The following is a 57,671-nucleotide window of genomic DNA, read 5'->3' on the forward strand; positions in this document are numbered from 1 at the left end:
CCAATCCGTAGATGTGTTGAAGGTTTTTGCGAGAGCGAAAACGCTTTGACATATCTGCGGATGTAATCCGCGCTCCGATGTGCAAAAGTTGCAGCGGAGCGGAAACTTTTGCACATCACTCAAATATACGCAAATCATCCTTTCCTGCAATCCTTTTTTTTAACAGATTGACAACCGTCTACCGATCTTTTTATTTGATCTATGTAAATGCGCAGGTTTCTTTAATTATTTTCTAAGACTCCTTTTCTCCTCCACTAATATCATAACCATCCTTCCTCCGCCCTTTGTATATGGACGCTACTACCCAACTCCAATATAGGTCCAATAAAACTCCAATATAAGTCTAATAAACCATTGGACTTATATTGGAATTTTATTTAATTTATATTGTATCTTTACTGAAAGTGAAGCGAAGGGTTTTGAAGAAACTGCCCTTTTTGCATTACCAGAAACTAAAGATATGAAAAAAAATCATGGCAAGACTTAAAAAAAACCGCAACTTGAGTGGTGCCATCCGCAACGTTGTTTTTGTAAATGATGGCGGCCGCGAATTCATAAGGGCAAGACCCGACGGGGTAAAACAGACGGCCCAGACCAAAGCTGCTGCCGGCGTTTTTGGACTGGTAAGCAGCCGGGAAAAGACCTTCCGCCTCAAGCTCCTCCGCATGATGGGAGTTCCTGCTGCGCAGTATTTTGCTGCAAAGCACCGCGCCAGAATCCGGAAAACAGTTACCGACAATCAGGGAAGCAGCTCTGGAAACAATACCGGATTCGGCAATCCGCAGGCACTGGCTGGTTTCTCCTTCAACCCGAAAATGGAATGGGAAAACTGCACCAATTTCTTTCCCACTTTTGAAATGGAATCCTCCGGTAAAATGAAAGTGCACCTCCCCGAGTTGAAATGGAAAAGACAGATCATACCGCCCAAAAACAGCAGTTCAGCTGTACTGACCATCACTGCGTTGAATGCAGATTTTAACAGCAACATGGTGCCCATAAAGGAGCTTGCAAAACTTGAAATCAATATCAGTGGAACTTCGGCGGTCCCTGCTCAGGAATGGATTTTCCCGGTGGATGCAGCGGAAGGTTGGCTGCTCATCATCGGCTGCCTGAAGTTTGCCTCGCCGCAACAGTCTGCAGTGATGAAGGAAGCATTTTCGGCAGCGTATCTGTGGGCAGGCATGGCGGGTGAGTAACTGGTGGTATTGTTGCCGGTGAATACTCACTTAACCCCAATTGCAGATTAAGGTTTTACTTTACTGAAAAATCGGGTTAGCGCAGCGTCATTTTCACGATACGGTCTTTTCCGGCGAAAACCAAAGTGTTGCCGTCGATCCATTCACAGACATACAATCCTTTTTCCTCGGAAATCGTTTTCCAGGTTTTTCCGTAATCCTGGGAGAATTCGATATTCTGGTCACCCACCGCGATGATGTCTTTTCCTTTAGATTTCGGGCGGAATTTCACACAGGTTTTATAGCCGCCATTCTGGCCTGAAGCCTGAATCTGCCAGGTTTCCCCGCCGTCATTGGTGGTTGCTATATTGTTGATGTTTTCTGCCTGTTTGGTATAATCGCCACCCACGGCAATCCCGAAGTTTTTATCATAGAAATCAATGGAATAAATGCCCTGTGAGGAAGTGCCCTGAATGAAGGGGGTTTCGTAAGCTTTCCAGTTGTAGAAAGAATTCCAGTGAAATTTAAAAATCCTTGCTTTAGCCCCGCCGGTGGCAATCCAAACCCAGTTACCTTTCATGGCGATATTGGAATTGCTTGCGGCAAAATGAGCTTCTCCCGGGAAATATTTCGGAAGACCCGGTTTAACTTTCTTTCCAATATCCGAAGGCGCAGGATTGCTGAAGATCAGGGGATTTGCACTCCCGAATTCATTCGGATCACTAATTGCAACTCCACGGTCGAACTTATCATAGATAAAGGAATCAAAAAAAGCAGTTTTCTTTTTATCCGTGAAAAAAAGGGAAACTTTTAAGCTTTTTTTGTCAATCCTGAATAAGTAAGCCGGACTTAAAATATTGATGGCTTCAAAATATCGGGAACTTTGAGCCAGCGTGCGGAATTCCAGTTTTTCATCGGAAAGCCGCATCTGCTTTTTGTCCGCCGTATCCTTCAGACTCACATAGCCGAATTTGGAATCCGTCCCGGAATACCAAACCTTCCCCTTCCAAATTTGGATGGCTCTGATGGAGATTTTATCCTTCAGCAAAGTTTGAAGTTCAACTTTTTGGGCAAAAGCAAATCCATGGAACAGGATCAAGGTCCATATCAAAGTCAGCTTCTTCATGGCGTTTAATTTTAGTCAAAAATAATGAATTGGGTTGAAATAAAAATTCCCGCCAATTTAGACGGGAACTCTGTGATTTATCTTAATTGTTACTTTCTGTTCTTGAAGAAATAGTATCCATAGAAGAAGATGTGCAGCACAATCATCACTTCAGAAAAAATCACCAGACCGCCATCGTCCAATTTGTCGGCAAGCGCATCCTGATGGTGGAAATAGGTCAGAAAGATCAGAATCAAAGTAAGCGCTCCACCGCAGATTGCAGAAATCCTGTAGTTTTTCGGATCATCGGTGGTATTGTTGGCTTTACCAAGGAACGAGTTCTTGATTCCTCTCCACAAATACACATCCAGACCAATCATCATCCAGATCACCAAACGGATCCAGGTATCAAACGGCAAAAACGCCATCATTCCGAAACAGGTCAGAACGCCCAAAATCGGAATTAATGGGACAAGTGGGGTCCTAAACGATCTCGGCGCATCGGGTTGCGTCTTCCTCATCACAATAACGCCGATGCAGACCAGGATAAAGGCAAATAATGTCCCGATGGAGGTCATCTCGCCCACTACCCTCCCCGGAATAAATGCGGCAAACAAACTCACAAAAACAAGGAAGAAAATATTTGATTTGAAAGGCGTGCGAAACTTCTTATGAACCTCACTGAAAACTTTAGGCAGCAAACCATCGTGGCTCATGGAATAGAAAACGCGGCTTTGCCCCATCAGCATTACTAAAATCACTGAAGCATAACCCAATAGAATCGCCACGATAATAGAAGTGTTCAACCACGGATATTCAGGAACCACTGTTCCGTTTACCACAGTTCCCATCGCCTCGATCGCGATGGCAACCGGCGCCAAATGGTCTGAACCGCCTCCCGCAGTAAATTCTTTGTAATGAACCACTCCCACCATCACATAAGCAAAGGCAATATACAAAACCGTACAGATCAACAGAGATCCCATGATGCCGATCGGCATGGCCTTTTTAGGGTTTTTCGTTTCCTGTGCGGCAGTAGAAACCGCATCAAAACCAATATAGGCAAAGAAAACCACCGCGGCGGCTCGAATAATCCCCGACCAACCGTATTCACCAAACTTGCCCGTATTCTCAGGAATAAGCGGCGTGAGGTTTTCAGGTTTCACATATTTAAATCCTACCACGATGAAAAGTAGCACAATCGATACTTTTAAAATCACAATGCCAATATTCACCCAGGCGGATTCACTGGTGCCCTTGATCAAAATCAAAGACATCACCACCACGATGAAAACGGCCGGAAGATTGATCAGCCCGGCTTGTCCCGCACTGCCCACGTCGAATGGCGTCATTAAAAGCTGCTCCGGAAGATTCACCCCGAAACCGCTAAAGAGCTTGCCGAGATACCCCGACCAACTGGAAGCAACCGTCGCCGCGCCCACCGCATATTCCAAAACCAAATCCCAACCGATGATCCATGCGATAAACTCGCCCATGGTGGCATAGGAATAAGTGTAAGCACTTCCTGCAACTGGAATCATAGACGCGAATTCCGCATAACACAATCCGGCAAATGCACATCCCAAAGCGGCGATAATAAATGAAATCATAATTCCGGGACCTGCGTAATTTGCGGCGGCAATTCCCGTGATTGAAAATAATCCCGCTCCGATGATGGCCCCGATTCCAAGCGCAACAAGCGCACCGGAAGTCAGCGTCTTTTTCAGGCCTTTCTCAGATTCTTCCGCTTCTGCAAGAAGTTGGTTCAAAGGTTTCGTTCTCCAAAGATTCGACATGTTTATTTTATTTTAAGATTTCCAAAAATATAAAAATTTGGCAATCATTAACAATTTTCAGTCACATTTCTTTTTTGGATTTGAAAGATTAATTTCCATTTAACTGATTTTCATGTCAAAATAGAAATCCATCCTAAAATTAATTTTTCAATTCACACCCGGTATTTGATTAATTCCGCTATTTTTAACCCAAATTTTTAATATCTTTAAACCATGGTCCTGAACAATATTTTTCAGTCTGATTTGCAAAAAGAGATTTCAAACGCCGGTTATCTGAAAAAATACCGTGCCGGTGACATAATTGTGGACATGGATTCCTACATCAAGAATATTCCCGTGGTCATTTCCGGAAGCATCAAAGTGATACGGACTGAAGAAGACGGCCGGGAAATCCTGCTCTACTACCTCACTCCGGGAGAAAGCTGTATCGTGTCGATTCTGGCCGGGATGAAAAACGAAACCTCGAAAATCAAGGCAGTGGTGGAAGAAGACGCAGAAATCATGCTGATTCCCGCCAGCAAAGCCAAAGATTGGGTCAAAAAATATCCGGAATGGACCGACTTTATCTTTAACCTTTACCAAAAACGTTTCGAGGAACTCCTGGATATCGTCAATTCAGTGGCCTTCCAAAAAGTGGATACCCGACTATTGCAGCTGATCCGCCAAAAAACACATCTCTACCAATCCAAAGAAATATCCGTCACCCACCAGCAATTGGCAGATGAGCTCGGAATTACCCGCGAAGCCACAAGCCGCGTCCTGAAACAAATGGAAAAAGACGGGCTCCTCCAACTTTCCAGAAATAAAATCCGCCTTTTGTGATCTTGGTTACGGTGTAGATTTTTCAGGAGACCTAATTTTGCGGTATAAAGATTCTAAAAACACCCAGAAATTATGTTAAACTCCATCAAAAATCTTTTCGGATTGCAAAATACCGATTACGCTGAACTCGTGAAAAACGGGGCAATCATCCTGGATGTGCGTTCCAAGGGAGAATTCGCTTCCGGCCACATCAAAAACGCCATCAATATTCCGGTTGACCAACTTCAGAACAATTTGTCCAGGCTTAAAGACAAAAACAAATGCATCATCACCTGCTGCGCCTCCGGAATGAGAAGCGCATCCGCACAAAATATCCTGAAAAATGCCGGCTATACCGAAGTGCACAACGGCGGTGGCTGGATGAGTCTGAACAATAAAGTCTAAAGAAATGGAACCCCACTTTTACAACGTCGATATCCATTGGAAAAATGACCGACAAGGCGAAATGTCTTCCCCCGAACTTTCACAGAATTTAGAAGTGGCCACTCCGCCACAATTCCCGAAAGGAATGGAAAAAATCTGGTCCCCGGAACACCTTTTCACTTCCGCAGTTGCAAGTTGCCTGATGACCACATTTTTGGCAATAGCAGAAAATTCACGATTGGAATTCACCGGTTTCGAATGCAAATCGGCAGGAAAACTGGAACAGGTGGAAGGCAAATTCCTGATGACCGAAATAATCCTGGAGCCCACGGTAACCATCGTTAATCCTGAAGATCAGGAGAAGGCCGAAAGAGTTTTGCAGAAATCCGAGGCAGCATGTCTGATCTCCAACTCCATCAAATCAAAGGTCACCATGATCCCGACCATCAAAATCTCATAAACCATACTTAGTCACTTTTCATCTATTGGTTTATTGGTGAAGGTCTGTTTCCATTTTGGGAACAGACTTTCTTTTTATCATAAGATCCCATCAAATTTAAACTTGCGATCATTAACTGCGAATATCAAATCAAAGAATTATCTTTGAGACCATGAATTTCCATGACCTTTTCCTGAAACCATACGGATCCTACTCTACTTTTGAAATTTTCCTGGAAGCAGTCGCCACTTTTTTTGGAATTGCGAGTGTCTATTTTTCGATCAAGAAAAACATTTGGGTTTACCCGACAGGAATAATTTCTACGGCCCTGTATGTGTACATTCTCTTTAATTTCGGGCTGCTCGGCGATATGATGATCAACTTTTATTATACCGTGATGAGCGTTTACGGCTGGATTTTGTGGGCGAAAAGTTCCGAAGACCACATCCACGTGGAAGTTTCCTGGGCGAAAAGCAAAGACTGGCTAGTTGCAGGAGTGCTGCTGGTGCTGAGTTTATTTTTGGTCACCGGGGTTTATTATTACAAACCCTTCATCGACAACAGTTTCTCGATGGAAAACGTAAATCTGGGACTCTACCATTTGGACTGGGCAAATTGGCTGGATATTTTGACGACCGCTATTTTTCTCGTCGGAATGTGGTTGATGGCAAAAAGGAAAATTGAAAACTGGATTTTCTGGATCATCGGCGACATCATTTGCATCCCGATGATGATTTATAAAGGTTTAGGCATCACCTCGCTGCAATATCTGGTTTTCACCATCATGGCGTTCATTGGTTTTTTTGAATGGAAAAAGAATCTTAAAAACTCCTGATCGCCAATCTTTTTGTGATTATTTTAACTTAGGCGAATTCTAAGATTTGTCTTATTTGACTAACTTTGCAACCCCAATCAAACAGCGGATTTTCCGCACTTTCTTATGCAAAATACCATTGAATTTTTTAAATATCAGGGAACCGGAAACGATTTCGTGATGATCGATAATCGGGACCTGCAATTCCCAAAAGACAGGGCAATCATCGAAAAGCTTTGCGACAGGCGTTTCGGAATCGGCGCGGATGGATTGATTCTGCTGGAAAACGATGACGCGACCGACTTCAAAATGGTCTATTACAATTCCGATGGAAACGAAAGCACCATGTGCGGAAACGGCGGAAGATGCATCGTGGCATTTGCCTATTTCCTGGATATTTTCGAGGATAAAACCACTTTTATCGCAATAGATGGTCTCCATGAAGCCGAAATCGTAAACGGCACCGTGAAACTGAAAATGGGCGACGTGAATACCATCATCAGCAGGGATGAAAATTTCGAGCTGAACACGGGTTCGCCACATTTTGTGAAGTTCGTGAATGAGGTAGAAAACTACGCAGTGTATAAAAATGGTAACGAAATCAGAAATTCTGCGACATACAAGGACGAAGGAATCAATGTGAATTTCGTGGAACCGATTTCGGAGGATGAAATCTTCGTGAGAACCTATGAAAGAGGCGTGGAAGATGAAACCTTCAGTTGCGGAACCGGCGTCACTGCTTCTGCACTGGTTTTCCTAAAAGGTAAAAACAAGGTGGAAGTGGATGTGAAAGTTTTAGGCGGAAATTTGAAAGTGTACGCCGAACAGGATGGAGATTCCTTCAGAAATATTTGGCTGGAAGGTCCCGCAAAACAGGTTTTCAAAGGAAAAATTGATTTGTAAAGGAGTCATCGATTATTATTCAGTTATCATTTATATATGAGAAAGGGTTGTTCAGTTTTTGCGGTCAGTATGTTCATAGTGCTGTTGGTCGTTGGATTTTTTGGCTTTAAATATTACATGAAATACTTCGGCAATAACGTGGCAAAGGAAGGTTATGTCCTGATTCCACATTCCGCAAACTTCAATTCCATATTGGATTCCATTTCACCTTATATCAAAAACAGGGAAAACTTCGTGGAAGTCGCCAAAAGTAAGAAACTCAATGAATTTTTCAATGCAGGTCGGTACCGGATCAAAGCGGGAACCAGCAACACCGACCTGGTAAACATGATCAAAGCGGGAAACCAAACCGAAAACACCTACAGAATCGGAGATTTCTTCACGGTTTATCAAATGATCGGAAGAGTGACCCGGAAAACCGAGCTGGATTCCTTGAAATTTGCCAAAGGGCTGAATCAAATCGCAGAAGAAAAAGGACTTTCCAATGCCGAAGACCTAAAAAAATATTTCTTCATCGATACCTATAATTTCTTCTGGACTGTGACGCCTAAAGAATTCTTCAAAAAATTCGAAAATGAGTACAACGGTTTTTGGAATGAAGATCGCGTCGCCAAAGAAAAAGCCTCAGGTTTCAGCCGTGACCAGATTTACGCTTTGGCTTCCTTGGTTTACAAAGAAACCGGCGGAAAACCAGACGAAATGAAAACCGTGGCGGGACTCTACATCAACCGTTTCCATAAAGGAATGAAACTGCAGAGCGATCCCACCGTAATTTATGCCGTGGCAAAAGCCAACAACTTCAAAGGAGCGCCAATTAAAAGGGTTTTCTATAAACATTTGAAGGAACCTTCGCCATACAACACCTATGCAAACGCAGGAATCCCACCCGGACCGATTTGTGTGGTGGATAAAAATTCGGTGGATGCCGTCTTAAACGCAGAAAAAAATGACTATATCTATATGTGCGCAAACCCTGCAAAATTGGGTTTCCACAAATTCACGGCAAGTGCGGAACAACATGCCATTAACGCAAAAGAATACCAAGACTGGCTAAATTCTAATAACATCAGATAATTCTTTTGGAACCTGCCTCTTCATTTTTTTAGAAATTCAAAATTTTAAGGGCAGAAAAAAGGATCTACTTCATTAATAATCAAAATTTTAATAAAATTATTATCATTTTAACAAATTTTAAACAATCATTTATTTAACCATCATCAAAAATAATCATCTAAGATTTTTAAACTAAATATATGAACGACCGAATTGAGATTTCTTCAATAATTAGGAAGAGGACTTTAGGATTAACACTTGTACTGGGAGCAGCAAGTTTCGCCTTCGCACAGCAGAAGGTCAATGTATCCGGGAAAATTGTAGACAAACAGAATCAGGCAGTTCCCTACGCCTCCGTAACCTTCGGAAACAAAGCCAACAAACAGTTCAGCGATGCCACTTTGACAGACGAGAAAGGCGGTTTTGAAATTGGTCTTGTGCCGGGAAATTATGACGTCACCATCGAGGCGATAGGCTATAAAAAAATCACCAGCAACAGACAGATTTCCAATGCCGGAAATTTGGGGAATTTAACGGTGGAATCGGAAAGTTCCGGACCACTTTCCAAAACACAGGATATTCAGGGCGTAACCATTGTGGCGACCACAAAACCCGTAAAAGTAGAAATCGACAAGAAAACCTATGACGTGAAAAGCGATCTGACCGCCATCGGTGGAAACCTTCAGGACGTGCTGCAAAACGTGCCCTCCGTCTCGGTGGATCCGGATGGAACCGTCTCGATGCGCGGAAGCTCAAACGTGAAGTTTCTGGTCAATGGAAAACCTTCCGCATTACTCGGAATCGATGATGGCGCCAACGCGCTGCAATCCATTCCGGCCGACCAAATCGACAGAATCGAGGTCATCACCAATCCTTCCGCAAAATTTGACGCTTCAGGTACCGCGGGAATCCTCAACATCATCTTAAAGAAAACCACCAAAATGGGCTTTAACGGAAGCGTGGTGGGAACTTTAGGTTATTTGCCCAGAACTTCCCTCAACACCAACTTAAGCTGGAAAAAAGGAAACCTTACCTGGTTCCTAAACGGCGGCGGCGGATACACCGAAAGCAAAGGAAAAAACTGGACCGATGCAGTGTACAGCGTATATCCAAATTATCCGGATGCCAATGGTACCCAATTTTTGCAAAGAGGCTATCAAAGCACGGAAAGCAAAAATTTCTTTAAAAACTACAACGGCTCTGCCGGAATGGTTTACGACCTCAATGCAAACAACTCAGTGAATGCGTCGGTCACGTTAAGACGCTTTGAATCTGAAAGCAATAGTCCCGTAACCTATACCGACTATTTGACGGACAACACCATCGCAACCGGATACAGAAATTCCACCGGAAACAACTCCAATAACGGAATCCAGGGCGATTTCGGGTTTGACCATAAGTTTGACGACAAAGGGCAAAACTTGTCTTTTTCTTTAAGCCTACAGAGAAATGACAGCGACTCGCAATCTTTGATCGACCAAAATTATCGCCAGAAATCACTGCAGGACAAACTGAACCAAAATACTTTGAGCAAATCATTGGTCGGGAAAATCGATTACGAACTCCCGATTGGTGAACAATCCATGTTTAATGTCGGCTATAAAATCGATGCCAACAAAAACGATTATTCGTTTAACGTGTTGAGGAATATTGGTGATGGATTCAGCACAATTGGAGTAGAGCCATATAACAACAATACCAATTACAGCGAACTCATCAATGCTGCTTATATCCAGTTCAAAAGCAAGATCAATAATTTTGGCTACCAAGTAGGTTTGAGGGATGAATTGTCCAACATTACCATCAATTATCAAAACCTTTCCGGAACAGACAACATTAACGATAAGAAGAAAAACTACAACAATTTGTTCCCAAGTGTTTTCTTAAGTTATGATTTGGGGAAAAACAATCAGTTTTTGTTGAATTATTCTCGAAGAATAAGCAGGCCCAGATCCTGGTTCCTCGTTCCCTACATGTCATTTAATGACAGCCAAAACATTTTTAAAGGAAATGCGGACCTGAACCCATCCTATATCGATTCATTTGAATTGGGCTACAACTTGTCCAAGAAAAAATTCACACTCAATCCGGTGGTTTATTTCAAAAGAGAGAATGACGATGTGAAGATGGCTTTGGCCTTTGTCAATGGCACCTTCATCACTCAGCCGATGAACCTTGGAGTTGACCAGCGAATCGGTTTGGACCTCAATTATTCTTACGATCCGTTCTCTTGGTGGAAAATCATGGGAGAGTTTGACCTGTATCAATACAAAACAACCGGGGACTATTACTACAGCTCGGAAGACCCGAATGATCCCAACCAAACCATCCAAAACCACGTCTCCTTTGACGGAAAAGGAAATTCCGCCAGAATCAGAATGTCTAACACGTTCAAGATTGACAAAACCTTCAACATTCAGCTTCAAGGAAATTACCGCGCAGCACAGATAGAAGGAGCCAATGACAACAAGGCGATGTACTTCGTGAACCTTGGTGCAACCAAAACCATCTGGAAAGGTGACGGAACGATTGCATTCAACATCCAGGATATTTTCAACACCAGATCGAGAAATGTGATCCAAACCGGAAACGGATTTACCAGGGAATCCTTCATGCAGTGGTCGCCAAGACAATTCTCACTTTCACTCACCTACCGTTTCAAACAGGGTGAAAAAGTGGATCAGCCGAAAAGGAAAAAGGACATCAATGCCAATGACCAAGGCGGCGAAGATCAAGGACCACCTATGTAATTTGAATACCGATCCCGATTGCGATTGGGACGGATTACGAAGCGCCAAATTTGAATGGCGTGCAAACAAAAAAATCAGTTCCAAGTCGGGACTGATTTTTTGTTTTGCTGTGGACGAAAAAAATACTAAGCTTTTCTTCGTTGGAGTTCTTTCTCGATCAAACCGAGTTCCCGTCCGGTTTGTCCGGCCACGGAAGTGTTTTCCTGTGCTCTTCTGGTCAGATAAGGAACCACGTCTTTCACCGGTCCATACGGAAGATATTTTGACGCGTTGTATTTTTTATCTCCAAGATAATAGGTGATATTGTCGCTCATTCCATACAACTGCCCGAAGTAAATTTGCGGATGGTCATTTTGCAGACCTTTTTCGCGCATTTTGTCCATCAGAAGTTCGGTGGATCTTTCATTGTGCGTACCGAAATAGCCGGAAACACGGTCCAGATTACTCAAAACAAAATCAATCGCCGCATTGTAGTTATCGTCGGTGGCCTCTTTTGTCGGCTGGATGGGGTCCGGATAATTCATCGCTGCTGCGCGTTCGCGCTCTTTTTCCATATAGGCGCCTCGAACGAACTTATAACCCAGAAAATAGCCTTTTTCCTGTGCACGTTTCAGATCCTCATGCAAATATTCAATTCTTCCGGTCCGGTACATTTGAAGGGTGTTCCACACAATCGCCTTGTCCTTGTTGTATTTCTCCATCATGGCGTTCACCAAATCGTCAACGCAATCCTGCATTTGGGTTTCCTCGGCATCAATCATCAAAACCACATTTTTTTCGTGGGCAAGACTGCAGACTTCGTCATATCTTTTCTTAATATTTTCCCATTCCTGTTTTTCACTGGAAGTCAACTCTTTGCCGCTTTGAACCGCGGTGTAGAGATCCAACTTTCCGAAACCGGTCGGCTTGAAGACCACAAAGGGAATGGCAGGATTTCCTTCTGCAAACTTGATATTCTGTTTGATTTCCTCACAGGTGTGGTCAAAAGTTTTTTCATCTTCCTTCCCTTCAATCGCATAATCAAAAATACTTCCGATATGGTGCTTGAACAGCTTTTTCACCACCTCCATACTGGTTTCGCGGGTTTCCCCACCTACAAACTGCTCGAACAAAGTCTGCCGAACAACTCCCTGCACGAATGGGAAATTATTTTTCACCGTGAAGTTCAGCATTCCAATTCCCAAATTGGTAAGTGTGGGATTTTCGATGGCTTTAAACATCCAGTACGCCTTTTTCAGCTGACCTGTCGTTTTGTCCTGAAAAGCGATTTGAGTATCGTTGAATATTGACATGATATGGAAAAATTATAATCTCACAAATTTAATAATACTGATTGAGACGATAAAACTATATTATTGTTTAATTTTGTGATAAATTTCAGGAAATGATTGCACACCTAGACGAAAATTTTTCGCAGCTCAACGATTTCTTAAAGGTGCTGAAGCCTTCTAAACTGTTAATCCTGGTCGACACAAACACCCACGAATACTGTCTGCCAACACTTCTGGGAAATTTGGAAACCGAAATTCCCTTTGAAATCATAGAAATAGAACCCGGCGAAGAACTGAAAACCATCCAAACGGCAACCCACCTTTGGGAAATCCTCTCGGGATTTGAGACGGACCGGAAAGCCCTCTTGATCAATCTCGGTGGCGGAGTCATCACAGACTTGGGAGGTTTCGTGGCGTCCACCTACAAAAGAGGAATCAAATTCATCAATATCCCCACTTCTCTTTTGGGAATGTGCGACGCGTCCATCGGTGGCAAAAACGGTATCGACCATCTGTTTCTGAAAAATATCGTGGGAACTTTTGCAGAACCGGAAATGGTTTTCATTTACCCCGAATTCTTAAAAACATTGCCATTCATAGAATTAAGGAGCGGATTCGCGGAAATGCTGAAACATGGATTAATCGCTGACGAAAAGCACTGGAAAGACTTGATCTCGATTGAAAAGCTGTCGCCGGAAAGCATCGCTCCATTCATTGAAACCTCTATGAAGATTAAAGCAGATGTAGTTGCAAAAGATTTCAGGGAGCAGCATATCAGAAAAACTTTGAATTTCGGCCACACTTTCGGGCATGCTTTTGAAAGCTATTTTCTGTCACACGGTATCCCCGTCCTTCATGGCGAAGCAGTGGCGATGGGAATGATTTTTGAAACCCAACTTTCTTTCCTGGAAAAGCTTATCTCATTAGATGCCTCTATGGAAATCTTCAAAGGCATCAAGAAATTCTTTCCGCATCGGGCTATCGATTTAGCCGGCGCTGAACAATTGAGTAATTTAATGATGAATGATAAGAAAAACGCCAACGGAGAGATCCACTTTTCCCTACTTTCAAAAATTGGGGAAGGTAATTTTGACCATGTCGTGTCTGAAAAGAATTTAATCGCCGCATTAAATTTTATTCAATATTTATACTAAATTTTAATTTCGAACGTTTAGCGACTTTTCTTTTTTCTCAACTCGTTTTTGAGGTTGAAAGTCATCTCATTTTTGGATGCGAAGTTCATTATTCTCAAAAATGATCTGAAAATCCACCCCTATTTTCTTCCCCAAAACTTTTTAAATATTTTTGTTTTCAATCGATCTTAATATTTTTATTAAATTGATTTACAAGAATTTATATAATTAAAATAGTTAAGCATCCGTTTAGTTATTTCACCAAATGCTATTCTTTGGCACAGCATTTGTCTAACTCATCCCGTAAAACAAATTTAAAATTGCAGAACCGTAAGACCATTTTATTTGATGTATTTGAAGATTAATTTTCAATTCAGCCTTAAAATCAAATTATGGAATCTGCAAAAATAATTAAAAAATTTTTGAATTATGAAAAAGTTATTTTTAAGTGCAGCGATCGCAATGGGTTCATTGACATTTGCACAAACATTTGGAATTAAAGCAGGTATGAATGTGTCGTCATTGTCAAAAGATGCATCAATGGACGATGCGAAATCCAAAATCGGATTTAATGGGGGGTTATTCATGAACGCGCCAATTGCTGAAAACTTCAGCATCCAACCGGAATTGATCTACACTCAATACGGTAACAAATCCACCACCACAAACAGCTATACCACCGGTACCAGTTCTGTGGTTGAAAAAACAACCGGATCTACCAATTTAGATTACATTGCACTTCCGGTCATGTTCCAGTACAATGCAACTCCGCAGTTTTACCTGGAAGCAGGCCCGGAATTCGGATTGCTGATGAGCGGAAAAGTGAAAGGGGATAGAACAGTCACCACCACTACGGGAGCTACAACTACCACCTCTACTTCTGCAGTTTCCACAGACATCAAAGACAATTTAAACACATTTAACTTCGGTGTTGGATTGGGTGCAGGATATTATTTCACGCCAAACCTGGGATTGACTGCAAGGTACGTAGCAGGATTGACCGATATCGCGAAAGACAGACCAAGCGGCTCAAGTGCTATTAAAAACAACGTATTCCAAGTTGGATTGGCTTTCAAATTCAAATAAGACAAAAACTTCATTAAATATAAAAACGAAAGGTTGGGAATTTTTCCCAACCTTTATTATTTGATCAATTCCTCGTCATCTCCTTTCGGAACAGGATATTTCTCCGTAAAGCAACCGAAACAGTGATCGGTGCTGCCCAAAATTTTGATTAAGTTTTCCATGCTTAGGAATTCCAGAGAATCCACCCCGAGATATGCCCGCAATTCTTCCACATTCATATTTGCAGAAATCAGATCTTCTTTTGAAGGCGTGTCGATGCCCAAGTAACACGGCGCAATAATCGGTGGGGAAACGCTTCGGAAATGGATTTCTTTTACACCCGCCTTTTTCAGGATTTTCACCAGTCGCTTGGAAGTGGTGCCCCGAACAATAGAATCATCAATGATGACTACCCTTTTTCCTTTGATCTCGGAAATAATCGGATTCAGCTTCAGGTTGACAATCCGTTCCCGCATATCCTGTGTAGGCACAATGAAACTTCTGCCGACATACCTGTTTTTAATCAAGACTGGCCGGAAAGAAATCCCTGAAGCGATCGAAAAACCAATCGCGGCGGGAACACCCGAATCCGGAACGCCAATGACGATATCCGCTTCAACCGGTGCCTGTTCCCAAATCTTCATTCCCGATTTTTCGCGGACTTCATGCACATTGATGCCCTCCAAAGTGGAATCCGGTCTCGCAAAATAAATATATTCGAAGGCGCAGATGTTTCTTTGGCAGTTTTCCCGAACCAGGAAACTTTGCAGCCCGGGTTCATTCTCGTTGGTATAAACGATTTCTCCAGGCAAAATATCCCGAACATATTGCGCTCCTACCGCATCCAAAGCCACGGATTCGGAGGCAGCCACAAAAGTCTTTTCATCAATCGCGCCCAAAACCAGCGGACGAATTCCATGAAAATCCCGAAAGGCAAAAAACTTATTCCTCGTCATTCCGACCACCGAATAAGCACCTTCAATTTTCTCCATTGTCGCCTTAATCGCTCCTCTTAAACCCAAATCCAGATTCTTCTGAATCAGCCTTAAAATTACTTCAGAATCCGAAGTGGCCTTAAAAACAACACCTTCGGCTTCAAGTTCTGCCTTCAGACTTTTTGCATTGGTTAAGTTCCCGTTGTGTGCGATGGATAAAATGATTTGGTCATATTCGTTCTTTGCGAAAAACGGCTGGAAGTTGTATTTTTTCTTGTCGCCCGCCGTGGTGTAACGGGTGTGTCCAATTGCGGAATTCCCCATGAAGGTTTCCGGTTCGCGGATATCTTTGTAAAAGTCCAGGACCAGACCTTCGTCTTTCAGGTTAAAAATCCGGCCCTTGTTCATTACCGAAATTCCGCAGGCTTCCTGACCGCGGTGCTGCAGCGCAAATAGCCCGAACTGCGACAGTGAAAAGGTGTCCAATTCATTTTCAGAATACAATCCGAAAATTCCACATTCTTCCGAAGGCGCATCAAACGGATCGTCTGATTTCAGCAGGTTTCTGCCATAAGTCTTGGATTGGAACTGCTTTAAATAATCTTGTTTTTGTTGTTGTAAATCTTTCATTTTAGTCACCCAATTTGATTTGTTCGGGTGTTTTAAATTTATTTATCCAATACTTTTTTTAATCGTTCATAGATTTCGACATACGCTTCGGTCACTTCTCCCAAATCGCGTCTGAATCGGTCTTTGTCTAATTTTTTCATCGTGTCTTTGTCCCAAAGTCGGCAAGTATCGGGCGAAATTTCATCGGCCAAAACGATCTTTCCGTCCGAGGTCTTTCCCAATTCGATTTTGAAATCTACCAATATGATGTTCATTTTGTCGAAAAGTTCAATCAAAAGATCATTAATATCGGAAGTGAGTTCATACATTTCATCCAGTTCCTCATAAGTCGCGGCACCCAGAAATACTGCGTGATGATCATTGATTAAAGGATCGCCGAGTTCGTCTTTTTTATAGCAGAGATCAAAAATGGTCACCGGGGATTTGATGCCCTCTTCCACGCCAAGTCTCTTCGCCATGCTTCCCGCGGAATAATTCCGGACAACCATTTCAAGGGGAATAATCTTCACTTTTTTGACCAGTTGCTCCCTTTCGTCCAGCTTTTTGATGAAATGGGTCGGAATTCCTTTTTCCTCCAGATACTCAAAAATCAGGGTCGTGATCGCGTTGTTCATTTCGCCTTTCAAATCGAAGCTTCCCTTTTTTTGGGCATTGAAGGCGGTGGCATCGTCTTTGAAACGCACGATGACCTCATCGGGACGATCGGTTTCAAAAATCTGTTTTGCTTTTCCCTCGTAAAGCATTTTACCTTTTGTCATTTTTACTTTTTATTATTTTTACTTTTAATGATGTACTAAAATACCGACCAAAACAGCGATTCCAAAACTCAGCAAAGTCCCAATCAAAACATATTCGGTGAGCTTTCTCTGCTTTGCTTCAGCCAAATCGCTGAACCTGAAAACCGATTTCGCGGCAATCATGAAACCAACTCCTTCCCAATGATTCACAATGATGAAGACGAAAACGAGCAGCCTTTCTAAAATCCCGATATATTTTCCCGCATGAACCAGTGATTCGGTCTGGATCTTACTGTGATCCACCGTCACGGGAGTCCAAATAGAAATCAGTGTTTTGATGAGGATCGAACTTGGAATCGTGAGAAAAACCACCGCCGTAAGGAGTTTCAGGCTTTCGTCGTTGAAAAAATCGCTCCATCTGAAATACGGAAAATAAAATACCGACAGCAGAACGATGACCAAAAGATGCAGGAGCTGATCCACAAAAAACCAAGTCCGTTTGGTTTTTGGCGTTTGATAAAGGAGTTTCACCAAATCGATTAAATAATGGGAAACCCCGATGATTAACGCAATCCACCAAAGCTGGAGGTCCCAAAGAAACACCAGAACCAGTGCAGCATGGATGAAAATATGGAAATAGAGAAATTTGCTTTCCCCTTTTTTCCGCTCTTTATCGGCGACCCAAGAATTCGGCTGGAAAATGAAATCCCCGAGTAAATGTGCCAATATGAGTGGAATAAAAATCATTTCAGTTCTGCTATTTTTTTTCTGAAATATTGATCGGTTTCTAAAATCAAATCTAAATTTGCCCTCTTGATGCGCTGACTTACAGATGACTGCGTAATTTTAAACTTCTTCGCTATTTCTTCCTGACTAATTTTCGGGTTTTTCAGAATCAACAATGCGATTTCTGCGGAAACCACAGTCCAGTTGTCGGCAGTCAACAATAACCATTTGAGAATCAAATTAAACCCGCTGTCGAAATCTTCGTATTGCGATTGGATGGCGAGGTTTATTTTGCTTTCTTTGATCTTCTCCAGATTCCGACCGGAATTCACAAACGCAGTTCCGCTTGATTGCGAAATTTTCTCGGTTTTGAATTCCTGGGTCCCCAAACCGATAGACAAGCGCACATCCAAACCTTTGATGGTCTTGATCTTTGCCTTAATCTGAAGCGCTTTTAGCAAAGCGTTTTCGGCTTTTGGAACCAGGATCTGGAATTCATCACCACGATAGATTTCCCAAACCTTGGGATTCTCCTTTCCTAAAACATCTTTCAGTGCATTAAACCAAACTTCCGGCTGAATGCTTTGCGAATTGATGAGGTCACCTGTTATTACCGATTTCATTTTTCAAATATAAGCAAATTTACTTATAATCCGAATATATTAGCGATTTTGCTTATATTTTAATTTATAAGCGAATTAGCTTATAATTTTTTTCACGCCGTTCCTTACTTAAAATACTGCACTCCGTTTCTGAAAATATTATGGTAATTCGCAGTCGGGATGTTCTTCAATAAACCATCTGCAAACCTCTCCGGATGCCCCATTCTGCCATAAATTTTGCCGGATTTCGAAGTGATTCCCTCAATTCCGAAAAGGGAATTATTTGGATTGAACGGCATTCCGTGCGCTATATTTCCATCAAAATCCACGTATTGTGTTACGATTTGTCCGTTTTCATACAATTCCCTGATTACCGCTTCCGAAGCCATAAACCTTCCCTCTCCATGGGAAATCGGAATGGTGAAAACCTCACCTTTCATTCCTTTCAGCCAAGGAGAGTCGTCGTTCACCACTTTCACATCCACCATTTGGGAAATATGGCGGCCAATCGCGTTATGTGCTAAAGTCGGCGAATCTTCATCCAAATCCCGGATTTCACCGTAAGGCAAAAGTCCCGATTTCACCAGCGCCTGAAAACCGTTGCAGATGCCGAGAATCATCCCATCTCGTTCCAAAAATTGATGGACCGCATTTTTCATTTTCTTATTTTTCAGCACATTCACAATGAATTTTGCGGAACCATCCGGTTCGTCACCCGCAGAAAAACCGCCGGAGAAAACAAGAATTTGCGACCGGTCAATTTCCGAAATCCAGGCATCCAAACTTTCATTTAAGAGGTAATGGTTAAGATTGATCAAAGGCAGGCTCGAAACTTCCGCACCTTCCTTCCGGAAAGCGTTTTGGGTTTCATATTCGCAATTCGTTCCCGGAAAAACCGGGGCGAAAACCCTCGGCTTTGCAATGCCGTGCTTAATGATTTCAATGGTTCTTGGTTTTATGGAATTGGATTTCTCATCGACCTCTATCGCAATTCTCCCGCTTTCTTTGGTCGGAAAAAGATCCTCAAAAGTTCCGGTCCAAACTTGAAGTATATGCTCAATATCAAATACTAAGCTGTTAATCACTAATTTTTTATGATCTTTAACTTCACCAATCAGTTGAAGAAATTCGGCATCTAAGCTTTCCACCGTTTCAATGACCAGACTTCCAATATTCTTGCTTAAAAGCAGAGGTTCATCCAGTGAAATTTCAGCCCCCAACTGATTGCCGAAACTCATTTTTGCCAGCGCAACCGCAACTCCGCCTTGCTTGATGGTCTTCACCGAAACAATTTTCCCGGACTTAATCTTCTCGTGAATAAAATCAAAAATAAATTTCAATGCTCCGTAATTCGGCAAACCACTTTCCTGTGGAACATGGGTGAAAAGATAGAGCTTGTTTCCCGGTTTTTTGAACTCAGGAGAAACGATATTTTTCTTCTCACCATTCGCACACGCAAAAGAGATCAAAGTCGGCGGAACATTCAAATCCTGATAAGTCCCGCTCATGGAATCTTTCCCACCGATTGCGGCCAGTTCTAAATTCATCTGCGCATCATACGCTCCGAGAAGTGATGCGAGCGGTTTACCCCACTTTTCGGGATTGCTGCCCAACTTTTCAAAATATTCCTGAAAACTCAAGCGGATGTTTTTGTAATCCCCGCCCATCGCTACAATCTTCGCAACACTTTCCACCACGGCATTTGCAGCGCCAATCATCGAGTTCTGTGAAGAAATATCCGCATCAAAACCCCAACTCGCCAATGAAACCGTTTCGATATTCTCAGCATTCAAAACCGGCAAAGTCTGCACGCTGCCCTCCATTTCCGTCAGCTGGTATTTCCCGCCAAACGGCATTGCAACGGTGGTTGCTCCAACCGAGGCATCGAACATTTCAGCAAGCCCTTTTTGAGAGGCCACATTTTTTTCTGAAAGTGCTTTCAGGAAATGCTCTTCATTAAAACTTGTACTTTGATTTTCAATATTTTGCAAATGTGAAATTAGGACATCCTGTTTTTTAGCGCAACCATTGGTATCGAGGAAATCCCTGCTCAAATCCACAATTTTATTTCCCTGCCAAAACATTTGCATCCTCCCGGAATCGGTAACTTTGGCGACTTCCACCGCTTTGATGTTTTCCTTTTCACAGAATTGGATGAATTTTTCTTGGTCTTTTGCGTCAATCACCACCGCCATTCTTTCCTGAGATTCTGAAATGGCGAGTTCGGTTCCATTCAAACCTTCATATTTTAAAGGCAAAACATCGAGGTTTATTTCCAGTGAATCGGCAATTTCACCGATCGCCACAGAAACTCCTCCCGCTCCGAAATCGTTGGACTTTTTGATTAAAGTCGTCACTTCGGGATTTCTAAACAATCGCTGGATTTTTCTTTCCTCCACCGCATTTCCTTTCTGCACTTCGGTAGAAAGCGTGTGAATCGAGGTTTCATCCTGTTCCTTAGAACTTCCGGTTGCACCTCCCACTCCGTCTCTTCCGGTTGCTCCACCGAGCAAAATCACAAGGTCGCCGTTTTGTGGCTTTTCCCTTCTCACCCAATCTTTTTTCACCGCACCTACTACAAAACCGACCTCCATTCTCTTGGCTTTGTAACCGTCATGGTAAATTTCATTGACCAAAGTTGTCGCCAAACCAATCTGGTTTCCGTACGATGAATAGCCGTTTGCCGCCTGTTTCGTGATGGTCCGCTGTGGAAGTTTTCCCGGCAAAGTTTCAGAAATCGGTTCCAGAACATTTGCAGCACCGGAAAGCCGCATCGCCTGATAAACGAAAGCACGACCAGACAGGGGATCACGAATCGCGCCTCCCAAACAGGTTGAAGCTCCACCGAAAGGCTCGATTTCTGTCGGGTGATTGTGGGTTTCGTTTTTAAAGAGCAAATACCATGGTTCCTTTTTGCCGTCAAATTCAGCTTCAATCTCTATGGTGCACGCATTGATTTCATCAGAAACGACAAGGTTTTCCAGTTTTCCGGTTTTATGGAAATACCTGGCACAAACCGTTGCCAAATCCATCAGCGAAATCGGTTTCGCTTCCCTTCCCAGGAATTTTCTTTTCTCCAAATAATCATTGAAGATATTTTCTAAAACGTCTTTAAATCTCCCTTCAAACTGAACATGCGCTAATTCCGTTTCGAAAGTGGTATGTCGGCAATGGTCGCTCCAATACGTGTCCAGAACTTTTAGTTCGGTTTCGGTTGGATTTCTGTCCTCAGATTTGAAATAGTTTTGGATAAATTCCAAATCATCCAAACCAAAAGCGAAACCGTGATGCTGGTAGAATTCCTCCAGTTCGGTTTTTGTAAAATCTTTGAAACCGGCATGAACAATGACTTTATCCGGTGTTTCTTCTGCAGGAATTTCTAATTGCGACAAATCTTTTTCCCGGGACTCCACTTTATTAATCAAATGATTTTTAATTTTTTCTAAATCATTCTCAGTAATTCCGAAAAGTTCGATCAGTTTTCCGCTTCGCACTTTTGCGTTTTCATTTTCGGTCAGCAAAGCGATGCACTGTTCGGCGGAATCTGCCCTTTGATCGTATTGGCCGGGAAGAAATTCAGTGGCGAAATATAGGTTTTTCGCGGGATTTTCGGAATGAACGATATCTGTGACCGGATCCACAAATGTATTGAAAATGACTCGGCTCAGATCAAATTCATCCACCCCGAAAACATCGTAAACATTGTAGATTTTCACGTTTTGGATTTCGGGAACGATCTCCTTTAGTTCATTAAAAACCTTTGGACTTTCCACATCGAAAATTCCTTTTTTTTCTACGAAGATTCTTATTTTAGACATTGGTTTTATTGATTTCTTTCAAAGGGCTTCACCCTTTTTTATGTGGCTTTTGTGATTTTTTTATCTATTTAATCTGGTCAAAAATTTCACTTTTGACCATTTAAAAATGCAGACGAAACCGCCTGCATCTATTTACACTTTTAAATCTGCTTCCAAACCGATTAAGCCGGAATATTTGTTCAGAATCGGCCGGACCTCATTCTCGATAAACTCCTGGGTCTGGACCGGGGCAAAACCGATGAAGTTTTTCGGATCCAGAACTTCCATGATTTTGGACTTGTCCATTTTCAGGGTGTCGTCGTTCATGATACGATCGATCAAATCATTTTCCTTGCCTTCGATTTTCACCTTTTTGCTCGCCTCCATCGAATGCACCCGAATGGTTTCGTGGATTTCTTGTCGGTCTCCTCCCGCTTTCACCTCTTCCATGATGATATATTCCGTAGCCATAAAGGGAAGTTCCTCCATAATGTGTTTGTGGATGCGGTTTTCATAAACCACGATTCCATTCATGATATTGTTCCAGATCAAGAGAATCGCATCTACTGCCAAAAACGCTTGCGGAATCGTCAATCGTTTGTTCGCGGAATCGTCCAGGGTTCTTTCAAACCATTGTGTTGAAGCCACCATTGCAGAACTAGTGGAAAGCGATATCACGAATTTCGCCAGTGCGCCGATTCTTTCGGAACGCATCGGATTTCGTTTGTACGCCATCGCGGATGAACCGATCTGGTTTTTCTCGAAAGGTTCCTCGATTTCCTTTAAATTCTGCAACAATCGTAAATCATTGGTGAATTTGTGGGCGGATTGTGCAATATTCGACAATAGGGAAACCACTTTCGCATCGATTTTTCGGTCATAAGTTTGTCCGGACACCCCGAAAACTTTGTCGAAGCCGAAACGTTTGGAAAGTTCTTTATCCAAATGTTTGACTTTGGAATAATCACCATTGAAAAGTTCCAGAAAACTGGCGGCAGTTCCGGTGGTTCCTTTTACGCCACGGAATCTCAGGGTTTCAAGAAAAAATTCCAGTTCCTCAAAATCGAGAATCAGGGACTGAAGCCACAAAGTCGCACGTTTACCAACCGTGGTCAACTGCGCCGGTTGATAATGCGTAAAACCGAGTGTCGGCAAATCTTTATATTGAATGGCAAAATCCGAGAGATTTTTGATGACGTTTACCAACTGTTTTCTGATCAGCAAAAGTCCGTCCCGAATCTGGATCAAGTCGGTATTATCTCCCACAAATGCGGAAGTCGCGCCCAAATGAATGATCCCTTTCGCCAAAGGAGCGGAATCGCCATAGGTATGCACATGCGCCATCACGTCGTGCCGGAATTTTTTTTCGTATTCCGCCGCTTTCGCAAAGTCGATGTTTTCGGCCTGTTCTTTCAGTTGGGAAATTTGGTCGTCGGAAATCTCAAGACCCAGGTCTTTTTGGATTTCGGCGAGTGCGATCCATAGTTTCCGCCAGTTTTTGAACTTGTTTTGAGGCGAAAAATTATAGAGCATTTCCGCACTTGAATATCTTTCTTCAAGCGGGTTTTTGTAGGAATCCATGCTTTCTTTTTACTTTTTTAGAAGCCCAAAATTACGATTTTTTAACCTTAAATTAAAACTGAATTCACAAAATTAACAGATCCTTAATTTCAGTTCCTGCCTTTGAACTCCTTCATGGTGTCATAAATCCCGAAAATATTCCGCATCACCCAGTCAAAAGCCGGAAGCGGCAGAATTCCCTGCGAAAATCTGATGAACCAATACGGAAGCGGCATCGCCAACATTTTTCGATTGGATGCTATGGCCCTCATTATTTTTTCAGCTGTTTTTTCGGGATCGAGAATTGGCAGTAACCTGGATTTTACCCCGGCAAACATTCCGGTATCAATGTAGAAAGGCATAATGGTGGTGAAGGAAACGTTTTTGTGCAGCTGCTCCATTTCCAGCCGCAAACTGTCGCTCCAACCTATGACCGCCCATTTTGAAGATGCATAAACCGACATTTTAGGATTGGATATTAACCCCGCCGAAGAAGCGATGTTGCAGACTGCACCAGCATTTTCCTTCATCATTTCCGGGAGAAATTCCAGGGTGATGTGCATCGCTGCATTGGCGTTGACCTGCATGCTTTTTTCGATTTGCTCGTGCGTGTGTTCATGAAAAAACTTCCCTATCACAATTCCGGCATTATTGATCAGGATATCGACTTTTCCGATTTCCGTCCTGACTTTTTGAGCATTGATCCGGATTTCATCAACACTGGAAATATCTACTTTAAACAAAGAGATTTCTGCACCCATTTTTGAGAACTCGTCTTTGGTTTTTTGCGAACCGGATTCGTCAATATCCCAAATAATGAGACTTTTGCATCCTCTTTCCAGCGATTTCCTCGCCATGATTTTTCCGATTCCCGAAGCTCCGCCGGTCACTAAAACTGTTTTTCCTTTGAAATCCATAATGAAAAATTTGTAAATTATTTCAATTAACTTTGCGGTAGAGTCAATCGGAAATCCGGTTCACAAAACAGAGCGTTTCCGATAATCTAAACATTAAAAGTAATGAATTTTCAGGAGATTTGGTCAGCGCAGAAAGAATTTTTCAATTCTCAAAAAACCAAGAACATTAATTTCAGAAAACGGCAACTGAAGACTTTGAAAGAAGTTATTCTGAAAAACGAAAACCTTCTTTATGAAGCCATTTACAATGATTTCGGAAAATCACGATTCGATACTTTTACCACAGAAATTTCATTTGTTCTAAATGATATCGACTACTATTTAAAAAATCTGAATTCCTTGGCCAAACCAAAACGGGTTTCTACCAATCTCGCCAATTTGCCGGGCTCGAGCAAAATTTACGCTGAACCTCTGGGAAACACTTTGGTTATTGGCGCATGGAATTATCCCTATCAGCTTTCGCTTTCACCGATGGTTGCGGCAATGGCTGCGGGAAACACCTGCATTTTAAAACCTAGTGAAGTGGCACAAAATTCCATGAAGGCGATGGCGAAAATCATCAACGAGAATTTCCCGAAGGAATATTTATTCGTGGCAGAAGGCGGTGTGGAGGAAATCACCGAAATCCTAAAACTAAAATTCGATAAGATTTTCTTCACAGGAAGTCCGAAAATCGGAAAAATAGTTTACGAAGCTGCAGCAAAAAATCTCACTCCCGTCACCTTGGAACTGGGCGGAAAAAGTCCGGTGATTGTAACTTCGAGCGCCAATCTGAAAGTGGCCGCAAAAAGAATTGTGTGGGGAAAATTTCTAAATGCCGGACAAACCTGCGTGGCGCCGGATTATATTTTGGTGGATGAAAAAATCAAGGACTCACTCATTGATCTACTGAAATCTTATCTCAAAAAATTTAATTATCTTCCTGATTCCGAACATTATACAAAAATAATTAACCAACAAAATTTCAACAGACTGGTGCAAATGATCACTCCGGAAAAGGTGTTTTTTGGAGGAAACCATGATTCCGAAAAAAGATTTATTGAGCCCACAATTTTGCACGATGTGAATTGGAATGATGCCATAATGCAGGAAGAGATTTTTGGGCCGATTTTGCCGGTGCTTACTTTTCAGAATTTCAATGAAGCACTGCAAACCGTTGCAGATCATGAAAAACCTCTTTCTGCCTATTTATTCAGTGGAAATGCTGAGGAGAAAAAACATTTCACCGAGAAAATTTCGTTCGGAGGAGGTTGTATCAATGACGTGGTGATGCACCTGAGCAACAGTAACCTTCCATTTGGCGGAGTGGGAAATTCCGGTATAGGGAATTATCACGGAAAGGCAGGATTCCAAACATTTTCCCACCAGAAGTCAGTGCTATCCAGGGCAAATTGGGGTGAAACAGATTTTAAGTATCCGCCATATTCCGAAAAGAAATTGAGCTGGATCAAGAGCGTTCTTTAAAAATAAAAGAAGCCGCCTCGGTTTTGAGGCGGCTCCTTTGTGTGAAGACCATTTCTAAGTTTTATGTTTTCGGTACCCATTCGTTGAAAAAGGCCTTTACTTTTTCCAAACCATAACCCTTTCCTTCCTCCAAAACCGCGCTGTCCTGGGTGTGGATTTGCTTGCCGTTTTTATCTAAAACTATAAAAACCGGATAACCATATTTTTCGCCGGGATTTCCATATTTTGCAAAAGTCTTTGGATTTTTGTTTTCAGGCGAATAATTCAGGTGATAGTAGATATAGTTTTGATCCACGATCTCTTTTAATTCAGGCGTTGTTTGAACAAAATTATTAAATCTCAAACACCAAATACACCAGTTTCCTCCTGCCTGAAGGATGATATTTTTATTTTCTTTTTGTGCCTGAGTGACCAGTTGTGCAATTTTTTTCTCCGCGTCTTCCTTTGCATCATAAGGTTTGGGAAGTTTTGCTTTCTCTTCTGCTGCAGCTTTTTTCTTTGCTTCGGCAATTGCAGCGCTGTCAGCTTCTATGATTAAGGACTTATCGCTATCGGCTTTCAGCTCTTTTGCAGATTCCTGCTTTTGTGAACTTGCCAATCCACTGACCAGAAGGCAAGATAGCGCGAGTGATTTTATGTTATTTATTCTCATTAGGATTAAAAATTAATTAAAAACGTTGCAAAATAACAAAATCCAAGCCAATCATAAAGTTAATATTGCCTAAATTTGTGGACAGTTTATGAATATACTTTTCCGCATTGCATTAATTTTTTCGCGACTTCCATTAAAAATGCTGTATCTGTTTTCGGATCTGATTTTTTTTGTGCTTTATTACGTGGTGGGTTACCGGAAAAAGGTCGTTCTTCAAAACCTGAAGAATTCTTTTCCTGACAAACCAGCTCATGAAATAAGGATAATCCATAAAGATTTCTTCAAAAATTTTTCAGACTATCTGGTAGAAACATTCAAGTCCTTCACCATTTCATCTAATGAGTTGCGGGTTCGGATGCAACATATTAATCAGGATGTTTTTAGGGATGCAAAAAATGAGGGACAAAATGTGATATTACTTGCAGGCCATGTTTTCAACTGGGAATGGCTCACTGCCTTGGCCAAAATAATCCCTCAAGAAAATTCTTTTCCGGTCTATCGAAAAGTGCAGAGCAGTTTTTGGGAAGAAAAAATGAAAAGCATTAGAAACCGCTTCGGCAATCAGTCCCTGGAAGCGCGGGAAGTGATCCGCCATATCTTCCGGAATCCGAATGATGGAAACTCCGTCTATATGTTCGTTGCAGACCAGACTCCTCATTATTCTGAAGTGACTTATGGGCTGAACTTTCTCAACCAAAAAACTCCGGCCTTCGTGGGTTATGATAAACTTTCAACCCGAATGGAACTCGCCTTTATTTATTGCGACATGAAAAAAGTGGGACGGGGATATTATCAGGTGAACTATTATCGGATTTATCCTGAAAGTGAGCGTTTTCAAGAATACGAAGTAGTAAAACAATTTCATAAACTTCTGGAAAACACCATTGATAGAAGACCCGACAATTACCTGTGGTCGCACCGAAGATGGAAGTATCAGAGCGCGATCAAAATAATGGATGAGGATCATGAACAAAGACCCATTGGCAATGAATAAATTAAAATTGGCAATCGTAATCCTGAACTGGAACGGGAAGGATTGGCTGGAGAAATTCCTTCCGACCGTGATTCATTATTCACCAAACGCGGAGATTTATGTAATTGACAATGCTTCCACCGATGATTCTGTGCAATTTATTGATGCCCATTTTCCCACGGTCAAAGTAATCATCAATGAGCGGAATTTTGGTTTTGCAGGAGGTTATAATGAAGGTTTGAAACAAATCGATGCTGAAATCTACTGCCTGTTGAATTCCGATGTGGAAGTCACGGAAAACTGGACGGAACCCGTGCTGAATTTGTTTAATGACCATCCGGATATCGCGGCGGTTCAACCAAAAATACTGGATTTTAACCGAAGAAATTATTTTGAATTTGCAGGAGCTGCAGGAGGCTTGATGGACAATTTAGGATACCCATATTGCAGAGGACGTATTTTTGAAAACCTGGAAGAAGACCAAGGACAATATGATGACGAAACCGAAATATTCTGGGCTTCAGGAGCGTGTCTCTTTATCCGCTCAAAAGAATTTTGGGAGCAAAACGGTTTTGACGAAAGGTTTTTCGCCCATCAGGAGGAGATCGATTTGTGCTGGCGTTTGAAAAATGACGGAAAGAAAATTTTTTATACCGGAAAATCCCGGGTTTATCACGTGGGAGGTGGAACTTTAACCAAACAAAATCCACAGAAAACGTATTTGAATTTTCGGAATAACCTTTCGATGATGCTGAAAAACCTACCTTTTCCGGATTTAATTGGGCTGCTTTTCACAAGACTTTCCCTGGACGGTATTGCCGGAATTTATTTCGGCTTAAAAAATGGTTTCCCTCATTTATGGGCGGTTGTTCGTGCACATTTTGGATTTTATGCCCAAGTTCCTGAAACCTTAAAACGCCGCGGAAAAAATCAGAGAGCCGATTACCATCAATCGAAGTGGCTTATTTTCAAGCATTTCCTTCACTAATTTCCTGAAAAATATTATTTACCCATTCAGGTTCAATAAAAATCTCTATTTTTATATTGAAAATGAAAATAGATATCTACACCATTATTGGAATTGTTCTTGGCTTCACCCTTTTTATCGGGTTGGTAATCTATTTTTTTCAGCATAAGTTTTTTTTCCATGCCGAAATGCTTCCGCCGGATTTCAAGTTCGCTTATGACAATTTGAAAGCGGAGGAAGTCATTGTGGAACCAGAACCCGGCGCAAAAATCAACTATCTGCACTTTATCGTGGATCAGCCGAAAGGCGTGGTCATTTATTTAAAGGGAAACACGAAAAGCATCAAAGGTTGGGGCAAATTTGCGATTGATTTTACCAGACTTGGATATGATGTAATCATGATGGATTACCGCGGATTCGGAAAAAGTACCGGCAAACGAACTGTGGAAGCGATGAAACGTGATTGTCAGTTTATCTATGATCTGGTGAAAAAACAATTTTCAGAGGAAAGCATTGTGGTTTATGGACGTTCCCTCGGTTCAGGGTTTGCCGCAAGACTTGCAGCAAAAAACAATCCGAGACTTTTGATCCTCACTTCACCGCTTTATTCTCTGCTCCGAACAATTCATCGCTATCTTCCGTTTATGCCGGCAAAACCTTTCTTACGATATAATATTCCAACATTTCATTACCTCAAAAATGTCCGATGCCCCATCAAAATAATTCATGGAAGCGATGACGGGCTGGTTCCACTTTCCACGGCGGTGGATTTGTCGGAAATCAATCCAGACTTGACCAGACTCTATGTAATTTTAAAGGCCGGACATATCAATATTCACCAGTTTGAAGAATATCACCGGGTGATGGAGGAGATTTTTAACGAACGGAATGTTCCTATCGACCCCGAAAAAACCAGCATCGGTTATTCCCACAGAAATTAAATAGGGCAAGCTGTCCCATAAAATTGACCTTTCGCCGGAATCGTTGCATAGCATTTCATATTTCCAATGGGATCATGGAATAACCTGTCGATTTTTATTAAATCATTTTACTTATTAAAGATCAAATTAATATTATTCTGCCCCCATTTTAAGTAAGTCAATATTAAATATTCATAATATTTTAAAATGTATTATATTTTATTGTAACTTTAGCGGTGAATTTTATAAAAAAAATACTTTTTATAAAAATCAAGGGAAGATACCGAAAATCCCAAAAAGAGTAGGTAAAACCAAATTTATAGTATTATGAGAAATTTTTTACTTTCGTTGAAGTCTCGGCTTCTTCCGGTCTGCATTTCATTGTTTGCAGGCTTAGCTTTAAACGCACAGACGTTGTTGCATGACAATGGTTCTGTATTCAATGTAGCTGGACCGCCGCAACTGAGTGTTTTGCAGACCAGTCTCGGACTGGATACTTATGGAGCTGGTGCAGCACAATCCAGCGGATTTACTGTAGCTGATGACTTCGTGTTGACTGCTGCTTCAGATATTGGTCATTTCGAGTTTTACACTTATCAGACCGGCGCCACTGCAGTTACGATTAATGGAGTTTATCTCAGAATCTACAATGGAAGTCCGGCAAGTGGTGGAACAATAGTTTGGGGAGACTTGACAACCAACCGACTATCATCCGCCACACTAACAGGTGGATACAGAGTGTTGGACACTAACCTAGGCGATACAACCAGGCAGCTTCAATTGGTTAAAGCAAATACTCCGGGGCTAAATTTGGCAGCAGGAACATACTGGGTTGAAGTTCAGTTCGCCGGAACCTTGGCAAGCGGTCCTTGGGCGCCACCAATTACAATTACCGGACAAACAACAACCGGTAATGCATTGCAGTTTGATCCAACCACAAGTACTTTTAATCCTTTACTTGACGCAACTTTCGCGCAAGGGTTGCCATTTAGGGTTTATGGACCTCTGAATGCCTGTGCGGGAATGCCAAATGGTGGTACTGCAGTAGTCACTCCTTTGCAAGGTATGCCAGGTTCCAGCTACACCGTTTCTGCAACCGGATATTCAGAAAACCCTGGCCTTTCCTACCAGTGGCAGTCCAATACCAATAACGCAGGTTGGGTGAATGTAGGTTCCGCAACCAGTACATATGCCTCTTATAATGCTACAGCACCAGCAAATATGGGTGATACAGTGCAGTGGAGATTGCAAATAACCTGTACTGCAACCAGTGATGTTGCCTACTCTACAGTTGCAAATTTCACCGTTGCATTAGTATATTGCACACCAACTGCTACGACTAATGATGCTACCGGTTTGACCAATGTGACCTTCAATACCATCAATAATACTACAAGTTCTACAGCTGCTTATTCAAATTATTCCACAATGACCACTGTGGTGAATGCCGGATCTACTTATAACTTAAGCGTCCTGGTCAATACCGCCGGTAATTTCACAGTGAACACAAAAGCGTGGATTGATTGGAATGGAAATGATCCTACCTTCACCAATGCTACTGCCTATAATTTAGGTACAATCACCAACAGTGCAAATGGAGCTCCAAGTTTGAGCCCGGTTGCAATTACTGTTCCGGCAGGTCAAGCACCAGGTTCTTACAGAATGAGGATCCGTGCAGTTTTTGGTTCTAGCACCGTTCCGGTTCCATGTGGAAATCAAAACTGGAGTGAAGCTGAGGATTACACCATCGTAGTTGGAGGAATGGCAGTAAATGACAGCCAAACCCAAACCGTTCAAATCTATCCTAACCCAACATCTGATGTCTTGAACGTGAAAGGATTTGATCTGAAAAATGTTCAAGTGTTTGACCTCAGTGGTAAGAAAATTGATGTGAAAATTGATGGAAACGTCATCAACACCAGTAAACTTCAAACCGGAGGTTATGTGATTCAAATGACTGATGCAAACGGAAATGTGGTTTCCAGAAGATTTAGCAAAAAATAAATTCATTTGACTTTTTTACTCTAAACATGCGGCCTTGTGCCGCATGTTTTTTTATTCCATTTTTTCTCAATTCTTCCGTAAATTTGCCAAATGTCCGAACTCATGAAATATTTCCAGGAAAAGGTCGTTTTTTTGCCGAAAGTTTTGGCAGATGAACACCAGTTTGATTTCGGTGAAAATTTTGAAGAACATCTCCTCGAAACCCCTTTCGGCGGTAAAATCAACATCCTTCATTTTAAAATCAAAAAACCGAAAGGAGTAATCCTTTATTTTCACGGAAATGCAGATAACCTACACCGCTGGGGAAAAATAGCGATGAAATTCACCAAGTTTCACTATGACGTTTTGGTGATGGATTATCGAGGCTATGGAAAAAGTACGGGACCGAGAAACGAAAACTTTCTATATTCGGACGCCCAGTCATTTTATGATTTCGCGAAAGAAAATTATGACGAGGAAAACATCGTAGTTTATGGAAGAAGTCTGGGAGGTGCTTTTGCTACCAAGGTTGCAGGAGAAAACCAACCGAAAATGGTTATTTTGGAAGCCACTTTTTTTAACTTGCAAGATATTGTGAATCGCTGGTTACCGGTGAAAGTGACTGACAAAGTTTCCCCCAAAATGACCTATCATTTTCTATCCAATGAAAACATTTTAAAGGTAAAAGTTCCTCTCTATCAGTTTCATGGAACCAAGGACTTGATGGTACCGATGAAGTCCGGGAAAAAACTTTTCAGGGCTTTTGAAAATTCAAGCCCAAATGTCGAGAAAAAATTCATCGAAATAAAAGGCGGTACCCACGATGACCTGGTTAATTATGAAGAATTCCGAGAAGAATTAAAAAAAATCCTAAAATAAGTTTAATACGCATCCGAACCCTATAATCTACTTATGCTCCATTTCTGCGCCATTGATTTTGAAACAGCCACCCACGAAAGAAACTCCGCTTGCGAAATGGGGATTTGTTTGGTGGAAAACGGCGAAATTGTGGAAACCAAAACCTGGTTGATCAAACCGCCCAGTTTCCCCTATTTTCATCCGAGAAATATCGACGTGCACGGAATTACTCCGGAAGACGTTCAAAATGCGCCAACTTTTGAAGACATTTGGCATGAAGCCGAAAACATGATGTATGGCAATTTGATGATTGCACACAATGCTGCTTTTGATGCCGGAGTGTTGCGCAGTTGTCTTGAATATTATGGATTCTTCAAACCGAAAATCAATTATCTCTGTTCGATTTCATTGGCAAAAAAAGCTTGGAAAACCTTGCCAAGATATGGACTGAAAAGTTTGGCAGAACAACATCACATCTCATTCAACCATCACCGTGCAGGAGCAGATGCGGAAGTATGTGCGAAAATTTCGCTTCTGGCCTTCCAGAATTTGATGGTCACCAGAAATGAAGAAATCCAGGAAGTGATGAAGAAAAGCGTAAAGATCCTTTAGCAAAAAAAAAAACAGATCTCGAAGAATCTGTCTTTATAATTTAGTTGCTCAAAACTTCTGCCACCAAATTGAACTTCGGAATTTCTACCGCGATTTCTTCATTGTTAAGAAGGTTTTTACAGTAATACACGCCGTGCATACTTCCCACACCCGACCGAAGAATTACGTTTGAAAAATACCGGAAACTCTCACCAGGTTTGATTTCCGGAGTGAGACCAATCACGCCGTCACCAGAGACTTCGGTATATCCAAAACCAACATCGTAAATGAGCCATTTTCTCTTCATCAGTTGTATTGGCATTTCACCCTGATTTTCAATAGTCACATAATACCGAAAGACAAAACGGTTTTCTGAGGGAAAACTATTCTTAATGTCATATTCCGGATTTACGGAAACTTTAATGTCAAAAGTAGTTGTGGAGAACATGATTCCTTGTTTTATGTATTCTATACAAAAATCCCGCCTTTTTTGACGGGATTTTGAATATTTTTAGAATCTCTCAAAATTTTGTTAGAGTTCCAATGCTTTTCTTTCGTCGCCGCCCATCAAAATTTCAACAGGATTGTCAATTCCTTCTTTCACAGCAACCAAGAAACCTACGGATTCTCTGCCGTCAATAATCCTGTGATCATAAGACATGGCTATATACATCATCGGACGAATTACCACCTGTCCATCTACTGCGACCGGTCTTTGGATGATGTTGTGCATTCCCAAAATTGCAGATTGCGGCGGATTGATAATCGGTGTAGAAAGCATGGATCCGAAAACCCCACCATTGGTAATGGTGAAAGTTCCGCCAGTCATTTCATCCACGGTAATTTTTCCGTCTCTTACTCTTTCTGCCAATTCCTTAATGTTGGCTTCAACACCTCTGAAGGACATGGTTTCCGCATTTCTCAAAACAGGAACCATCAAGCCTTTCGGACCGGAAACCGCAATTGAAATATCGCAGAAGTCATAATTGATCTTGAAATCTCCATCAATGGAAGCGTTCACATCCGGATACATTTGAAGCGCTCTGGTAACTGCTTTGGTAAAGAAAGACATGAACCCTAATCCTACGCCGTGTTTTGCCGCGAATTCATCTTTATATTGTTTTCTGATTCTGAAGATTTCAGACATATCCACCTCGTTAAATGTGGTCAACATGGCAGTTTCGTTTTTCACGGAAACTAATCTGGCTGCCAATTTTCTTCTTAGAACTGAAAGTTTCGTCGTAGTAGAAGCTCTGGAACCGCTGATTGAAGAAACGGAACCCATCGCAGGAACAGCTGCTGTTTCCGCATCCTGTTTGGTTATTCTTCCATCTTTTCCGGAACCCGAAACCTGTTCAGGAGTAATTCCTTTTTCATCCAGAATTTTCTTGGCTGCAGGTGAAGGAGTTCCCGCGGCGTAAGAAGCAGGTTTTGCAGTTTCTTTTTTGGCTTCCTGCACCACTGCTGGTTTTTCCTCAACCTTCTGTTCTGCTTTCGGAGTTTCTGCGGCAGGAGCAGCAGCACCTTCCGGTTTGGAAGCAGCGGTATCAATCAGGCAGACCACCTGACCCACCTGAACCACGTCACCTTCTTCTGCCTTCAAAGTGATTACTCCACTTTCTTCGGCGGGCAATTCCAGTGTTGCTTTATCGGAGTCAACTTCGGCAATGGGTTGGTCTTTTTCCACATAATCGCCGTCTTTCACCAGCCATTGTGCGATTTCAACTTCTGTGATGGATTCTCCCGGTGACGGGACTTTCATTTCTAATATTGACATCGTGAATATTTTTGTTTATGATTTAAAAATTAAGTTGTCATTAAGCGGTGACCGGTCTTTTCACTGGCGCATCGTCCCGATCAAAAACCTTATTGATAATCGCGTTTTGATTCTTCTCAAACATTTTGTGACTTCCCGGAGCCGGAGTTCCACTTGGAACCGGAGCAATCACCTGCATGTCTGTATTTCTGAAATTTCTTAACATATAGCTCCAAGCTCCCATATTTTCCGGCTCTTCCTGAACCCAAATCAGAGATTTTCTGTTGGAATATTTTGCAAAGATTTCTTCAATTTTGTCTGTTGCAAGCGGGTAAAGCTGCTCAATTCTCACCAAAGCAATCGTGTCGCAATTGAGTTCTTCTTTCTTAGCCAATAATTCATAATAGATTTTACCTGAACAGAGCACCAATTTTTCCACTTTTTCCGGAATTGCGTTTGGATCGTCCAAAATTGGCTGGAATTGACCATTTGCGAAATCTTCCAATGGAGAAACTACTTTCGGGTGACGAAGCAATGATTTTGGGGTCATCACCACCAAAGGTTTCCTGAAATTCCATTTCATCTGTCTTCTCAAGAGATGGAAATAGTTGGCAGGAGTGGTCGCATTGGCAACGGTCATATTTTCGTTCGCACAAAGTGTCAAAAATCTCTCCAGTCGTGCCGAAGAATGTTCTGCACCCTGTCCTTCGGAACCATGTGGAAGCAGCATCACCAATCCATCCTGGATTTTCCATTTTTCTTCTGCAGCAACCAAATATTGGTCTACAATGATTTGTGCACCGTTTGTGAAGTCACCAAATTGCGCCTCCCAAATCGTCAAGGTGTTCGGTGAAGCCATCGCATATCCGTAATCAAAGCCGAGTACGCCGTATTCGGAAAGATGCGAGTTATAAATATCAAAACGGCTTTCGGAAATGTGTCTTAACGGGATGTACTCTTCTTCGGTATCCTCCGTTTTCACCACTGCATGACGGTGAGAGAAAGTTCCCCTTTCTACATCTTCACCGGAAATTCTCACGTTATTTCCTTCCGTAAGCAAAGTGGCATAAGCCAACCATTCACCTAGCGCCCAGTCCAAAGAATTGGAGTCAATAGCCTTTAATCTTGCGTCATAAAGTCGGGTGATTTTGCTGATGAATTTTTTATCTTTTGGTAAAGTTGACATTCTGATTGCCAAATCCTTCAATTCATTAAGGTCAAAGCCGGTGTTTACCGGTTTCAGCATATCGCCTTTGGCACACATCGGAAACTCTTTCCAGTCATCTGCCATAAAGACATCCATCGTGTTTTTCTCGATTTCTTTCGCGGCATCGAAATCTGCATCAAGCAAAACCTTAAACTTCGCTTCCATCTCCTTCATTTTTTCGTCCGAAACGATGCCTTCCTTAATCAAAACTTCTTTGTAGATTTCTCTTGGATTAGGATGCTTAGAAATCAGTTTATAGAGATTGGGCTGGGTAAATCTTGGCTCGTCACCTTCATTGTGACCATATTTTCTATATCCCAGCAAATCAATATAAACGTCTTTTCCGAACGTGGCACGGAAATCCGCAGCAAAACGTATTGCGTGCACCACGGCTTCCACATCATCCGCATTCACGTGCATCACAGGAGATTCCGTAACTTTCGCGATATCGGTGCAATAGATAGATGATCGGGCATCCAAATAATTAGTGGTAAAAGAAACCTGGTTATTCACCACGATATGTATGGTTCCACCGGTTTTATATCCGTCCAAAGTCATCATTTGTGCCACTTCGTACACAATTCCCTGTCCGGCGATCGCTCCGTCTCCATGGATGACGATGGGCAGCACTTTTTTATAGTCTTTATATTTATTGTCCACTTTTGCCCTGCAAATTCCTTCCACAAGCGCAGCTACCGTTTCCAAATGCGAAGGGTTCGGAGTTAGGTTGATGGAAACTTGCTCGCCATTTTCTGTGGTAATTTTTTTGGAAGCACCCAGGTGGTATTTCACATCACCGGAGAAAATATCCTCGGTAAATTCCTTTCCTTCAAATTCTGAAAAAATTTCTTTGTAGGACTTTCCGAAAATATTGGTCAAAACATTCAATCTGCCGCGGTGAGCCATTCCCAAAACCACCTCATCAACTCCCAATTGAGAAGATCTGGTGATCAGCTGGTCCAAAGCAGGAATCAAAGATTCGTTCCCTTCCAAAGAAAAGCGCTTTTGACCCACGAATTTGGTATGGAGGTAGTTTTCGAAAGCAACACCTTGATTCAGTTTCTCCAGGATCTCCACTTTTTCGGCAGCACTGAGTTTTGCTTTGTTTTCATTCACCTGCAACCACTTTCGGATATAGAGTTTTTCTTCTACATTGTTTATGTGCATGTATTCTGTACCGATGGAGGCACAATAAATATTTTCCAGGCGGGTAATGATTTCTGCCAAAGTAGCAGCTCCGCTCATTCCGATTTCAGTTGCGGAATTGAACTTTTTTTGCAAATCTTCTTTGCTGAGTCCAAAATTCTCGATGGCCAAAGTTGGCTCATAATGCCTTCTTTCGCGCACCGGATTGGTTTTGGTGAAAAGATGGCCACGCTGTCTGTAGCCTTCAATCAAGTTCAGGACATGGAATTCCTTTTGAATATCGTTCGAAATTTGTCCGCTTGCAGCTTGCTGGTTGGCAAACTGGGTTAGATTTTGTGGTGCGGAAACCGCTTGGCTTTCCGGCCTATCATCGCCATAATTTTCCAGAGCAAAATCAAATCCCTGGAAAAATGCTTTCCAGGAAGGTTCTAGAGAATCAGGGAATTTTTGGTATTGTTGGTATAGGTCCTCAATCAGCTGTGAATGAGCGGCATTCAGAAATGAAAATTTGTCCATTTTTTACAGGTTAACTGTTGAATTTTATTTAAACCACAAATTTAGGGAAAATAAGTGAAGTAATAAAGCCAACAGTCCTTTAAAAATAGTTAAAACATATTATTTAAAAACGGGTAGAGATAATTTGATCACGGCATTGTTTTCCTTGTCTGGTTGTTCCAAGAAAGTCTGCTGAAGATCTCCACTTCTTAAGGAATCTTTTTTTGCTTTCAGGAGCAGTTCTTGTATGGATTTAATCCTTCCCGCATAGCTTCCCTGATAGTATATCACGTAATTTCTGGATGCATTTAATGTTCTGAAGCTGAAATTATTATCTGAAATCCCCACTTTTTTGGAGAGCGGAATCCCATAGAAATACGAAACCTCTTTGTCCTTAAAATTATCTGCATCGGTAATCATCACCGGTTCGCCATATTCGTCACTTCTTTTGGCTAAATCCATAGTGACAAAATTCAGCACTTTGTTATGGTTCATCACAATACTTTTGAACAGTGCGTCCTTCGTATTTTTGGTAGTCACGTTGATACCGAAAAGGAGCTGACTCTGGACATTTTCCACCATCAAACTGTCAAATTTCAGATTCTTTCTTTGTACTTCCTTATCCACTTTATTACCCAGAATAGTGAAAAGGTTCTTCATGCTTTTGTCAATATTTTCTGCAATATAATCCTCGGTAACAAGGTTCAAAGAACGTTTGAGAAAGGGCTGTTTAGGCGTGTGGATGATCCAGGTGATTTTTGTTTTTTCATTTTCACCTTTAAATTTGATATCGATTAAATAAGGACTGCTATGTTTTCCCTCAAAAAGCTGGTATCTCAGCGTGCGAAGCGGGTTTTCATACCGAATATAGATTTCACCAAAAGTGCTGCTGTTTTTGAGATCCCGGTAGGACATGGAACTTCCCTTTCCTTCATAGGGGGAAAAAAATTGGTAGCTCATATTTTGATCTTCGCTAAAGAACATGTTCCAGCGAGCAAAGTTTTGCAGATTATTGAATTGTGGAAACACTTTCTCTACAGGATAATTAATTTCCTTTTCGATGGTGAAGTTCTTACTTTCATCCACAAAATTCATAGAAACCGCATAGAGCGCAGCCAAAAAAAGCAAAAAGATAATACCGAATTTTAGAAATCGCATGCGCAAAAATAGGGAATTGAATTGGAATTCCGGAATTGAAAATGATGGATCGAAACAGGAAACTCCAACACGTTCATCCTGCTCAATTTCCAAGGAAAAGTAAAGAGACAGCATCAGTTTGAAGCGGTCTCCCAATCAATTTAAGGAATATGTGTTCCGGGCGCAATTTCGGCATTTTTCTTCACAACCACGATTCCGTCTTTAATGGAATGGGTTTCAAAATCACCGTCTTGCAGGTGCTTTGCACCAATAATTCTCACATTATCGCCAATTCTACAGTTCTTGTCCAAAATTGCACGTTCTATATAGCAGTATTTCCCCACTCCCACGTTTGGCCTGCCTTCCTTATCATTTGCAATGATCTCAGCGGTGTCCTGATAATAATCCGAACCCATCATATAGGTGTTCATCAGGGTGCTTCCTTTGTCTATTCTGCTTCGATTTCCCACGATTGAATTCTCTATTTTGTCTGCCATCACAATGGTTCCGTCCCCAAAAATGGCTTTGCTCACGTAGGACCCGAGGATTTTAGATGGTGGGAGCATTCTCGCTCTGGTGTAAATCGGGGATTTGGTAAACAAGTTGAATTTGGGAAAATCTCCGGTCAAATCGAGGTTGGCGTCAAAGAAAGACTGAATGGTTCCAATATCTGTCCAGTAACCGTCATACTGAAAACTTAGGGTTTTGTATTTCCCAATTCCATTCGGGATTAATTCACCCCCAAAATCATCCCCTGGATCCTCGGAAAACATTTTCTTCAAAACATTTTTGCTGAAGACATAGATTCCCATGGATGCAAGGTATTCTTTGCCTTCATTCTTGCTTTTTTCGGAGACTTCAGATTTCCACTCGGGAAGCTGGTCAGAAGATGGTTTCTCGATAAAAGAAGTGATATTTCCCTCGTCATCTGACTTTAGGATTCCGAAACCTGTGGCATCATAAGCATTCACGGGAATTGTCGCGATAGTGATATCGCCTTCATTTTTGCAATGGAAATCAATCATTTCCCGGAAATCCATCTGGTAAAGCTGGTCACCGGAAAGTATCAGGATAAAATCATAATCATACTTGTCCAAATGTCTCATCGACTGCCTTACCGCATCTGCCGTTCCCTGATACCACTGATCGTTTTCCATGTTTTGTTCTGCCGCCAAAATATCTACAAATCCGCGGCTGAAAATATCAAAATGATAAGAGTTTTTGATATGTGAATTCAGTGACGCCGAGTTGAACTGGGTCAAAACCAAAATCCGGTTGAAACCTGAATTCAGACAGTTTGAAATGGGAATATCTACCAGCCGGTATTTTCCTGCAATGGGCACTGCCGGTTTTGAACGGGAATAAGTAAGCGGGAAAAGCCGTGTGCCTCTTCCGCCGCCTAAAACTATCGAGATAACGCTGGGTTTCATAGATTGATTTAATTAAGGTTTCTTACCAATTTGCCTTTAACAATATTAGTCATTTTTGAGACATTAACAAAATAAAAAGCCTTAATTTATGGCAGTTAATGAGAATTTAATTTTGATTTAAGATGAAGTTAACTCCTATTAATGGGACCTAAAACTTACAAATAAAATCCCGCTCCTGAAAACTTCAGGGCGGGACTTCCATTATTTATTTCACTTAATTCCGGAAATCAGAATTTCCAGCCTAGTGTAATAAAGTAGTTGTTCTTCTTATTTTTCACGGTGGACACCGCATAAGCAGGAGACTCCACGATGAAGTTCTGGGTATAATAACCGGTTTGGCTATCCGAAGATCCTGCCAAGAACGGACTGCTGTACTCCGAACTTACGTTTTGATACGCCGCATCGATGAAGAAGGATCTGAAATCGTAACCGATCCCCGCTCCAATCGTATTTCTTTTTCCCACAAACATATTTCCAAACGAAGCATTTCCGGATGATCCATCTGCTTTGTAGGAATTCACCGAAATATTATCAAACGGACTTGATGCAAACGCATATCCTCCTCTCACACGCAAACCTTCGAATCTGTATTCCGCTCCTACTCTAATCTCAGACAAATTTTTGTAATTGTCGGAAAGAATTTGGTTTGCTTCGGCATCAGCCGGCCCGTATTCTTTAAACCTCGGTTTGGTGAGTCCCAAGACATAATCCACGTTGATCGCGAAATTTTTATTTGGAACATAGGCCGCGCTTAAAGTTGCTTTTAGCGGACTTGAAAGTTTGCTATCTTCGGTATAAGTTGCGTTGTCTACATCACTGTATGCATTATAAAGTCTCACCATATTCCACCAAGTTGGCGTTTCCAGAGCCGCACCAAGTCTAAATTGGGGGTTAATTTTCCCGATGACGCCCACCGAAGCTGAGAATCCGTTTGATGTTTCAGAATATGGAGTGTATTGCTTGTCTCCAATTTCAGTTTTGCCATCTGCACTAGATAAGAAAGTAGCTCTGTCATATTGATCCAGAATAGCATTGTGGAAATTCAGGCCTAAACCTACATAAATGCGATTATCATAATTTCCACCAATACCGACAGACATTTTGGAAACCTCTCCATATCGGTCATAATAATGACCAGTAAAACTCAGATCAGTGTAAGGAGTTCCGTCACTGTTCAAATAATTGAAAACAATATTCGGGTTACCTGCTGATCGGGTTTTATCGTCAATTTTTTGAGTGGAGAAATTCACCGCCAAGTTCATAAATTTCCAGGGCGTATTTCCTTCGATTTTAAAGGCCGCTGTGCCTCCTATATTTCCGAGAATCGTTTTATTGATATCGCTTTCTAAAGATTTCCCGAAGGAAGTTGTGGAATTGTTATTATTTTGAATTGCTAAAGTTCCCGAAAATTCGCTCGTAATATTCACTCCGATACCTGCCGGGTTGGAATTCAAAACGGAAATATCTCCGCCTAAAGCTCCCATGGAACCTGCCATTGAATTGTATTTGGAAGTTCCGTTAACCGAAGAATTGGAATATACTTCCGCAGTGTTTCTGATGATTGAAACCTGTTGAGCATTGACAAAATAAGCTGAAGCAATGCCCAAAATCACTAAAGATTTTCTGATCATTTTATAATTTTAAATAATATTAATGTTTATCTCCTGAATCCGCCGCCTCCAGATGATCTGGTTCCGCTAGTGTTTGAAGAACCACTTCTGAAGCCACCGCTGGATCCTCCTGATCGGAATCCACTGTCTCCACCGCTTCTGAATCCGCCTCCGTCATTACTTCTGGTTGGTTGCTGATACCTTGGTGTAGGATTGTTATTTGGTACCGTATTCGGATAATTGTTTCGCATTCTTGGCGGCGGATTGTTGTTTGGATTCACAGGATTAATCCTCGGGTTATTATTGAACTGACCGCTGTTATTCCTGAAACCGCCATCAGTATTGGTATTTCTAAATCGTGGTGCATCAACGTTTCTGACGCCTTGATTAACGGAATTTCGATTCACGCCACCAATGGACATTCCTTCTGCTCCACGCCTTTTGTATGGAACTGCATAGCCATACCCGTAATTATAAGGAGCATAATAATAAGGGTCATAATAACCGTAATAAGGACTATATCCGTAATAATATGGGCTGTAATAACCATACCACGGATTGTAATTGCCGTACCACGGACTATAACCAAATCCCCAAGGATTGTAATATCCGCCATATCCCCAACCTAAGCCCATTCCAAATCCGAACCCACTAAAATAACCATAAGGATAATATCCCCAACTGTCTGTATAGTAGGTTTCCGTTCCCGTAAAATTGCCCCAATCGGAATTTCCGGAATCTTGCCATTTTTGGTTTCTATTGTCAGAGTTTAGGTAAACGTTTTGGTCGTCATTTGCCTGGTAATCATAATATTCTCCAACACGGTTTCCAGAATTCATTACTATTCCTTCCGGCAATGTATCTTTGTTTGGATCATAATAAACTCCATCGGTCTCACTGTATCCCCCGGTTTGAATGGTACAGGACGCAAGGACCAAAGCACCGGAAATTGCTAAAACCCTGTTAGATTTAAGCATTCCAAGTAATTTTTTATAGGTAAATTTTTTCATGATAAGGTGAAAAGTTTTAATTTGAATTATATTTGCATTTTGTACCAAAATTATACCAATTGAACGGTAAAATTCTCTTGTAAAATTAAGCTTTTTAGATTAGATGGAGATGGTGGCAAAAAGTTAAATCAAAAATAGAAAAATAAAAGACAAAGATATGGCAAAACTTACTTCAAGAGCCGAAGATTACAGTAAATGGTATAATGAGTTAGTGGTAAAAGCGGATCTTGCCGAAAATTCGGGAGTTCGCGGGTGCATGGTGATCAAACCTTATGGCTATGCAATCTGGGAAAAAATGAGGGATGAAATGGATAAAAGATTTAAGGAAACCGGCCATCAAAACGCCTACTTCCCTATTTTTATCCCGAAAAGCTATTTTGAAGCAGAGGAACAAAACGCCGAAGGATTTGCGAAAGAATGTGCCGTGGTTACCCATTACCGCCTAAAATCTGATCCGGATAATCCAAAAAAACTCATCGTGGATCCAGATGCCAAATTAGAAGAAGAACTGATTGTGAGACCAACTTCTGAGGCAATTATTTGGAATACCTACAAAAGCTGGATTCAGTCTTACCGCGATTTGCCAATCCTGATCAACCAATGGGCAAATGTCGTTCGTTGGGAAATGAGAACAAGACTATTCCTGAGAACTGCCGAATTTCTTTGGCAAGAAGGCCACACCGCGCATTCCACAAAGGAAGAAGCCATAGAGGAAACCGAGAAAATGCTTGAGGTTTACGCAGACTTTGCCGAAAATTTCATGGCAATTCCAGTGATTAAAGGCATCAAAACCCCATCCGAAAGATTTGCCGGTGCTGATGAAACCTATTGTATTGAAGCATTGATGCAGGACGGGAAAGCTCTTCAGGCGGGAACGTCGCACTTCCTGGGACAAAATTTCGCGAAAGCTTTCGATGTGAAATTCACCAACAAGGAAGGAAAAATCGAACATGCATGGGCAACTTCCTGGGGAACTTCCACCCGATTGATGGGTGCGCTGATCATGACCCACTCAGATGATTTAGGGTTGGTTTTGCCACCGACTTTGGCGCCAATCCAGGTGGTCATAGTTCCTATTTTCAAAGGCGAAGAACAATTGAATCAAATCAGCGAAGTAGCCCGCGAAATTCAGAGGAAATTAATTGCAAAAGGAATCTCCGTTAAATATGATGACGATGATCAAAACAAACCAGGCTGGAAATTTGCCGAATACGAATTAAAAGGAGTTCCCGTGAGAATCGCATTGGGTGCACGCGATTTGGAAAACAAAACAGTGGAGGTCGCCAGAAGAGACAATCTGACCAAATCTGTACAACCTTTAGAAAACATCGATCTTTATATTGAGGAATTACTGAAAACCATTCAAAAAGACATCTTTCAAAAGGCGCTTGATTTCAGGGCATCCCATATCACCAAGGTAGATTCTTACGAAGAATTCAAAAAAGTCCTTGAAGAAAAAGGAGGTTTTATTGCTGCACATTGGGATGGAACCGCCGAGGAAGAAGAGCAAATCAAAAATGAAACAAAGGCTACGATTCGTTGCATTCCATTGAATAACGCTCAAGAAAATGGAATTTCACTGATTTCCGGAAAGCCGTCGAAACAGAGGGTAATTTTCGCTAAATCGTATTAAAACATACATTTACTGTGATTTACAATAATGTTAATAATTATATAAATTGATCGGAAAACCAAAATTTTATTTTAATTATTGCATAACTTTGGTTTATTAAATCCAAAAAATAAACTATTATGGCATTAAACGTTATTGACCTTATCAAGGGGCAGTTAGGTTCTGCATTGATTTCACAAGCCGCATCCCAACTGGGCGAAAGCGAATCAGGAGTTTCAAAAGCCATTAGTGGCTTACTTCCGGCAGTAGTAGGTGGATTGGCAAACAACGCCACTCAACCTGGAGTTATTGATTCTATTACCTCCGCCGCTTCCAGCGGAATTCTCGGCGACTTACTAGGTGCTTCTTCGGGTAATTCTGTGATTAGCACCGTTCTTAACACAATTTTCGGAGATAAAGCAGTGGGGCTTACTAATGCAATTTCCACTTTCTCAGGCGTCAGCAATTCCAATACCAATTCAATATTGAATATGGTGACTGGAGCTGCTCTTGGATCTTTAGGAAAATATGCGGCAGACCATAATCTTGGTGCTTCAGGACTTAGCAACTTATTGGCAGATCAAAAAGGAATGGTATCCTCTCTTCTTCCTGCCGGATTATCTTTAGCATCATTAGGATTTGGAAATTGGGAATCCGCCGCTATTCCAGAAATGGCGTCGGATAAAAGTCAGGTAAAATCTGACGCACTCCCCAAAGTAGAAGTCACCAGAAGCGGAACTTCAACCGCAAACATCGACAGAAATGACGACAACACAGATGGAGGATCGATCTGGAAATGGTTATTGCCTTTATTATTACTGGGACTTGCCGGTTGGTTCCTCTGGAAACAATGCAACAAACCAGCAACCGATTCCACCACTACCACATCAGATACTGCCACTGCGGTGGTACAAGATACTGCTGTAGCAATGGGGACTAATTCCGAAACAACTACCGCCAAAACTCCAACCGAAATCGACCTAAATGGTGTCAAGCTAAAAGCAAACACAGGCGGAATGGAGGAATCCATGATTACATTCCTGAAATCTGATGGCTACAAAAATGCTGCTGATGACGCTGCGCTGAAAGGCAAATGGTATAATTTCGATAACGTAAATTTCAAAATGGGTTCATCCACTGAATTGGAGCCAGGCTCACAAGAACAAATCAATAATTTAGTAGAGATCCTGAAAGCCTTCCCGGATGTTAAAATCAAAATCGGGGGCTATACTGATAAAACGGGCGACGAAGCCGTGAACCTAAAAATATCGCAAGCAAGAGCAGAATTCATCAAAGCTGCTCTAGAAAAAGCCGGTGTTGGTTCTCAAGTTTTGGAAGCTAAAGGTTACGGAAGCGAAATGGCAACCGTTCCTGCTACAGCCTCGGATGCCGACCGAGCTATTGACCGAAAAATGGCGGTGAGATTTGCGAAATAATTTTTAAAAATCAATCATAATTGAATCCCGTTCCGAAATGGAGGAGCGGGCTTTTTTATGTTAAAATTTTGACCTTACAATTTATTTATCTACTTTTGTTAGATTAATCTAACATTTAAATAAGGTTGCTCTCAGATATAATCAAATCCGGTTGGAGAAAACAAAAGACCACTGACTCATTGCCAGAGGTTTTCTCAAGCATTCATGTGCCTAAAAATGCAGGTTTTTGGAGGAAGCTCCTCGCCTTCGTGGGTCCTGGACTCATGATTGCTGTAGGATATATGGATCCGGGAAACTGGGCCACTGATATTGCGGGTGGCGCACAATTCGGCTACACGTTGCTTTCAGTGATTCTCATTTCAAACATCTTCGCAATGATTCTGCAGCACTTATCCCTAAAACTGGGAATCGTTGCCGAAAGAGATTTGGCGCAGGCTTGCCGAGACCACTTCAACCCAACCACCAATTTTATTTTGTGGATTCTCTGCGAAATTGCTATTGCTGCATGTGACTTAGCGGAAGTAATCGGTTCTGCGATTGCATTGAATTTACTTTTTGGAATTCCTTTGACTTGGGGCGTGGTGATTACCATAGTGGATGTTTTCATCATCCTTTTTCTTCAGGCCAAAGGATTCAGAATTTTGGAAAGTATAGTCGCCGGATTAATTTTCGTGATTTTGATCTGCTTCGGATACGAGATTTTTTTGAGCAAACCCGAAATCCTCCCAATAGTCAGCAGCCTTCTTCCACAAAAGGAAATTGTCACCAACCCATCCATGCTGTATATCGCGATTGGAATTTTGGGAGCCACGGTGATGCCGCACAATCTTTATTTGCACAGCAGTATTGTTCAAACCAGAAATTATGACCGCACACCGGAAGGCAAAAAAGAAGCGATCAAATTTGCGACGATTGACAGCACTTCATCACTTTTCGTTGCATTCTTCATCAATGCGGCGATTTTGATTGTGGCAGCAGCAACTTTTCATACTACCGGAAATAAAGATGTCGCAGATATCCATGATGCTTATAAAATGCTGACACCAATTTTGGGAACCACTTTCGCAAGCGTATTTTTTGCGATTGCGCTACTCGCTTCTGGCCAGAACTCCACTTTAACAGGAACTTTAGCCGGACAAATTGTGATGGAAGGATTTTTGAACATCCGGCTAAAACCTTGGATTCGAAGATTGATAACAAGATTGATCGCTGTGATTCCTGCACTCCTCGTCACCATGCTGTATGGCGAAAAAGGAACGACTCAACTTTTGGTCCTGAGTCAGGTGATCCTGTCCATGCAGCTGGGATTTGCTGTGGTTCCATTAATTATGTTCACGGATTCCAAAGCCAAAATGGGAGAATTTGCCAATAAACTTTGGTTAAAAATTATCGTCTGGATCATTGCCGGTATCATTATTCTTCTGAACGGATTCTTATTGGTGGAAGAAATATTTTAAACTTCCGAAGCCAATTTTATTCGATTTCCTTCAAAAGTCGGTATTTTATCAAAACGTGCCGAAATGTCCTAAAATTTCCTTTGGCAAAATCTTTGCGAAAGCATGACCATAAAATGTAATATTATGTCAGATACCAAAGATTTACACGAAGAAAATATGGATTCCCAGCAAGAATTCAATCAGGATAATAATGAAGAGACGGTGGAAAATGTGACAGCAGAACCAACCGCAGAAGAACTTTTGGCAGAAGAAAGAGATCGATACATCCGGCTCTTTGCAGAGTTTGAAAATTATAAAAAACGTACAGCTAAGGAAAAAATGGATTTTTTCCAATATGCGAACCAAGACATGATGATTTCTATGCTGGACGTATTGGATGATTTCGAGAGAGCTTTGAAAGAAATTGCAAAATATGGCAATGAAGCCGATTTGAAAGGTGTGGAACTCATCTATCAAAAATTCAAAAGCAAATTGTCTGAAAAAGGATTAAGAGCGATGGACACCAAAGCGGGAGACGATTTCGATGTGGATTACCATGAAGCGATTACCCAGATTCCTGCACCTTCGGAGGATTTGAAAGGAAAGATCGTTGACGTGATCGAAACCGGATACACTTTGCATGAAAAAGTCATCCGATTTGCAAAAGTGGTGACCGGAAACTAACATAAGCAATATAAGTCCCGATTCTTATCGGGGCTCATTTTTCAACAAGATTATGACAATGACTAAACGAGATTATTACGAAGTCCTGGAAATTTCAAAGACCGCTACTGGGGAAGAAATCAAGAAGGCTTACCGAAAAATGGCCATCAAATATCACCCAGATAAAAATCCGGGAGATGCATCTGCCGAAGAAAAATTCAAGGAAGCTGCAGAAGCCTACGAAGTATTGAGCGACGAAAACAAACGGGCGAGATACGACCAGTTCGGACACGCAGGAATGAGCGGAAACGGTGGATTCGGTGGCGGTTTTGGCGGTGGAATGAACATGGAGGATATTTTCTCACAATTTGGGGATATTTTCGGAGGTCATTTCGGTGGCGGATTCAGCGGTTTTGGCGGCGGTGCACAAAGACAGCAGCTCCGCGGAACCAATCTCCGGGTCAGAATAAAACTCAATTTGGAAGAAATGGTGAATGGCACCCAAAAGACCATTAAGGTAAAAAAACTGAAACTCGCTGCAGGAGCAACTTCCAAAACCTGCCCAACCTGCAAAGGCAGCGGAGTCCAGGTGAAAGTAATGAACACCATGTTCGGACAAATGCAGACTCAGACGCATTGCAGCACTTGTCAGGGAATCGGTAAAATAGCTGATAAAATCCCGTCTGGAGCAAATGCGCAAGGTTTGATCAAAGAAGAAGAGGAAGTAACCATCAATATTCCGGCAGGTGCCAGAGACGGAATCCAGCTCAGTGTTCGCGGCAAAGGAAACGACGCCCCTTTTGGCGGCAATCCGGGCGATTTGTTGGTGGTGGTGGAAGAAGAAGTGGATTCCGTCATCAAAAGAGAAGGTGACAACCTGCATCAGGAACTCTATATTTCATTTGCAGAAGCCGCTTTGGGAACCCAAAAAGAAATCGCAACCGTAGGAGGAAAAGTGAAAATCAAGATCGATGCAGGAACGCAGTCCGGGAAAATCCTAAGACTTTCCGGAAAAGGTTTGCCAAGTTTGGAAAGCTATGGAAAAGGCGACATGTTCGTGCACATCAATGTTTGGACTCCTACCCATCTTTCGGCAGAACAAAAAGAATTCTTCGAAAAGCAAATGAAAAACGGTGAAATGCTTGCCGAACCTTCAGGTAAAGAGAAAACATTCTTTGACAAAGTCAGAGACCTGTTTAATTGAATAATAAATAGTTTTAGGAAATGAAAGAAAGTCTGCCCAGATTAGGGCAGACTTTTTTTAGGTAAAAACCGGATCGCCGTCACCATCCTGAAAATTAGGCCAAAAATCCGCCGGAAGTACTTGCAGCAAATCTTTGTGGAAAAGATATCTCCTTTCCTGATCCTTCTGGTAAATCTTTCTGAAGGACTTTTTTGTTAATTCGGCATTTAATTTGGTTTGATAAGAAGTCAAAACTTTCACATTTTTTTCCCGAATGAATCTTTGGAGAAAATCGGAGAACCGCCTCAAATCCTTTTCATTGAAAAGATACTGAATCTTCAAGTGTCCATCCCGAAGCTGAAGCAGTGCGCAAGTTTCCAGGTTTTTTTCCTCATCAAAAATCTTAATCCAAAAATATTGGAATGCTTTGGAATAGCTGGAAAACAAATACCTTTCATCCGATTTGTTTCCCGGCAAGATCCATGGATTTGCCATGACGTGGTTCAATTCTTCAGCATTTCTGTGCTTTTGAAACTTTTCCAGAAAAGCGCTGCTTTCCTCATCTATGAAATCTCGCGACTCGAACGCCACATCTTTCGAACCTGTAAAATAATTTTGGGTCGAAATTAAAAAATTGGCAACCCAATCCGTCATTCTCAAAATTGGCTTCAGAAAAGATACAGCCGGTTTTTTCCTGGGAATAATTTCAGCCATTTGGCTTTTGAAATAAAACCTTTTTCCAATCTTGGGAGCGATGTATTGGAATTTCTTCGTTTTGTTGTACAGGTTTTCAGCTTCTGGAGTGAATTCGGTCATTACAATTTTTCCGCCATACTTTTGGAAAACCATATCTAAAAGCTGCTGCGCAATCCGTTTCCCCCGAAAGTTTTCATGCACGAAAAGCGTGCTCAACCAAGCAAATTTCACCCTTTGATCCCCGACTTGCAACTCATCCGGAAAAGCCCCCAAATAGCCCGCCAGTTGTCCATCAGAAAATGCCAAAGCAAGCAGAACATCTTCATCAGATGCCTTTGGATTCCGGATCTGGGACAAGGCGCGGTGTTTGGTAATGGGCAAAAAATCAAAAGATTCAAACTCACCTGAACCGATGAATTCTTCCAACATTTTCTTGTTCAAGCATCTTAATTCAATCATTTTCGGACAATTTGATTTCGGTTAATCATTTTCTTTAAATTAAAATAGGCCACTTCTTCCTTTAAAGTTTGACTGGCGCTCTTTCCGTTCTCCATCGGGATTCGTTGAAAATTTTTGGTAACGCTATCGAGTTTAATTCCCGCAGTACCAAATGTGCAGTCATATTCATGCTGAAAAATTTGATCAAAAAAGGAATTTCCCACTCCAAAATCCGTAAAAGGAAATGCAAAACCATCTGTCAGAAACTGGTTTTCCTTCAGGAATTCCGCACCTTTTTGGGTGTTTTCAATTTGTTCTTTTAAAGTCAAATCTTTGTACAAAGGATGATCCCAACCATGATTGGAAATTCCAAAACCTTGCCGATTTAGTGATTTCAACTGTTCCAGATTCATATAAGGCTTTTGGGTTTTCACATATTCTTCCAAATCCACTTCAGCTAAATCTGCAATTTGGTCAAGGATTTTTTGCTTTTCAAATGGAATTTTCAATATCTTTTGCTTTAAGGTTTTCTCAGCAAAATCGGAAATATCAAGCAATTTGAAAATTTCAGGATTCCTGGAATTTGTTGCGATGATTTTCTCCAAAATTAGGCTCGCTTTTGCACGGAACATCAGTTCTTTGTTGTCAACAAATTTCGGATTAATGAAGTTGATGGCATAGATCCCTTTTCTCAGCAAAACGGGAACCGCATTAAAATAAAACTCCGAAAGTCCGTCGTCAAAAGTCAGCAGCGCAATTTTTTTTTCAGCTTTAAAAGTTCCTGCATGGAAATCCTTGAACTCCTCCCAGGTCACGAACTGAAAAAAGCGGGACATCTCATCCAGATCCTTTTCAAAATCCTGAACATTTTTATAATTAACTACATGCTTCAGATGAGCAAGATCAACATCCGAAACCGAGTGATAGACCGGGATACAATAGTCTAACTGGAATGACTTTTCCAAATCCCTCTCCTGAAATTTTGTCGCAAACCGAATGATTTTCTTCTTTAAAACCATATTCAAATGTAATAAAAAATCCGCAGGCATTACTGCGGATTTGATCTGTAATATTTTGCACAAGATGCTTATTTCACAATCTTCATTTCATTGATCAGCCATTTCGCATCTGCATATTTGTCGATGATGAACAAAATGTATTTGGTATCCACCATAATGTTTCGGCACAGCTTCGGATCATAGTTGATGTCGCTCATGGTTCCCTCCCACTGTCTGTCGAAGTTTAGTCCAATTAGGTTTCCGTAAGCATCGAGTGCAGGACTTCCGGAATTTCCTCCTGTGGTGTGGTTAGAAGCCGTGAAATTCACTGGAACATCTCCTGTTTTATCTTTATAGATTCCGAAATCTTTCTTGTTATAAAGGTCGATCAATTTTTCAGGAACATCAAATTCATAATCTTTTGGGACATATTTCTCCATGATTCCCGCGATATGGGTTTGATATCCGTATTTCACCGCGTCTCTAGGACTGGACCCCGCCACTTTTCCATACGTTACCCGCAAAGTGGAATTGGCATCCGGGAAGAACTTTCGATCTTTGTCGGTTTCCATCAGCAATGCCATGTATTCTTTCTGTAACCGGTCGATATGACCTTGATAAGTGTTGAAATATTCTTCGGTGTTGTCCATATATGCCTTCTTCATCGAGGTGAAAAGTTTCATCAAAGGATCATTTTTCAGGTTTTGAACCAGATTTTTCTGATCAGAAAAAACCTTGTCAATATCCTTAATGGCGGTGGTTCCGTTAAAAGTTCCCCTTCCGGTAACCACGGAGTTCTTAGACCATTCCTCAATTTGTTTCAGGTTTTGGTTTTCATCCTTATACTTCTCAAAATCTTTTGGTAAAAAATTCTGCGGAGTCTTGTTTGCATAAAGCGCCAAAACTTTTGCAGTAACTTTTGCATCCAGCTCCCCGTCAAAGTTTTGATAAATTCCGGTCAGTCTTTTCTTGAAATTATCTGCAATTGCGGCATCCATTTTACCGGACTCCACCGCATCTGCGTAGTTGCTGTAAAAGTTTGCTAAAGTGAGCGTTTCCGCATTTCTCACTACTTCAGAATAATATGCCCGATTTAAAGCAAACGGACCTTGCCCCGCATATAGCCTTCGAAGCTCGATCAGTGTGGAGTTCAGTTTTGGATTCTTATCCATCAAGCTTCTTTCGTAAGCCGCCTTTTTCTCTACAGCGTTTGATTTTTTCAATCCCTCTACTTCGCCAATCCATTTTTTCCAGTAGTTTGCCACGGAGGCGTATTTGGAAGCATATTTAATCTTTGTTTCCTTATCGGCGCGCATTTTTTCGTCCAAAGTTTTTAATGCGACTTCACGCACGGAAATCATCGCAGGATCGATCTCGTTCATCACTTTTTCAATAGCGATTGCCGGCAAATATTCGGTAGTTCTTCCCGGGAATCCAAACACGAAAGTGAAGTCGTTTTCCTGCTTGTCTTTAATCGAAACCGGCAGGAAATATTTTGGTTTATATGGAACGTTGTCTTTGGAATATTCCGCAGGTTTGTTGTTTTTGTCGGCATAGATTCTAAACATGGAGAAATCTCCGGTATGTCTTGGCCAAACCCAGTTGTCTGTATCGGAACCAAACTTTCCGATCGAACTTGGCGGTGCTCCTACCAAACGGATATCTTTGTATGTTTCAATGATGTAGGCGTAATATTTATTTCCATAATAAACCGGCTTTATAACCACTTTCTGCCATGGTTCCAGTTTGAAACCGGCTTTCACTGCATCCAGATTCTTATTGATGATATCTTCGGCAGCTTTCCCTTCCAGACCATCAGTTCCAGCCAAAACCTGCTTGGTCACTTCTTTGATATCTGCAACAAAATCCACAGTAACACCCGGATTTGGGAGTTCGCCATTCATATCTTTCGCCCAAAAACCATCGGCAAGGTAATCATTTTCTACGGTGGAGTGTTTCTGAATTTGTCCATAACCGCAGTGATGGTTGGTCAAAAGCAACCCTTGTGGCGAAATAATTTCAGCTGTGCAACCTCCGTTGAACTGAACCACTGCATCTTTGATGCTCGGTTTTGAAGGATCAAAAATTTGTTTTGCGGAAATCTTCATCCCCATTTCCTTCATCTCTTTCTCGTTCACTTCCGTGGGAATCCACATTCCGCCGTATTGTTGCGCAAATGCCATCACCGCCGGAACAATCACCGCCGAAAGTAAAAAACTTCTCTTTATCATGAATTACAATTTTAAAATTTTGCCTAAAAATAGTCAATTTATAGGAAATGCGGAAATCCATTGAAGCAGGTGGGAATGGAGAAGTGAGCGTTTTGAGGATTATCTGATGGTTTGGAACAACCGAACCGAATCTCTTATCTTTTAGTTCACAGTGATTTGCGGGTTTCCTTCTTCAAATTTTCCGGCTTTATCAACATGTCCATTTTCTTAATCCTTTGCGAATTCAGTTTCATGGAACCTGATTTAAGATTTAATGTCGCTCAGCGGTAGTTTCCACGATCTCGATATTGACCAGATGCAATTCAATGTGGCGGTCGTGTGCTTTTGATTTGAATTCAGATATAATCTCCAGCACATCGAAGTCGATAAAATGGATATCGCTTCCATCAATAGTGAGCACGGAATATTGCGGAACTTCCTCCAGACTGATTTTGATTTTGACTTTGTTTAAAAAAGTCACATTTCCGTGAAGCTTTAGGTGATAATAATCAATTCCGTTTAGATGACTGTGCGTAATCTCGTAATCTTCCTTAAAGTGATTTTTAATGATATAATAAAACGAAAACAGAATTCCCACGGTAACTCCAAAGAGCAGGTCGGTAGCCAAAACCACTCCTATCGTTACTGCGAAAGGAACAAACTGGTTGAGTCCGAGTTTGAAAATATTTCGAATAATTCTTGGCTTGGTCAGCGAATAACCGGTCATAATCAGGATTACGGAAAGCGATGCAAACGGAATTAAATTGATCACAAAAGGAATCAGCATTACGGAAAGCAGCAACAGAATCCCATGGGTAAACGAAGCTGCTTTGGTTCTGCCGCCCGCATCATTGTTGGCTGCTCCACGCACCACTACTGCGGTAAGCGGAATTGCACCGAGCAGTCCGCAGAAAATATTCCCTGTTCCCTGTGCCACAAGTTCCCTGTTTACCGGTGTTATCCGGTTGTGTTTGTCTAATTTGTCCATCGCCTCGATGCAGAGCAGGGTTTCCAGTGTTGCCAAAATTCCGATGATCAGTCCATCTTTCCAAATTCTTTGGCTGGAAAACAGCTTGGTAAAATCCGGAAACTCGATATGTGAAAAAATGTTGTCGGGAATTTTCACCAGCTGTTTCGAATCGAGGGCAAAACTGGAACCGGAAAGCATCAGCAAATAATTCATTGCAATGCCAATCAGCACAATGAATAATGGAATCGGAATCAATCGGAATCTCTTGAATTTTTCCTGCTTCAGGAAAATGTAAGCAGCGAGCGAAATGGTTGAAATCAGAACCGCACCCTTGGTAAGCTGACTGTTGAACTCCTTCAGATTTTCGGTAATGTGAGAAGAGATAAAAAGTTCCAGAAAACCGGTGGACCAGAAATTAGGACCGTTGTAACCCAATGCGACTGGAATTTGCTTGGAAATCAAAATGATACCAATTGCAGCCAACATCCCCTTAATAACCGAACTGGGAAAATAACTCGCAATCACACCCAGTTTCAGGACGCCCAAGAGCACCTGGAAAACTCCGGCAATTACCACGGTTAAAAGGAAAATACGATAATCTCCTAATGCGATGATTGAGGCAGCTACCAAAGTAGTCAATCCAGCAGCCGGACCAGAAACCGAAAGTTGGGATCCGCTGATGACGGTGACCACAATTCCACCTATGATTCCCGAAATCAGTCCTGCATAGATTGGCGCTCCCGAAGCCAGGGAAATCCCCAGACAAAGCGGAAGCGCAACCAGGAAAACGGTTAATCCGGCGGCAAAATCGTGTTTCACAAACATCAGCCGGTAATATTTGAAAGACCGGCGAATCTCTGATTCCATGGATGAAAATTTTGTGCAAAGATACCGCTTTCACAGAAACGTAGTCGCGATTGCAATATGAGAAATATTATTTTTCTATTTTTCGGTTCCGGTTCTGCTGTTTCGGCACATGAGATTTCCGCAGATTTTTTCTGAAATCCTTTTGCTATTGTGGAATCATCGAATAGCCTTTCATGTTGCGGTTTTCCATCGGGCTCGAAGACTTTGGAATGTATTTTTTTAGCCTCATAAGCGTTAAACTTTATGTTCGCGTTTCTACTTTTCACCCTCATTTAATTTTTTCCGTAAGGGATTAAAAAATAGTGCGGACATGGATTTTTTTAAAATTGAAACCTTTGAAAAATCTCAAAAGGCGATTAGGAAATTCAAAAGAAAAACCGGTTCAGTGAACCGGTCTTTGTATTAAAGTAAAATGGGAAAGTCAAATCGTATTGTTAAAGTTTCAGGTAATATATACCGGACTTTGATCAGCATCAAATTTCCTGCTGAATGTCAGACAAAATCTGATGGTTTTATGTAGGCAAAATGCCATTTTATTTTTAACCAAAGGATCATATCAAGGACAATTGATTAAATCTTTTTCCCCCGAAACCTTTACTTATTTTTTCTTGATAAATGAAAAGACACTCTTCACAAACTCGTCGCTATTTTCATAATAGAGCATGTGTCCCCCGTCGATTTTCACCACGCGCTGATCAGGAAACTGAAATAGTTTGTAATGATCCGGACCTACTGCATGATCTCTTGTTCCGGTAATGACCAAAACAGGGACTTTTATTGCCGGGGTAAGTTTGGTGAAATCCCCATAATATTCATTGATGGACCAAACCGCATTTCGGAATCCATTTTCTTCCGGTCTTTTTTCATCAATTTTGTTCAGTGCTTCCATGTTTTGCTGGCTGTCTGTCAGGAGTTTATACTGCAGTCCTTTTTCATTCAGTGCGCCCATTACCTCGCCCAGTGCCGGCAAATAATTTCCGTCTTTAATTTCAACGTGGGTTCCCGCGAGCTCATTGGCATAAGCCAACTGGCTCACTACCGAATCTTCCAGATACAGCGTGCTGCAAACCAAAATGAGACCTTTCAGATGACTGCCGTATTTTGCCGCGTAACTCGCCGCGATAATCCCACCAAAAGAATGAGACATTAAATATACTTTGTTGGCGCCCAGCTTTTTACGGATGTCTTCAATGTCTTCCACCATTCTGTTGATGGAATAATCATTGGTTACAGAGGCGGCTGATCGGCCACTTCCGCGTTGATCATAATAAACCATTTTCAGCTGACTTTCCAAATTTTTGCCTTTGAGGCTTTCAAAAGAATCACTCCACATACCGGGACCGCCATGGACATAAATACAAAGATCGCCATTGCCGGAGACTTTGGTAAAAAGCTTGGTTCCGTCTGAAGCTTGTGTGTAAAACGGAGCTGCAGTTTCAGCTTTTTTTGAAAACTTTTGGGCGAAAAATAAATTCGCAATGAAGAGTAGTGCAAAAGAAAAATAATTTATTTTCATGTAAATTGAATTTTGGTGCGGCACAAATCCGCTGTTAATTTTTAATCTAAAAATTTGCGTTTTAAGGCAAGTCCTGATGAAGCTGGTGAAGTTTAGGAAGCAGATAGACTTGCCGGTTATTTGCCTTGCAACTTTGGAGAAGAAAAAATGTAAAAATTAGCATAGTTTTTTTTTATCATGTGTTTGCAGTTGGCAGTTTTTTTTAAGGACAGCTTTTCAATAGCCACCAATGGGTAGCTTCATGAGATTTATTGTTACAGTATTAGTTAAAAAAAGTATTTCACTGAAATGCCGCCAATTCGATTAACCTTCAATTGGATTTCCTGTGCTGCAAAAAAATTCCTCGTTTTCTACCTCTATAATCGTAACAGCCACAAGTAATTTGCAAAACAAGGCATCAAATTCAAATTAGAACTATTCGAAACATTCATCCACCAAAGTTTTTGTCTTTTTTACCTTAAATTTTAAATCGAGAAACCGGCAAATTTCAGTTTCCTATTGTTTTTTTATTTAACTTTAACAGTCTGAAAAAGAATACGTTTCGCGGAATTGCGATTGAACTTTACATTTGTTTTAGACCGCGGTTCGCCGATACTTTTCGCAAGAACAGTCCGGCTAAAATGAACCCGGCAAAAACATAAAAAAAGACACTACTTCCCAAAAAACCAACTTTTGACAATCATTTTGGAGAAAAATTAGATAGTATTAATCTAAAAATGGAGACCAGCTACCATTGCAAAAAACGGGGCGAAACCGAAAAGCCAAATGAGTAGGAAACTAAATTCATGAAACCATGCCTAAGTACATTATTGAAAGAGAAATCCCCGGCGCAGGTAAATTGACCAATGAACAAT

Annotated in this window: 46 protein-coding genes (1 of these 46 running past the window's edge); 23 read left to right on the top strand and 23 right to left on the bottom strand. The window is 41.5% G+C overall.

The genetic code is table 11. The features are described 5' to 3' along the window. The first annotated feature begins 473 nt into the window (after positions 1 to 473). Entirely contained in the window at positions 474 to 1,196 is a 723-nt protein-coding gene (locus tag ACM44_RS04230) for a hypothetical protein (protein WP_048498818.1), read from the top strand. A gap of 76 nt (positions 1,197 to 1,272) precedes the next feature. Here the strand turns inward: ACM44_RS04230 and ACM44_RS04235 are convergent, their stop codons facing one another. Both ACM44_RS04235 and ACM44_RS04240 read right to left on the bottom strand, forming a co-directional pair. Continuing rightward, the gene (locus ACM44_RS04235; RefSeq protein ID WP_048498819.1) at positions 1,273 to 2,301 is read right to left on the bottom strand and encodes a WD40/YVTN/BNR-like repeat-containing protein; all 1,029 of its coding nucleotides are present in this window, start codon (positions 2,299 to 2,301) and stop codon (positions 1,273 to 1,275) included. 89 nt (positions 2,302 to 2,390) lie between these two features. Then, positions 2,391 to 4,076 (bottom strand): amino acid permease, encoded by a 1,686-nt coding sequence (locus ACM44_RS04240; RefSeq protein ID WP_048498820.1) that lies wholly within the window; start codon positions 4,074 to 4,076, stop codon positions 2,391 to 2,393. Between the two features lie 213 nt (positions 4,077 to 4,289). On the opposite strand from ACM44_RS04240, the gene ACM44_RS04245 reads away from it, so the two are divergent. The 7 genes from ACM44_RS04245 (at position 4,290) to ACM44_RS04275 (ending at position 11,220) form a co-directional block, all read left to right on the top strand. Then, positions 4,290 to 4,898 (top strand): Crp/Fnr family transcriptional regulator, encoded by a 609-nt coding sequence (locus tag ACM44_RS04245; protein WP_048498821.1) that lies wholly within the window; start codon positions 4,290 to 4,292, stop codon positions 4,896 to 4,898. A gap of 72 nt (positions 4,899 to 4,970) precedes the next feature. Beyond that, on the top strand, positions 4,971 to 5,282 hold the full coding sequence (locus ACM44_RS04250) for a rhodanese-like domain-containing protein (protein ID WP_048498822.1): 312 nt from the start codon (positions 4,971 to 4,973) through the stop codon (positions 5,280 to 5,282). Positions 5,283 to 5,286: 4 nt separating this feature from the next. Next, entirely contained in the window at positions 5,287 to 5,721 is a 435-nt protein-coding gene (locus tag ACM44_RS04255; RefSeq protein WP_048498823.1) for an OsmC family protein, read from the top strand. 151 nt (positions 5,722 to 5,872) lie between these two features. Further along, the gene (gene pnuC, locus ACM44_RS04260; RefSeq protein ID WP_048498824.1) at positions 5,873 to 6,535 is read left to right on the top strand and encodes a nicotinamide riboside transporter PnuC; all 663 of its coding nucleotides are present in this window, start codon (positions 5,873 to 5,875) and stop codon (positions 6,533 to 6,535) included. A gap of 105 nt (positions 6,536 to 6,640) precedes the next feature. Continuing rightward, positions 6,641 to 7,417, top strand: a complete 777-nt coding sequence (gene dapF / locus ACM44_RS04265; protein WP_048498825.1) for a diaminopimelate epimerase — start codon at positions 6,641 to 6,643, stop codon at positions 7,415 to 7,417. Positions 7,418 to 7,453: 36 nt separating this feature from the next. Continuing rightward, positions 7,454 to 8,491, top strand: coding sequence for an endolytic transglycosylase MltG (gene mltG, locus ACM44_RS04270; RefSeq protein WP_048498826.1), 1,038 nt, complete (start codon positions 7,454 to 7,456; stop codon positions 8,489 to 8,491). 179 nt (positions 8,492 to 8,670) lie between these two features. After that, entirely contained in the window at positions 8,671 to 11,220 is a 2,550-nt protein-coding gene (locus tag ACM44_RS04275; protein ID WP_048498827.1) for a TonB-dependent receptor domain-containing protein, read from the top strand. 125 nt (positions 11,221 to 11,345) lie between these two features. On the opposite strand, the gene ACM44_RS04280 is transcribed toward ACM44_RS04275, so the two are convergent. Further along, positions 11,346 to 12,512: a proline dehydrogenase family protein gene (locus ACM44_RS04280; RefSeq protein WP_048498828.1), complete on the bottom strand. Its 1,167-nt coding sequence runs from the start codon at positions 12,510 to 12,512 to the stop codon at positions 11,346 to 11,348. A 92-nt stretch (positions 12,513 to 12,604) separates the two neighbouring features. Between ACM44_RS04280 and aroB the strand changes: the two genes are divergently transcribed. Both aroB and ACM44_RS04290 read left to right on the top strand, forming a co-directional pair. After that, complete coding sequence (gene aroB, locus ACM44_RS04285) at positions 12,605 to 13,645, top strand: 3-dehydroquinate synthase (protein ID WP_048498829.1); 1,041 nt, start codon at positions 12,605 to 12,607, stop codon at positions 13,643 to 13,645. A 408-nt stretch (positions 13,646 to 14,053) separates the two neighbouring features. After that, entirely contained in the window at positions 14,054 to 14,710 is a 657-nt protein-coding gene (locus ACM44_RS04290; RefSeq protein WP_048498830.1) for a porin family protein, read from the top strand. Positions 14,711 to 14,766: 56 nt separating this feature from the next. Here the strand turns inward: ACM44_RS04290 and purF are convergent, their stop codons facing one another. From purF to ACM44_RS04325, 7 genes are all read right to left on the bottom strand, one after another. Beyond that, entirely contained in the window at positions 14,767 to 16,254 is a 1,488-nt protein-coding gene (purF, locus tag ACM44_RS04295) for an amidophosphoribosyltransferase (protein ID WP_048498831.1), read from the bottom strand. Between the two features lie 38 nt (positions 16,255 to 16,292). Next, a complete protein-coding gene (gene purC / locus ACM44_RS04300; protein ID WP_048498832.1) occupies positions 16,293 to 17,012 on the bottom strand; it encodes a phosphoribosylaminoimidazolesuccinocarboxamide synthase in 720 nt (239 codons plus the stop codon). A gap of 24 nt (positions 17,013 to 17,036) precedes the next feature. Next, on the bottom strand, positions 17,037 to 17,738 hold the full coding sequence (locus ACM44_RS04305) for a DUF3307 domain-containing protein (protein ID WP_048498833.1): 702 nt from the start codon (positions 17,736 to 17,738) through the stop codon (positions 17,037 to 17,039). After that, complete coding sequence (locus ACM44_RS04310; RefSeq protein WP_048498834.1) at positions 17,735 to 18,340, bottom strand: SatD family protein; 606 nt, start codon at positions 18,338 to 18,340, stop codon at positions 17,735 to 17,737. The genes ACM44_RS04305 and ACM44_RS04310 overlap by 4 nt, the downstream gene beginning before the upstream one ends. 104 nt (positions 18,341 to 18,444) lie before the next feature. Beyond that, complete coding sequence (locus tag ACM44_RS04315) at positions 18,445 to 22,137, bottom strand: phosphoribosylformylglycinamidine synthase (RefSeq protein WP_048498835.1); 3,693 nt, start codon at positions 22,135 to 22,137, stop codon at positions 18,445 to 18,447. 132 nt (positions 22,138 to 22,269) lie between these two features. Further along, positions 22,270 to 23,697, bottom strand: coding sequence for an adenylosuccinate lyase (purB, locus tag ACM44_RS04320; protein ID WP_048498836.1), 1,428 nt, complete (start codon positions 23,695 to 23,697; stop codon positions 22,270 to 22,272). Positions 23,698 to 23,786: 89 nt separating this feature from the next. After that, positions 23,787 to 24,593, bottom strand: coding sequence for an SDR family oxidoreductase (locus ACM44_RS04325; protein WP_048498837.1), 807 nt, complete (start codon positions 24,591 to 24,593; stop codon positions 23,787 to 23,789). 102 nt (positions 24,594 to 24,695) lie between these two features. Between ACM44_RS04325 and ACM44_RS04330 the strand changes: the two genes are divergently transcribed. Further along, positions 24,696 to 26,057: an aldehyde dehydrogenase gene (locus ACM44_RS04330; protein ID WP_048498838.1), complete on the top strand. Its 1,362-nt coding sequence runs from the start codon at positions 24,696 to 24,698 to the stop codon at positions 26,055 to 26,057. A 61-nt stretch (positions 26,058 to 26,118) separates the two neighbouring features. On the opposite strand, the gene ACM44_RS04335 is transcribed toward ACM44_RS04330, so the two are convergent. After that, positions 26,119 to 26,709: a thioredoxin family protein gene (locus ACM44_RS04335; RefSeq protein ID WP_083993643.1), complete on the bottom strand. Its 591-nt coding sequence runs from the start codon at positions 26,707 to 26,709 to the stop codon at positions 26,119 to 26,121. Positions 26,710 to 26,797: 88 nt separating this feature from the next. Between ACM44_RS04335 and ACM44_RS04340 the strand changes: the two genes are divergently transcribed. The 6 genes from ACM44_RS04340 (at position 26,798) to ACM44_RS04365 (ending at position 33,022) form a co-directional block, all read left to right on the top strand. After that, entirely contained in the window at positions 26,798 to 27,703 is a 906-nt protein-coding gene (locus ACM44_RS04340) for a lysophospholipid acyltransferase family protein (RefSeq protein ID WP_048498839.1), read from the top strand. Then, positions 27,696 to 28,670, top strand: a complete 975-nt coding sequence (locus ACM44_RS04345) for a glycosyltransferase family 2 protein (protein WP_048498840.1) — start codon at positions 27,696 to 27,698, stop codon at positions 28,668 to 28,670. Before ACM44_RS04340 ends, ACM44_RS04345 begins: the two co-directional genes overlap by 8 nt. 62 nt (positions 28,671 to 28,732) lie before the next feature. Beyond that, complete coding sequence (locus ACM44_RS04350; RefSeq protein WP_048498841.1) at positions 28,733 to 29,590, top strand: alpha/beta hydrolase; 858 nt, start codon at positions 28,733 to 28,735, stop codon at positions 29,588 to 29,590. 306 nt (positions 29,591 to 29,896) lie between these two features. Continuing rightward, positions 29,897 to 31,573, top strand: coding sequence for a GEVED domain-containing protein (locus ACM44_RS04355; RefSeq protein WP_083993644.1), 1,677 nt, complete (start codon positions 29,897 to 29,899; stop codon positions 31,571 to 31,573). A 90-nt stretch (positions 31,574 to 31,663) separates the two neighbouring features. Continuing rightward, on the top strand, positions 31,664 to 32,431 hold the full coding sequence (locus ACM44_RS04360; protein WP_048498843.1) for an alpha/beta hydrolase: 768 nt from the start codon (positions 31,664 to 31,666) through the stop codon (positions 32,429 to 32,431). A gap of 33 nt (positions 32,432 to 32,464) precedes the next feature. Continuing rightward, positions 32,465 to 33,022, top strand: a complete 558-nt coding sequence (locus ACM44_RS04365) for a 3'-5' exonuclease (protein WP_048498844.1) — start codon at positions 32,465 to 32,467, stop codon at positions 33,020 to 33,022. Positions 33,023 to 33,062: 40 nt separating this feature from the next. Here the strand turns inward: ACM44_RS04365 and apaG are convergent, their stop codons facing one another. From apaG to ACM44_RS04400, 7 genes are all read right to left on the bottom strand, one after another. Continuing rightward, a complete protein-coding gene (gene apaG / locus ACM44_RS04370) occupies positions 33,063 to 33,449 on the bottom strand; it encodes a Co2+/Mg2+ efflux protein ApaG (RefSeq protein ID WP_183325428.1) in 387 nt (128 codons plus the stop codon). A gap of 84 nt (positions 33,450 to 33,533) precedes the next feature. Further along, positions 33,534 to 34,778 (bottom strand): 2-oxoglutarate dehydrogenase complex dihydrolipoyllysine-residue succinyltransferase, encoded by a 1,245-nt coding sequence (odhB, locus tag ACM44_RS04375; protein ID WP_048498846.1) that lies wholly within the window; start codon positions 34,776 to 34,778, stop codon positions 33,534 to 33,536. Between the two features lie 40 nt (positions 34,779 to 34,818). Then, positions 34,819 to 37,626 (bottom strand): 2-oxoglutarate dehydrogenase E1 component, encoded by a 2,808-nt coding sequence (locus ACM44_RS04380; protein WP_048498847.1) that lies wholly within the window; start codon positions 37,624 to 37,626, stop codon positions 34,819 to 34,821. A gap of 99 nt (positions 37,627 to 37,725) precedes the next feature. After that, entirely contained in the window at positions 37,726 to 38,877 is a 1,152-nt protein-coding gene (locus ACM44_RS04385; protein WP_241477134.1) for an SRPBCC family protein, read from the bottom strand. A 26-nt stretch (positions 38,878 to 38,903) separates the two neighbouring features. Next, positions 38,904 to 40,172 (bottom strand): glucose-1-phosphate adenylyltransferase, encoded by a 1,269-nt coding sequence (locus ACM44_RS04390; protein WP_048498848.1) that lies wholly within the window; start codon positions 40,170 to 40,172, stop codon positions 38,904 to 38,906. Between the two features lie 227 nt (positions 40,173 to 40,399). Beyond that, the gene (locus tag ACM44_RS04395; protein ID WP_048498849.1) at positions 40,400 to 41,803 is read right to left on the bottom strand and encodes an OmpP1/FadL family transporter; all 1,404 of its coding nucleotides are present in this window, start codon (positions 41,801 to 41,803) and stop codon (positions 40,400 to 40,402) included. A 26-nt stretch (positions 41,804 to 41,829) separates the two neighbouring features. Next, positions 41,830 to 42,759 carry a prolyl-tRNA synthetase gene (locus tag ACM44_RS04400; RefSeq protein WP_241477135.1) on the bottom strand — a complete coding sequence of 310 codons (930 nt, stop codon included), beginning with the start codon at positions 42,757 to 42,759 and terminating at the stop codon, positions 41,830 to 41,832. A gap of 190 nt (positions 42,760 to 42,949) precedes the next feature. Here ACM44_RS04400 and proS point away from each other — a divergent pair, with 190 nt between their 5' ends. From proS to dnaJ, 5 genes are all read left to right on the top strand, one after another. Beyond that, entirely contained in the window at positions 42,950 to 44,425 is a 1,476-nt protein-coding gene (gene proS / locus ACM44_RS04405) for a proline--tRNA ligase (protein WP_048498851.1), read from the top strand. A gap of 119 nt (positions 44,426 to 44,544) precedes the next feature. Continuing rightward, positions 44,545 to 45,840 (top strand): OmpA family protein, encoded by a 1,296-nt coding sequence (locus tag ACM44_RS04410; protein WP_048498852.1) that lies wholly within the window; start codon positions 44,545 to 44,547, stop codon positions 45,838 to 45,840. 125 nt (positions 45,841 to 45,965) lie between these two features. Then, positions 45,966 to 47,297, top strand: coding sequence for an Nramp family divalent metal transporter (locus ACM44_RS04415; RefSeq protein ID WP_048498853.1), 1,332 nt, complete (start codon positions 45,966 to 45,968; stop codon positions 47,295 to 47,297). 123 nt (positions 47,298 to 47,420) lie between these two features. Continuing rightward, positions 47,421 to 47,960, top strand: coding sequence for a nucleotide exchange factor GrpE (locus ACM44_RS04420; protein ID WP_048498854.1), 540 nt, complete (start codon positions 47,421 to 47,423; stop codon positions 47,958 to 47,960). 58 nt (positions 47,961 to 48,018) lie between these two features. Then, a complete protein-coding gene (dnaJ, locus tag ACM44_RS04425) occupies positions 48,019 to 49,143 on the top strand; it encodes a molecular chaperone DnaJ (protein WP_048498855.1) in 1,125 nt (374 codons plus the stop codon). Between the two features lie 57 nt (positions 49,144 to 49,200). On the opposite strand, the gene ACM44_RS04430 is transcribed toward dnaJ, so the two are convergent. The 5 genes from ACM44_RS04430 to ACM44_RS04455 all read right to left on the bottom strand — a co-directional run bounded on the left by ACM44_RS04430 (position 49,201) and on the right by ACM44_RS04455 (position 56,817). After that, positions 49,201 to 50,277 (bottom strand): GNAT family N-acetyltransferase, encoded by a 1,077-nt coding sequence (locus tag ACM44_RS04430; protein WP_048498856.1) that lies wholly within the window; start codon positions 50,275 to 50,277, stop codon positions 49,201 to 49,203. Further along, entirely contained in the window at positions 50,274 to 51,305 is a 1,032-nt protein-coding gene (locus ACM44_RS04435) for a polysaccharide deacetylase family protein (protein ID WP_241477136.1), read from the bottom strand. The genes ACM44_RS04430 and ACM44_RS04435 overlap by 4 nt, the downstream gene beginning before the upstream one ends. A 38-nt stretch (positions 51,306 to 51,343) precedes the next feature. Further along, the gene (locus tag ACM44_RS04440) at positions 51,344 to 53,485 is read right to left on the bottom strand and encodes a S46 family peptidase (RefSeq protein ID WP_048498857.1); all 2,142 of its coding nucleotides are present in this window, start codon (positions 53,483 to 53,485) and stop codon (positions 51,344 to 51,346) included. 250 nt (positions 53,486 to 53,735) lie between these two features. Then, positions 53,736 to 55,301 carry a SulP family inorganic anion transporter gene (locus ACM44_RS04445; protein ID WP_083993645.1) on the bottom strand — a complete coding sequence of 522 codons (1,566 nt, stop codon included), beginning with the start codon at positions 55,299 to 55,301 and terminating at the stop codon, positions 53,736 to 53,738. 598 nt (positions 55,302 to 55,899) lie between these two features. After that, a complete protein-coding gene (locus ACM44_RS04455) occupies positions 55,900 to 56,817 on the bottom strand; it encodes an alpha/beta fold hydrolase (RefSeq protein ID WP_048498860.1) in 918 nt (305 codons plus the stop codon). Between the two features lie 793 nt (positions 56,818 to 57,610). Here ACM44_RS04455 and ACM44_RS04460 point away from each other — a divergent pair. Continuing rightward, positions 57,611 to 57,671, top strand: partial view of a DUF4242 domain-containing protein gene (locus ACM44_RS04460; RefSeq protein WP_048498861.1) — the 5' portion only. Its footprint extends 212 nt past the window's final position; the window shows 61 of its 273 coding nt (coding positions 1–61); its start codon is at positions 57,611 to 57,613; its stop codon lies off the right edge, out of view.

This window comes from Chryseobacterium koreense CCUG 49689, from assembly GCF_001045435.1.
GTDB classification, from domain to species: domain Bacteria; phylum Bacteroidota; class Bacteroidia; order Flavobacteriales; family Weeksellaceae; genus Kaistella; species Kaistella koreensis.

Coding starts and splice junctions, on each gene's coding strand:
- pnuC (WP_048498824.1), top strand. CDS start 5,873: ATGAATTTCCATGACCTTTTCCTGAAACCATACGGATCCTACTCTACT.
- ACM44_RS04410 (WP_048498852.1), top strand. CDS start 44,545: ATGGCATTAAACGTTATTGACCTTATCAAGGGGCAGTTAGGTTCTGCA.
- ACM44_RS04385 (WP_241477134.1), bottom strand. CDS start 38,877: ATGCTGTCTCTTTACTTTTCCTTGGAAATTGAGCAGGATGAACGTGTT.
- ACM44_RS04440 (WP_048498857.1), bottom strand. CDS start 53,485: ATGATAAAGAGAAGTTTTTTACTTTCGGCGGTGATTGTTCCGGCGGTG.
- proS (WP_048498851.1), top strand. CDS start 42,950: ATGGCAAAACTTACTTCAAGAGCCGAAGATTACAGTAAATGGTATAAT.
- ACM44_RS04350 (WP_048498841.1), top strand. CDS start 28,733: ATGAAAATAGATATCTACACCATTATTGGAATTGTTCTTGGCTTCACC.
- ACM44_RS04345 (WP_048498840.1), top strand. CDS start 27,696: ATGAATAAATTAAAATTGGCAATCGTAATCCTGAACTGGAACGGGAAG.
- dapF (WP_048498825.1), top strand. CDS start 6,641: ATGCAAAATACCATTGAATTTTTTAAATATCAGGGAACCGGAAACGAT.
- ACM44_RS04355 (WP_083993644.1), top strand. CDS start 29,897: ATGAGAAATTTTTTACTTTCGTTGAAGTCTCGGCTTCTTCCGGTCTGC.
- aroB (WP_048498829.1), top strand. CDS start 12,605: ATGATTGCACACCTAGACGAAAATTTTTCGCAGCTCAACGATTTCTTA.
- ACM44_RS04250 (WP_048498822.1), top strand. CDS start 4,971: ATGTTAAACTCCATCAAAAATCTTTTCGGATTGCAAAATACCGATTAC.
- ACM44_RS04230 (WP_048498818.1), top strand. CDS start 474: ATGGCAAGACTTAAAAAAAACCGCAACTTGAGTGGTGCCATCCGCAAC.
- ACM44_RS04455 (WP_048498860.1), bottom strand. CDS start 56,817: ATGAAAATAAATTATTTTTCTTTTGCACTACTCTTCATTGCGAATTTA.
- ACM44_RS04430 (WP_048498856.1), bottom strand. CDS start 50,277: ATGATTGAATTAAGATGCTTGAACAAGAAAATGTTGGAAGAATTCATC.
- ACM44_RS04420 (WP_048498854.1), top strand. CDS start 47,421: ATGTCAGATACCAAAGATTTACACGAAGAAAATATGGATTCCCAGCAA.
- ACM44_RS04395 (WP_048498849.1), bottom strand. CDS start 41,803: ATGATCAGAAAATCTTTAGTGATTTTGGGCATTGCTTCAGCTTATTTT.
- ACM44_RS04445 (WP_083993645.1), bottom strand. CDS start 55,301: ATGGAATCAGAGATTCGCCGGTCTTTCAAATATTACCGGCTGATGTTT.
- purC (WP_048498832.1), bottom strand. CDS start 17,012: ATGACAAAAGGTAAAATGCTTTACGAGGGAAAAGCAAAACAGATTTTT.
- ACM44_RS04330 (WP_048498838.1), top strand. CDS start 24,696: ATGAATTTTCAGGAGATTTGGTCAGCGCAGAAAGAATTTTTCAATTCT.
- ACM44_RS04365 (WP_048498844.1), top strand. CDS start 32,465: ATGCTCCATTTCTGCGCCATTGATTTTGAAACAGCCACCCACGAAAGA.
- ACM44_RS04360 (WP_048498843.1), top strand. CDS start 31,664: ATGTCCGAACTCATGAAATATTTCCAGGAAAAGGTCGTTTTTTTGCCG.
- ACM44_RS04315 (WP_048498835.1), bottom strand. CDS start 22,137: ATGTCTAAAATAAGAATCTTCGTAGAAAAAAAAGGAATTTTCGATGTG.
- ACM44_RS04290 (WP_048498830.1), top strand. CDS start 14,054: ATGAAAAAGTTATTTTTAAGTGCAGCGATCGCAATGGGTTCATTGACA.
- dnaJ (WP_048498855.1), top strand. CDS start 48,019: ATGACTAAACGAGATTATTACGAAGTCCTGGAAATTTCAAAGACCGCT.
- apaG (WP_183325428.1), bottom strand. CDS start 33,449: ATGTTCTCCACAACTACTTTTGACATTAAAGTTTCCGTAAATCCGGAA.
- ACM44_RS04280 (WP_048498828.1), bottom strand. CDS start 12,512: ATGTCAATATTCAACGATACTCAAATCGCTTTTCAGGACAAAACGACA.
- ACM44_RS04390 (WP_048498848.1), bottom strand. CDS start 40,172: ATGAAACCCAGCGTTATCTCGATAGTTTTAGGCGGCGGAAGAGGCACA.
- ACM44_RS04255 (WP_048498823.1), top strand. CDS start 5,287: ATGGAACCCCACTTTTACAACGTCGATATCCATTGGAAAAATGACCGA.
- odhB (WP_048498846.1), bottom strand. CDS start 34,778: ATGTCAATATTAGAAATGAAAGTCCCGTCACCGGGAGAATCCATCACA.
- ACM44_RS04245 (WP_048498821.1), top strand. CDS start 4,290: ATGGTCCTGAACAATATTTTTCAGTCTGATTTGCAAAAAGAGATTTCA.
- ACM44_RS04340 (WP_048498839.1), top strand. CDS start 26,798: ATGAATATACTTTTCCGCATTGCATTAATTTTTTCGCGACTTCCATTA.
- ACM44_RS04380 (WP_048498847.1), bottom strand. CDS start 37,626: ATGGACAAATTTTCATTTCTGAATGCCGCTCATTCACAGCTGATTGAG.
- mltG (WP_048498826.1), top strand. CDS start 7,454: ATGAGAAAGGGTTGTTCAGTTTTTGCGGTCAGTATGTTCATAGTGCTG.
- ACM44_RS04305 (WP_048498833.1), bottom strand. CDS start 17,738: ATGATTTTTATTCCACTCATATTGGCACATTTACTCGGGGATTTCATT.
- ACM44_RS04325 (WP_048498837.1), bottom strand. CDS start 24,593: ATGGATTTCAAAGGAAAAACAGTTTTAGTGACCGGCGGAGCTTCGGGA.
- ACM44_RS04235 (WP_048498819.1), bottom strand. CDS start 2,301: ATGAAGAAGCTGACTTTGATATGGACCTTGATCCTGTTCCATGGATTT.
- ACM44_RS04335 (WP_083993643.1), bottom strand. CDS start 26,709: ATGAGAATAAATAACATAAAATCACTCGCGCTATCTTGCCTTCTGGTC.
- purB (WP_048498836.1), bottom strand. CDS start 23,697: ATGGATTCCTACAAAAACCCGCTTGAAGAAAGATATTCAAGTGCGGAA.
- ACM44_RS04400 (WP_241477135.1), bottom strand. CDS start 42,759: ATGCTTAAATCTAACAGGGTTTTAGCAATTTCCGGTGCTTTGGTCCTT.
- ACM44_RS04275 (WP_048498827.1), top strand. CDS start 8,671: ATGAACGACCGAATTGAGATTTCTTCAATAATTAGGAAGAGGACTTTA.
- ACM44_RS04310 (WP_048498834.1), bottom strand. CDS start 18,340: ATGAAATCGGTAATAACAGGTGACCTCATCAATTCGCAAAGCATTCAG.
- ACM44_RS04435 (WP_241477136.1), bottom strand. CDS start 51,305: ATGCCTGCGGATTTTTTATTACATTTGAATATGGTTTTAAAGAAGAAA.
- ACM44_RS04240 (WP_048498820.1), bottom strand. CDS start 4,076: ATGTCGAATCTTTGGAGAACGAAACCTTTGAACCAACTTCTTGCAGAA.
- purF (WP_048498831.1), bottom strand. CDS start 16,254: ATGAAAGATTTACAACAACAAAAACAAGATTATTTAAAGCAGTTCCAA.